Annotated in this window: 52 protein-coding genes, 1 tRNA gene and 1 pseudogene; 20 read left to right on the top strand and 34 right to left on the bottom strand. The window is 59.2% G+C overall.

The features are described from left to right. Positions 1–95: 95 nt before the first annotated feature. Together BLV27_RS16625 and BLV27_RS16620 are read left to right on the top strand one after the other, a co-directional pair. Positions 96–377 carry a DUF1330 domain-containing protein gene (locus BLV27_RS16625; RefSeq protein ID WP_092647624.1) on the top strand — a complete coding sequence of 94 codons (282 nt, stop codon included), beginning with the start codon at positions 96–98 and terminating at the stop codon, positions 375–377. Between the two features lie 149 nt (positions 378–526). Beyond that, positions 527–1,579 (top strand): hypothetical protein, encoded by a 1,053-nt coding sequence (locus BLV27_RS16620; RefSeq protein WP_092647623.1) that lies wholly within the window; start codon positions 527–529, stop codon positions 1,577–1,579. Between the two features lie 256 nt (positions 1,580–1,835). Here BLV27_RS16620 and BLV27_RS16615 read toward each other — a convergent pair whose 3' ends face one another. Continuing rightward, positions 1,836–2,807 carry a LysR family transcriptional regulator gene (locus BLV27_RS16615; RefSeq protein ID WP_092647622.1) on the bottom strand — a complete coding sequence of 324 codons (972 nt, stop codon included), beginning with the start codon at positions 2,805–2,807 and terminating at the stop codon, positions 1,836–1,838. Positions 2,808–2,820: 13 nt separating this feature from the next. Between BLV27_RS16615 and BLV27_RS16610 the strand changes: the two genes are divergently transcribed. From BLV27_RS16610 to BLV27_RS16600, 3 genes are all read left to right on the top strand, one after another. Then, on the top strand, positions 2,821–3,633 hold the full coding sequence (locus tag BLV27_RS16610) for an SDR family oxidoreductase (RefSeq protein ID WP_092647621.1): 813 nt from the start codon (positions 2,821–2,823) through the stop codon (positions 3,631–3,633). 10 nt (positions 3,634–3,643) lie between these two features. Next, a complete protein-coding gene (locus BLV27_RS16605) occupies positions 3,644–4,336 on the top strand; it encodes a glutathione S-transferase family protein (protein WP_092647620.1) in 693 nt (230 codons plus the stop codon). A gap of 321 nt (positions 4,337–4,657) precedes the next feature. Further along, positions 4,658–4,731, top strand: a tRNA-Gly gene (locus BLV27_RS16600). A 102-nt stretch (positions 4,732–4,833) separates the two neighbouring features. On the opposite strand, the gene BLV27_RS16595 is transcribed toward BLV27_RS16600, so the two are convergent. The 12 genes from BLV27_RS16595 to BLV27_RS16540 form a co-directional block, all read right to left on the bottom strand. Next, on the bottom strand, positions 4,834–5,079 hold the full coding sequence (locus tag BLV27_RS16595) for a DDE-type integrase/transposase/recombinase (RefSeq protein WP_092647619.1): 246 nt from the start codon (positions 5,077–5,079) through the stop codon (positions 4,834–4,836). Between the two features lie 352 nt (positions 5,080–5,431). Beyond that, the gene (locus tag BLV27_RS16590; protein WP_092647618.1) at positions 5,432–6,547 is read right to left on the bottom strand and encodes an alanine racemase; all 1,116 of its coding nucleotides are present in this window, start codon (positions 6,545–6,547) and stop codon (positions 5,432–5,434) included. Continuing rightward, entirely contained in the window at positions 6,544–7,668 is a 1,125-nt protein-coding gene (locus BLV27_RS16585; RefSeq protein ID WP_342025458.1) for an amidohydrolase, read from the bottom strand. The genes BLV27_RS16590 and BLV27_RS16585 overlap by 4 nt, the downstream gene beginning before the upstream one ends. 19 nt (positions 7,669–7,687) lie before the next feature. Further along, positions 7,688–8,887, bottom strand: a complete 1,200-nt coding sequence (locus BLV27_RS16580) for a thiolase family protein (RefSeq protein ID WP_092647616.1) — start codon at positions 8,885–8,887, stop codon at positions 7,688–7,690. Positions 8,888–8,898: 11 nt separating this feature from the next. Next, positions 8,899–10,191 carry an ArgE/DapE family deacylase gene (locus BLV27_RS16575; RefSeq protein WP_092647615.1) on the bottom strand — a complete coding sequence of 431 codons (1,293 nt, stop codon included), beginning with the start codon at positions 10,189–10,191 and terminating at the stop codon, positions 8,899–8,901. Positions 10,192–10,199: 8 nt separating this feature from the next. Then, positions 10,200–10,853: a 3-oxoacid CoA-transferase subunit B gene (locus BLV27_RS16570; RefSeq protein WP_244504718.1), complete on the bottom strand. Its 654-nt coding sequence runs from the start codon at positions 10,851–10,853 to the stop codon at positions 10,200–10,202. Next, positions 10,840–11,532: a CoA transferase subunit A gene (locus tag BLV27_RS16565; RefSeq protein ID WP_092647613.1), complete on the bottom strand. Its 693-nt coding sequence runs from the start codon at positions 11,530–11,532 to the stop codon at positions 10,840–10,842. The genes BLV27_RS16570 and BLV27_RS16565 overlap by 14 nt, the downstream gene beginning before the upstream one ends. Further along, the gene (locus BLV27_RS16560) at positions 11,529–12,881 is read right to left on the bottom strand and encodes an aminotransferase family protein (protein ID WP_092647612.1); all 1,353 of its coding nucleotides are present in this window, start codon (positions 12,879–12,881) and stop codon (positions 11,529–11,531) included. Before BLV27_RS16560 ends, BLV27_RS16565 begins: the two co-directional genes overlap by 4 nt. After that, entirely contained in the window at positions 12,878–13,648 is a 771-nt protein-coding gene (locus BLV27_RS16555) for an amino acid ABC transporter ATP-binding protein (protein ID WP_092647611.1), read from the bottom strand. The genes BLV27_RS16560 and BLV27_RS16555 overlap by 4 nt, the downstream gene beginning before the upstream one ends. A 16-nt stretch (positions 13,649–13,664) precedes the next feature. Beyond that, entirely contained in the window at positions 13,665–14,321 is a 657-nt protein-coding gene (locus tag BLV27_RS16550) for an amino acid ABC transporter permease (RefSeq protein WP_092647610.1), read from the bottom strand. An 18-nt stretch (positions 14,322–14,339) separates the two neighbouring features. Continuing rightward, positions 14,340–14,987 carry an amino acid ABC transporter permease gene (locus BLV27_RS16545; protein WP_092647609.1) on the bottom strand — a complete coding sequence of 216 codons (648 nt, stop codon included), beginning with the start codon at positions 14,985–14,987 and terminating at the stop codon, positions 14,340–14,342. Positions 14,988–15,205: 218 nt separating this feature from the next. After that, the gene (locus BLV27_RS16540; protein ID WP_244504717.1) at positions 15,206–15,994 is read right to left on the bottom strand and encodes a transporter substrate-binding domain-containing protein; all 789 of its coding nucleotides are present in this window, start codon (positions 15,992–15,994) and stop codon (positions 15,206–15,208) included. A gap of 178 nt (positions 15,995–16,172) precedes the next feature. Here BLV27_RS16540 and BLV27_RS16535 point away from each other — a divergent pair, with 178 nt between their 5' ends. Together BLV27_RS16535 and BLV27_RS16530 are read left to right on the top strand one after the other, a co-directional pair. Next, the gene (locus BLV27_RS16535; protein WP_244504716.1) at positions 16,173–17,093 is read left to right on the top strand and encodes a LysR family transcriptional regulator; all 921 of its coding nucleotides are present in this window, start codon (positions 16,173–16,175) and stop codon (positions 17,091–17,093) included. 87 nt (positions 17,094–17,180) lie between these two features. Further along, positions 17,181–18,237: pseudogene (locus tag BLV27_RS16530) on the top strand (integrase core domain-containing protein); the annotation flags it as partial. Positions 18,238–18,707: 470 nt separating this feature from the next. Here the strand turns inward: BLV27_RS16530 and BLV27_RS16525 are convergent. The 11 genes from BLV27_RS16525 to BLV27_RS16475 all read right to left on the bottom strand — a co-directional run bounded on the left by BLV27_RS16525 (position 18,708) and on the right by BLV27_RS16475 (position 30,453). Then, the gene (locus BLV27_RS16525; protein WP_092647607.1) at positions 18,708–19,562 is read right to left on the bottom strand and encodes an ABC transporter permease; all 855 of its coding nucleotides are present in this window, start codon (positions 19,560–19,562) and stop codon (positions 18,708–18,710) included. After that, entirely contained in the window at positions 19,559–20,425 is an 867-nt protein-coding gene (locus tag BLV27_RS16520) for an ABC transporter permease (RefSeq protein ID WP_092647606.1), read from the bottom strand. Before BLV27_RS16520 ends, BLV27_RS16525 begins: the two co-directional genes overlap by 4 nt. 3 nt (positions 20,426–20,428) lie before the next feature. Continuing rightward, positions 20,429–21,535, bottom strand: coding sequence for an ABC transporter ATP-binding protein (locus BLV27_RS16515; protein ID WP_092647605.1), 1,107 nt, complete (start codon positions 21,533–21,535; stop codon positions 20,429–20,431). Between the two features lie 66 nt (positions 21,536–21,601). Then, entirely contained in the window at positions 21,602–22,663 is a 1,062-nt protein-coding gene (locus BLV27_RS16510; RefSeq protein ID WP_092647604.1) for an extracellular solute-binding protein, read from the bottom strand. Positions 22,664–22,779: 116 nt separating this feature from the next. After that, positions 22,780–23,925: an iron-containing alcohol dehydrogenase gene (locus BLV27_RS16505; RefSeq protein WP_092647603.1), complete on the bottom strand. Its 1,146-nt coding sequence runs from the start codon at positions 23,923–23,925 to the stop codon at positions 22,780–22,782. Positions 23,926–23,930: 5 nt separating this feature from the next. After that, entirely contained in the window at positions 23,931–25,298 is a 1,368-nt protein-coding gene (locus BLV27_RS16500; RefSeq protein ID WP_092647602.1) for an aldehyde dehydrogenase family protein, read from the bottom strand. A gap of 3 nt (positions 25,299–25,301) precedes the next feature. Continuing rightward, entirely contained in the window at positions 25,302–26,666 is a 1,365-nt protein-coding gene (locus BLV27_RS16495) for a glutamine synthetase family protein (protein ID WP_092647601.1), read from the bottom strand. Positions 26,667–26,738: 72 nt separating this feature from the next. Continuing rightward, the gene (locus tag BLV27_RS16490) at positions 26,739–27,776 is read right to left on the bottom strand and encodes a TRAP transporter substrate-binding protein (protein ID WP_092647600.1); all 1,038 of its coding nucleotides are present in this window, start codon (positions 27,774–27,776) and stop codon (positions 26,739–26,741) included. Between the two features lie 63 nt (positions 27,777–27,839). Further along, positions 27,840–29,165, bottom strand: a complete 1,326-nt coding sequence (locus BLV27_RS16485) for a TRAP transporter large permease (protein WP_092647599.1) — start codon at positions 29,163–29,165, stop codon at positions 27,840–27,842. Further along, a complete protein-coding gene (locus BLV27_RS16480) occupies positions 29,165–29,683 on the bottom strand; it encodes a TRAP transporter small permease subunit (protein WP_092647628.1) in 519 nt (172 codons plus the stop codon). The genes BLV27_RS16485 and BLV27_RS16480 overlap by 1 nt, the downstream gene beginning before the upstream one ends. Then, positions 29,680–30,453, bottom strand: a complete 774-nt coding sequence (locus BLV27_RS16475) for an N-formylglutamate amidohydrolase (RefSeq protein WP_244504715.1) — start codon at positions 30,451–30,453, stop codon at positions 29,680–29,682. Before BLV27_RS16475 ends, BLV27_RS16480 begins: the two co-directional genes overlap by 4 nt. A 105-nt stretch (positions 30,454–30,558) precedes the next feature. Between BLV27_RS16475 and BLV27_RS16470 the strand changes: the two genes are divergently transcribed. Beyond that, positions 30,559–31,431 (top strand): MurR/RpiR family transcriptional regulator, encoded by an 873-nt coding sequence (locus BLV27_RS16470; protein ID WP_092647597.1) that lies wholly within the window; start codon positions 30,559–30,561, stop codon positions 31,429–31,431. A gap of 37 nt (positions 31,432–31,468) precedes the next feature. On the opposite strand, the gene BLV27_RS16465 is transcribed toward BLV27_RS16470, so the two are convergent. Then, a complete protein-coding gene (locus BLV27_RS16465; protein WP_092647596.1) occupies positions 31,469–31,738 on the bottom strand; it encodes a hypothetical protein in 270 nt (89 codons plus the stop codon). Between the two features lie 409 nt (positions 31,739–32,147). Here BLV27_RS16465 and BLV27_RS16460 point away from each other — a divergent pair, with 409 nt between their 5' ends. Continuing rightward, complete coding sequence (locus BLV27_RS16460; protein WP_092647595.1) at positions 32,148–33,317, top strand: efflux RND transporter periplasmic adaptor subunit; 1,170 nt, start codon at positions 32,148–32,150, stop codon at positions 33,315–33,317. Next, positions 33,314–36,409 carry an efflux RND transporter permease subunit gene (locus BLV27_RS16455; RefSeq protein ID WP_092647594.1) on the top strand — a complete coding sequence of 1,032 codons (3,096 nt, stop codon included), beginning with the start codon at positions 33,314–33,316 and terminating at the stop codon, positions 36,407–36,409. The genes BLV27_RS16460 and BLV27_RS16455 overlap by 4 nt, the downstream gene beginning before the upstream one ends. A gap of 359 nt (positions 36,410–36,768) precedes the next feature. On the opposite strand, the gene BLV27_RS19860 is transcribed toward BLV27_RS16455, so the two are convergent. Continuing rightward, a complete protein-coding gene (locus tag BLV27_RS19860; RefSeq protein WP_244504713.1) occupies positions 36,769–37,008 on the bottom strand; it encodes a DDE-type integrase/transposase/recombinase in 240 nt (79 codons plus the stop codon). Between the two features lie 548 nt (positions 37,009–37,556). On the opposite strand from BLV27_RS19860, the gene BLV27_RS19470 reads away from it, so the two are divergent. After that, positions 37,557–37,721 carry a hypothetical protein gene (locus tag BLV27_RS19470; RefSeq protein ID WP_170831492.1) on the top strand — a complete coding sequence of 55 codons (165 nt, stop codon included), beginning with the start codon at positions 37,557–37,559 and terminating at the stop codon, positions 37,719–37,721. A 73-nt stretch (positions 37,722–37,794) separates the two neighbouring features. Here the strand turns inward: BLV27_RS19470 and BLV27_RS16445 are convergent, their stop codons facing one another. Both BLV27_RS16445 and BLV27_RS16440 read right to left on the bottom strand, forming a co-directional pair. Then, positions 37,795–38,577: a sulfotransferase family protein gene (locus BLV27_RS16445; RefSeq protein WP_092647593.1), complete on the bottom strand. Its 783-nt coding sequence runs from the start codon at positions 38,575–38,577 to the stop codon at positions 37,795–37,797. An 83-nt stretch (positions 38,578–38,660) separates the two neighbouring features. Then, positions 38,661–39,983: a lipopolysaccharide biosynthesis protein gene (locus BLV27_RS16440; RefSeq protein WP_139176712.1), complete on the bottom strand. Its 1,323-nt coding sequence runs from the start codon at positions 39,981–39,983 to the stop codon at positions 38,661–38,663. A 231-nt stretch (positions 39,984–40,214) separates the two neighbouring features. On the opposite strand from BLV27_RS16440, the gene BLV27_RS16435 reads away from it, so the two are divergent. Further along, on the top strand, positions 40,215–42,404 hold the full coding sequence (locus BLV27_RS16435; protein WP_092647591.1) for a GumC family protein: 2,190 nt from the start codon (positions 40,215–40,217) through the stop codon (positions 42,402–42,404). 5 nt (positions 42,405–42,409) lie between these two features. Here BLV27_RS16435 and BLV27_RS16430 read toward each other — a convergent pair whose 3' ends face one another. Next, positions 42,410–43,264 carry a sulfotransferase family 2 domain-containing protein gene (locus BLV27_RS16430; RefSeq protein ID WP_092647590.1) on the bottom strand — a complete coding sequence of 285 codons (855 nt, stop codon included), beginning with the start codon at positions 43,262–43,264 and terminating at the stop codon, positions 42,410–42,412. A gap of 243 nt (positions 43,265–43,507) precedes the next feature. On the opposite strand from BLV27_RS16430, the gene BLV27_RS16425 reads away from it, so the two are divergent. Further along, positions 43,508–44,728: a polysaccharide biosynthesis/export family protein gene (locus BLV27_RS16425; RefSeq protein WP_092647589.1), complete on the top strand. Its 1,221-nt coding sequence runs from the start codon at positions 43,508–43,510 to the stop codon at positions 44,726–44,728. Between the two features lie 89 nt (positions 44,729–44,817). Beyond that, positions 44,818–46,041, top strand: a complete 1,224-nt coding sequence (locus BLV27_RS16420) for an O-antigen ligase family protein (RefSeq protein WP_092647588.1) — start codon at positions 44,818–44,820, stop codon at positions 46,039–46,041. Here the strand turns inward: BLV27_RS16420 and BLV27_RS20065 are convergent. Beyond that, on the bottom strand, positions 46,028–47,422 hold the full coding sequence (locus BLV27_RS20065; protein WP_092647587.1) for a glycoside hydrolase family 16 protein: 1,395 nt from the start codon (positions 47,420–47,422) through the stop codon (positions 46,028–46,030). The genes BLV27_RS16420 and BLV27_RS20065 overlap by 14 nt on opposite strands. Before the next feature lie 289 nt (positions 47,423–47,711). Between BLV27_RS20065 and BLV27_RS16410 the strand changes: the two genes are divergently transcribed. The 3 genes from BLV27_RS16410 (at position 47,712) to BLV27_RS16400 (ending at position 50,402) form a co-directional block, all read left to right on the top strand. Then, the gene (locus BLV27_RS16410; RefSeq protein WP_092647586.1) at positions 47,712–48,287 is read left to right on the top strand and encodes a calcium-binding protein; all 576 of its coding nucleotides are present in this window, start codon (positions 47,712–47,714) and stop codon (positions 48,285–48,287) included. A 146-nt stretch (positions 48,288–48,433) separates the two neighbouring features. Beyond that, a complete protein-coding gene (locus tag BLV27_RS16405; protein WP_170831491.1) occupies positions 48,434–49,501 on the top strand; it encodes an acyltransferase family protein in 1,068 nt (355 codons plus the stop codon). A gap of 139 nt (positions 49,502–49,640) precedes the next feature. Next, on the top strand, positions 49,641–50,402 hold the full coding sequence (locus BLV27_RS16400; protein WP_170831490.1) for a sulfotransferase family 2 domain-containing protein: 762 nt from the start codon (positions 49,641–49,643) through the stop codon (positions 50,400–50,402). A gap of 173 nt (positions 50,403–50,575) precedes the next feature. On the opposite strand, the gene BLV27_RS19465 is transcribed toward BLV27_RS16400, so the two are convergent. The 3 genes from BLV27_RS19465 to BLV27_RS16390 all read right to left on the bottom strand — a co-directional run bounded on the left by BLV27_RS19465 (position 50,576) and on the right by BLV27_RS16390 (position 52,173). Next, positions 50,576–50,731 carry a hypothetical protein gene (locus tag BLV27_RS19465; RefSeq protein ID WP_170831489.1) on the bottom strand — a complete coding sequence of 52 codons (156 nt, stop codon included), beginning with the start codon at positions 50,729–50,731 and terminating at the stop codon, positions 50,576–50,578. A 152-nt stretch (positions 50,732–50,883) separates the two neighbouring features. Continuing rightward, positions 50,884–51,123 carry a hypothetical protein gene (locus tag BLV27_RS16395; protein WP_092647583.1) on the bottom strand — a complete coding sequence of 80 codons (240 nt, stop codon included), beginning with the start codon at positions 51,121–51,123 and terminating at the stop codon, positions 50,884–50,886. A gap of 159 nt (positions 51,124–51,282) precedes the next feature. After that, the gene (locus BLV27_RS16390; RefSeq protein WP_092647627.1) at positions 51,283–52,173 is read right to left on the bottom strand and encodes a sulfotransferase domain-containing protein; all 891 of its coding nucleotides are present in this window, start codon (positions 52,171–52,173) and stop codon (positions 51,283–51,285) included. 556 nt (positions 52,174–52,729) lie between these two features. Between BLV27_RS16390 and BLV27_RS16385 the strand changes: the two genes are divergently transcribed. Then, positions 52,730–52,987, top strand: coding sequence for a hypothetical protein (locus BLV27_RS16385; protein WP_092647582.1), 258 nt, complete (start codon positions 52,730–52,732; stop codon positions 52,985–52,987). A 38-nt stretch (positions 52,988–53,025) separates the two neighbouring features. Here the strand turns inward: BLV27_RS16385 and BLV27_RS16380 are convergent, their stop codons facing one another. Beyond that, positions 53,026–55,488 (bottom strand): AMP-binding protein, encoded by a 2,463-nt coding sequence (locus BLV27_RS16380; RefSeq protein WP_092647581.1) that lies wholly within the window; start codon positions 55,486–55,488, stop codon positions 53,026–53,028. Positions 55,489–55,898: 410 nt separating this feature from the next. Between BLV27_RS16380 and BLV27_RS16375 the strand changes: the two genes are divergently transcribed. Then, positions 55,899–57,059 carry an IS30 family transposase gene (locus BLV27_RS16375; protein ID WP_092647626.1) on the top strand — a complete coding sequence of 387 codons (1,161 nt, stop codon included), beginning with the start codon at positions 55,899–55,901 and terminating at the stop codon, positions 57,057–57,059. A 64-nt stretch (positions 57,060–57,123) separates the two neighbouring features. Then, positions 57,124–57,671, top strand: a 548-nt coding sequence (locus BLV27_RS19605; RefSeq protein WP_211605531.1) for a hypothetical protein, incomplete at its 3' end; no start/stop codon positions are given.

Raw genomic sequence — 57,671 nt, 5'->3', positions numbered from 1 at the left:
ATGCGTTTACGCATGCCAAGGGTGCATTTGCACGCGTTTTAGCGTGATGGCAGAGCCTTTATGCTGACTGCATCGAATACTTGGAGAAGATAAACATGATCTACGCCGTCGCGAAGATAACAATAACCAACCCGGACTCCCTTGCGGCCTATGGCAAGATGGCTGGGCCAGCGCTTGCCAAGCACGGCGGAAAAGTCGAAGGCGCGGCGCGAGAATTCACTGTATTGGACGGTTCGCCCGAGATCTCTGACATGGTTGCGATCCTGAGCTTCCCTGACAAGGACGCAGCCGTAGCCTGGTCAACCGACCCAGACCTGGATGAGGTGCATGAATTGCGCCGCGGTGCGGGCGGGTCCGACATCGTGCTTCTGGGCTGAAGCCGACAGGCAAAATGCGGCCCTTGAGCGAACTCCAGAAAAAATGAGGGTTCGCTCTTTCTCCTTGTCATCGTATCATCGAATCCTGCACATCGACGCTGGCCCTGACGGGCGCAGTTTTCTTATTTGTACTAAATGAAATTTGCACGATGAGTTACGATTTTGAGCTTTACACCATTGCGCCGCGGGATCTGGTCGATCCCCCTGCTTTTCATGGTGGTGGCGTCCAAGTCGACGGACCTTTTCATCTGGAAGAAGACGATATTCCGAGTGGTTACCTCCCAATTGTTGGAGGGAAACGTTGTCTGTATCAGATTCACCTCCAAGGCCTCGTTGCGCAGGTCGATAAGTCCGTGGTGGATGAGTGGTTGCATCGCGTGATCACTCAAACCAATGGTACTCTAATAGACTCACAAACAGGGAAGTTTGAAACGAAGGCTAAATCAGGGAATATCAGGCCCGAGGAGGACGGCGCGAAGGTCGGAGCAATGTCGTTTTATTTTGAAGATGGTGAGGAGTTCTTCAAGCATGGGTTCGACTCGATGCTGGCAAGAATTTCTGACATACTTCCGGCAGCAATGCCAACCCGGTACGGCTCCTACGAACCCCTCCAAGGTAAAGTGAATCAGGGGGAGTATGCGGAAATCGTCGCGGCTTTCAGTGAAGAAATTGATATTTTCATGAAGTCGCCAGCGCCTTTCGGTTATACATTCATGTCCATTCCTTGCGCGAAGACTTTTGAAGGGTACCATCCTGAACACTTCATTCGACGTCATCATCTTCTGGGTATGGTGCAGCTTGAGCTTCGGCAAAAGGTCTTTACGAGCCCAAAAATCCTGAGTGCTGTTCTAAATCTTTTCAAGGAACTCTGCGTTGATTTGGATGTCGTCTATGCTGAGATATTGGAGGAAAGCGATGGTGGATCCTCGTGGATATGGTGTGGGATTCCTGATAGGCGGGCGGCCCATACAATTTGCGTGGGCCCGGCATATCAGAGCGTTTGGCCGGAAACCTCGAGATCAGGGGAATTGGTCGGAAGCCGACATAGAGTTTTCACGATTGACCGCGTTGGAAGCTCGCCGCCGCGCCCCCCTGCTAATCTGTTGGCTCCTGATCGAAGTGGTAAAGATCTACGTGAACCACTCGATTATGCCGCGGTTTTCCCATTTGATTATCGATTTGACCGAGGCTCGAAACGCTAGAGTCTCTAACCTATAAAATTGGGGTTCAGGCTCTGAAATCTCCCGAAACCGGCAGCGATTTAAAGAATCTGGACAGTCTCGTCTGCTATACCATCGCTAGTTCGCGTGGTGTGCCAGGCTCTGATATCGTTAATCCACTTGAGCCAGAATCGATGCATGGTTCAGACTCGGCAATTAAGGGTCATATAAAGGGCAGCGCCGTCTAATTGACTTGGGCACAGGCCGTTTCGGTGTGGTTCTATATGTCGTTGTCGGCTTATCTATATGTCTTGCTCGGGTCCTCGCTGGACGCGCCGGTTTCTTGTTCGAGAAGATCAAAAGATTGGCGCGTGATCTTTCGAAGCATCCCCCGCAGCCAGATATGGCGTGGGTCTTTGTCGAATCGCGTGTGCCACATGGCAAAGTATGAGAACTCAGGCACTTCAAATGGCAATGGGTGAATTTGTAACGCGCCGTGGTATTGGTGGCAAATTGACCTTGCGACATGTGAGGGTAGGGTAACCACACGCGTGTCACCCAATATCTGTGGGGTGATCTGTGAAAAATATGGTACGGATAATCGTACGAACCGGCGAAGATCGAGATGCGCCAGCGCCTCGTCAATATGACCGTGCTGTAAGCCTAAGGGCGCAACCATAACGTGTTGCGTATTCGCGAAATCTGATGTGTTGAACTGACCTTTCGCGAGTGGGTGATCTACGCCCATCAGGCAGACAAAGCTGTCAGATGTCAGTCGGCTTTGTTTAAGTCCGTCTGGTGCATGCCAATTCACGCTTATCACGAGGTCAATCTGACCTGTCTCCAGTTGCTGGAGTGCGTAGTTTGGCTGCAAGGGAAGGAACGTCACCCGCTGCTGTGGGGCTTCGCGCTCGATAATCTGGAGTAGGCCGGGAACAAGCAGGCCGCAGATTTCATCCGTTGTGGAGAATGTCATGCTGCCTTGGAATGACTTTGGGTCGAATGCTCTGACGTCTGAAAGTGCAGAAGCCTCAGCCAAGATATTGGCGACCCGCCCGCTCATCCATGTTGCATGTGGTGTGGGCCGCATACCGTCCGGCGAGCGAATGAACAGTTCATCGCCATAGGCAATCCGGAGCTTCGCCAGATGTTTGCTTACAGCCGACTGCGTGACGCCCAGTGCGCGTGCGGCCTCGGACACGCCACCGTGATCCAGAAGAGCCTGAAATGTCGCCAGAAGCGGCAGTATCGACATATTCCGATTCGTCATTTGTATTATTCCGATGGTTCCATTGTGGAATTTACTACGAAACGTACGTCAGGGGGGCAACGCCGTCAGAGGGACGGGGGACGGAAAAAGGAACGTCAGAATGAGTATGGACTTAAACGGTCAACGCGTCGTCATCACCGGCATCACCGGTGGTATTGGTCGTGCAAGCGCCGAACGCCTGCTGCAAGCGGGCGCGGACGTCATTGTATCGGCGCGGTCGCAGGACAAGCTGGACGCAGCTTTGGCTGAACTGTCCGGCAAGGCATCCGGATATGTACTGGATCTGCTGGATATGGATTCGATCGCTGGCTTCTTCGAAAAGGTTGGGAAATTCGATCACCTTGTTACCCCGGCGGCGACTTCTATGTTCGCGCCGATCGCCGATATGGATTTCGACGCCGCGCGTGCAATTATTGAGTCCAAGCAGTGGGGCCAGATGATGACCGTGCACCATGCGATCAAGCAGATGTCCAAGACAGGCTCAATCACGCTATTTTCAGGCACCGTCACGCAAAAGCCGCTTCCGGGTTCTTCGATGTTTGCAGCCGTTGGTGCCGCTACTGAAGCATCGGCTCGGGTATGGGGTCTTGAGCTTGCACCACTGCGTGTGAACACGATCGTGCCCGGTATCATCGAAACCCCGGTCTGGTCCGGTTTGATGGGGGCAGAGGCAGGGGCCGAGGCGTTGAACGGCTTCGCAAGTGTTCTGCCAGTTGGTCGCGTCGGCACAGCTGATGACATCGCAAAAGCAGTCGTTTTCCTGATCGATAACGGCTTCGTCGACGGCGAGTCCTTGGTGGTCGACGGCGGCCACCGCCTGATCTGAGGACAGACTTGTGACAGATATCCGAGAATTCAAGTTGATCAGCTTTGCGATCTGCCCCTTTGTGCAACGGTCTCGCATTTTGCTGAACATCAAGGCCATTCCCTATGAGATCGAATACATTGATCTTGGCAGCAAGCCTGAATGGTTCCTCGACCGTGTCCCGACAGGGAAGGTTCCAGCGCTTTTCATGGGGAATGAAACGCTGTTTGAATCTGCTGTGATAAATGAGTTCCTGGACGAGATCACGCCGGGCTCGGTCCTGCCAGACACGCCGTTGGAGCGTGCCAAGGATCGGGCCTGGATCAGTCTGAGCGACGGTTTGATCATGACTCAATTTCGGATGATGATCGCACCGGATCGCGAGGGTTTTGAGAAAGAGTTGGTGTCCTTGGTCACGGGGATGCTGCAGTTTTCTGATATCGCGAAGGTGCGCGCGACGGCTGATGGCCTGACGCTACTCGATGCGGCTATAACACCTGTCTTTATGCGGCTTTTCGCTATACCCGACATCGTGGCTGCATTGTCCGAACGTCTCGGTGAAGCGCCCCAAATTCTGGCTTGGGCCGACAGAGTGCTTGCGATTGAATCCGTCAGGTCATCGGTCAACTCCGGGTTCGCAGATGAGTTTCTGACCTATTTTGCGGACAGGGGTGGCTATGCGGCAAAGGCGGTGCGCACTGGTGCAAGAGTGGATGCTCTCTAGCGTTTGGTTCTGCCGGGCCCGACCTGCGGGTCTGGCAGATCTTGAAACGGGGGCACCTACCGCGGGTAAGGACATGGGTGACGGTGAGTGTTACTTTTCCGACCCGCATTCTTCGTCCGGTACCTTGAAATGCGTGCTACCGCCCGCATCACGTCCTGAATCTGAGCGGGACTTCGGGCCTGCAATTCCAGCCCCGGTGTCGCATCCGAACCTATCGGGCCTTCGTGGCAGCAGGGAGGTGAGCCGTGCATTTGCATCGGCACGCCCACAGACGGTTTCAGCTTGCAGGCGGAATGTTGGAACAGTACCGTCTGCGATGTCGCGGGTGTAGCTCAATGGTAGAGCAGTAGCTTCCCAAGCTAACGACGAGGGTTCGATTCCCTTCACCCGCTCCAGAATTTATCCATAAAATATTGATTTAAAATTTTATTTTTCCTGGCTTATAATTCTTACCCCCTGTCAGTCCATCTTTTGGGCTTGCCGAGGCATCAGCCTGCTCAGTCCAGTTTATGTCCGCCAGCACCCGGCGCTGTTCCAAGAGTGCTGATACCGGACAGAGGTTGAGTATCGCGCCGGTAGAAGCTGGGTGTGCCAATATTTCCAGGAAGAACCGAGACCCCGCCACGGACTTTCATCGTCGCCTTCCTGTCGCGGTTCTTGGTCAAGAAGCTTTTCAGCACCTTGTCCTCTCTATCTACGGTCCGCCACAGATAGTGAATCGGGCCGCTGATTTTCACGAACATCTCGTCGACGTTTTACCGTGAGCAACTTGAGAGCATTCCCTCGATCCGGCGTTTTTGGATCGTGGTCCCTAACATGGGGCAGGACCTGTGCCGCCAGAACCGGACCAGCTTAAGGCTGATTTCGACACTGCACTCATGCAACAACTCCTCGACATTCCGACGCGAAAGCGGAAATCGGACGTACAGCAACACTGGCAGTCAGATGCTATAAGGCGACGTCTTGAAATACTCGAAGGGGGGAGCGCGTGTTATTTCAGGCAGGGGAGAGGGCTTGCGATTGCTCCTAAATCCAAGTTGCCCTGACAGAGCCATCGGGAGCCCGCGGTGGTTCACCCTAAAGAATCTGGTCCGATCAACGGAAGATGCGCTGATTGCGCAGGCCCCAATCAGAGTAAAGGTCAGCCATTATCGTTCGAAACTGCTGCTCGGTTGTTGTTAGAGAGGCCCTCGTGCCTGTGATGCCACCAAAAACCGTTGCTTCGTCTCCTACCTGCACGTCGTCCAGTTCGGTGGCGTCGACGACCACTGTATTCATGGAGACCTTGCCCAAAACGGGGGCTAACCGATTGCCGATCACCACGGCCGCATCGGTGTGTGATCCTCGCCGAAAGCCGTTGGCATAGCCAATCGATAGGCAGGCCAATCGACGGTCACCCTCCAAACGGCAATCCCGGTCATAGCCAACCGTTGCACCCTTGGGGTAATCGCCGAGGCTGGCCACACGGGCCTTAACTTCCATTGTCGTTTGAAAGCCCAACTCCGGTTTCAGGATTCCGTAGAGGATCGCGCCACATCGGTACATATCCGTTTCCACGGCCTCGTCCGACACGAGAGTCAATGAACTTCCCGCATGCACAAGAATTTGAGACCGGTCCAGAACGCTGTTCTCGAATACCCAAGACACTTGGTCTTGGAACGACGCAGCGGTCTGACGCAGGTCCTCAGGTTCGTTGCAGGGGAAATGTGTGCAGATGCCTACGATGTCCTCGACAAGCATTTTCAAGATTGAAAAGCAGATTGTCCGGCCTTGGGGCGTCGAAATCTCAAGGCCGTCGCGCGACATGCCTGATGCATTCAATGCCAGATGAGCGCGCACAGTGTGGCCTGCGGCTTTCAAGCTGTGCAATTTTTCGGCAACTTGAAGAGAGCCGACTTGCTCCTCTACCCCTGCGCCTACCGCATCATCGATCTCCAGCGGGGTGGCTGCACGCAGCCGGATCAGAACACCGTCAAACCCCGCGTCCCTTACGGCGTAGGCTTCGGCATTCGATGTAATCCCGACACAGCTGACGCCTTGGGCCTGTATCAAAGGCACGACTTGGTGAATACCGTGTCCGTAGGCGTCAGCTTTGAGCACGGCGCAAAATTTGCGCCCCTTGGGAACAAGCCCCAGTGCAAGCTTAAGGTTGCTCGATATCCTGTCGCGATGGATTTCGCACCATGCACTGGGGCATCTGTCTGGCTTCATGGTTTGGTTGGGCCCAGTAGCCGATCGACGATGCCGCAAAACTGATGAACAACAATAGGCAGCAGAGCATCGGGGAAATCATAATCGGGATTGTGCAACTGCGGCTGGAGTTCGCCCGATCCGATATAGAGCATTGTGGCCTTTGCACCGTCATCACCGATCCGCCCGAAATCTTCGGACCAGCGCATCGGAAGGTCCATTTCGTGCACCACAAACCCAAGGGCCTGCGCCACGTCACGCGCAATGGCGGTTGCATCGGGATCGTTGATCACGGAGCGGAACACATCGTGCCAATGAACCTCCAGCTTGAGGGAGCCTTTTATGCGCTCAATATGCGCCAACGCGTCGGCGATTAGGCTTTCCATCCGTTCGTTTCTCATGGTGCGTAGGGTGACGCGCAGTTCACCATCCGCTGGAGCAATACCAAATGTGGGCTTGCCAAGATTTGCGTGGGTAACGGTCGATAGGGCAAAATCATCCTCTCCAACCGTGCCGTGGCTCAGCTGGGGCAGGGATGTCATCAGCCCGGCCATCGCACTGGTCGGCGAAACCCCGTCTTCTGGTGCTGCGGCGTGCGAACTTTTCCCCTCGAAAAGGATTTGCATTCCACGGGAGGCGCAGTTGCCTGGGCCTGGTCGCAGGCCAATTTCCCCAAGTGGGCGCCCAGGCACATTGTGATAGGCAAAGGCGTAATCCGGCCGGATATAAGGCCATCTTTCGTCTTCGATAACCGCTTTTGCCCCTGCGCCAGTTTCCTCGGCGGGCTGGAACAATAAGATGATACGACCCGACGCAGGGCGCGGCACCAAGCACATCGCCACACCCAGCATGCAGGCCATATGTCCGTCATGCCCGCAAAGGTGCCCTCTGCCTTCGATGCGTGACTTATAGGGCAGGGCAGACAATTCACGAATGGGCAGCCCGTCGAGTTCACAGCGGAAAAGCACCGTTGGGCCGGGTGCCAATCCTTTGAACTCTGCGGCGACGCCATACCCTCCCAGATTGGACCAGATGCGGTCCGCGCCCAAAGCGGTCAGTTCATTGATCATACGCTGGGCGGTTGCGCTCTCTTCCGCAGAAATTTCTGGGTGGCTGTGCAACTCGTGGCGCAGGGCCGTCAAATAGGCGACTTGGCTAGGGTCAAGCCTGTGCATCGTGAGTGTCTCCGAATATTTCGAACAATCCGGCCGCCCCTTGGCCGCCGCCGACGCACATGGAGACAACGCCCCATTTCGCACCCCTTCGGTGACCTTCCAGAAGAATATGACCCGCCATGCGCGCCCCAGACATGCCGTAAGGATGACCAATGGAAATGGCCCCGCCGTTTACGTTCAAACGGTCATTTGGAATGCCCAGAAAATCGCGGCAATACAGCAGTTGAGCGGCAAAGGCCTCGTTGATTTCCCACAAGTCGATATCGTCTATTCTCAGTCCCGCGCGCGCCAAAAGGCGCGGAATTGCGACCACAGGACCAATGCCCATTTCCTCTGGTGCGACTCCGGTTACAGCAAAGCCCCGTAGTGCCCCGAGCGGCGCAAGACCACGACGTCGGGCATCTTCGGCCTCCATCACGATCATGGCGGCAGCCCCGTCGGAGAGTTGGCTGGCGTTGCCTGCGGTGACGGTTTTGCCCTCTCCTTGCACGGCGGCAAGACCAGATAGGCCTGCGGCGCTTGTGCCGGGCCGATTGCATTCGTCCCGCTCAAGGCGCACCGCTTCCTTGCGGGTTTCTTTGCTGGTCTTATCGGTCAGGATCTTCATCGCCTCGACAGGCACGATTTCATCCGCAAAGAGGCCCGCCTTCTGCGCTTTGGCGGTGCGTATTTGGCTCTGCAGGGCGTAGGCATCCTGTGCATCGCGCGAAACGCCGTAGCGCGCGGCAACCACTTCGGCGGTGTCGAGCATACTGCAGTAATAGGGTTCCGGCACCGTCGGATCGCGGTAGCGGTGACCATTCCAATGGGCATTCTGCACCAGAGAAATACTGTCCAGTCCGCCGGCGAGCGCCACATCGACCCCCTCGCATCGCACCATATGTGAAGCGATCGCGACAGCGTTGAGGCCAGAGGCGCACTGGCGATCTACCGTCGCTCCGGCAACGCTGTCAGGCAGCCCTGCCGCTTGTACGATATGGCGGGCGACGTTGACCCCCGAAGTTCCCTGCGTCAGGGCTGAACCAAAGATAGCCTCTTCCACCTCGCTGCCGGTTAGTCCGGCGCGCGCCAGCGCCGCCTTGACAGCGGGAGCAGCGAGGCTGGGTGCCTCAAGGTTATTGAAGGCACCCCGATAGGCTTTGCCGATCGGCGTACGGGCGGTTGAAACAATGACAGCATCGCGCATGGAGTTTGTCCTTACAGTTCTTCGGTGCCGCACCAATCGCCGATGAACATGGCGGTCGCCTTGGTGATGCGGCGCATGCTTTCAAGGTCTACGCGTTCATTGAATCCATGGATGGCCTCGGCGCGCGGGCCGTAAACAAGCGCAGGCGTGTCTGCATAAAGGCCAAAAAACCGCGCATCCGTGGTCGCGGTGATCGCTTCCCGTACCAGCGCATGGCCAGTCGCAGTCTGGTGCGCGCTATCCAATGCCGCAATCGCCTCGGCCGCATGGACCGAACTGTCGCGCGACAGGGCATACCCCTCGGCATGAAAGCCATGATAAACGATTTCGGGCAGGGAATTGCGCAAGAATGCGTTTTCACGCGCGGTATCAAGTATAACCCTTTCGATTTCGGTCTTTGCCGCGTCTATCGATTGGCCCGGAAAAATCGCCATGCGCACATCGAACACGCTCCATGCGGGTACTGAACTTGTCCAGTCGCCTCCCTCGATCTTACCGATATTGAGGTTCAGTGCGTGGTCCATATGGCCGTATTCGGGGGGACGGTTTTCTGCCGCGTTCCAGCGTTGCTCCATGTCATGCAGGGCGCGGATAATCGGAAAGGCTGCTTCAATCGCGTTTGCCCCCTGGCCCGCATAGGCGACATGCGTGGGCAGACCTTTAAGGTGCACCTGGAACCAAATGACACCAAGTTGCGCGGTGACCAGATGCTCGGAAAACGGCTCGGGGATCAGCGCCGCGTCAGCCTTATAGCCGCGCGCCAAACAGGCCAACGCACCATTGCCCGTGCATTCCTCTTCAACGACGGATTGAAAAAATATGTCCCCGCCGGGGGCAAGACCACAGGCCGCAAGCGCATCAAGCGCAAAAAGGTTTGATGCCAGCCCGGCCTTCATATCCCCGCCTCCGCGTCCATAAAGCCAGCCGTTTTCGACGCGCGGCTCAAAGGGCGGACTGTCCCACATGTCCAGCGGTCCCGCAGGGACGACATCTATGTGCCCGTTCAGAATTAGCGACCGCCCCTGATCGGTTTTTGACCGATGGGAGCCAACAACATTGATCGCTTTCTCATATTGGTCAAGCACCGGTGAAAAGCCGGGCAGATGCTGAATCTCGGCGATGTCTATCTGCCAGCAATCAAGTTCATAGCCACGCGCATCCAGTTCGTCGGCCATGAACGCCTGCGCTGATTGTTCGTTCCCCCGGGTCGAGGGATAGGCCGTCAGCGCGGACAAAAAGGCAACCTGACGGTCAAAGCCTTCGTCGACGGCACCACATAAGCGCTCTTTCAGATTGTCTTGCATCGGCTACCTCAGAATGTTGGTGGAGGTGTATCGGGCAGGACCAAAGGCGCACCGGTGGCTTCGGCCACATCTGTTGCGGACACACCTTCGGCGGTTTCAAGCAGAACAAAGCCTTCAGCTGTCAGGTCGATCACGGCCATGTCGGTAAAAATCCGCGACACACAGCCTCGGGCGGTCAATGGCAGGGAACAGGTCTGCTTGAGCTTGGGATTTCCCGCACGGTCGGTATGCGTTGTCAGAACAACGACGCGACGCGCTTTTTGCGCAAGCTCGATCCCACCGCCAGCCCCGGGGCTGAACTTACCGGGTATCTTCCAGTTGGCCAGATCGCCCATCGCGCTCACCTCGAACGCGCCCAACATCGTCAGATCAAGCCGACCGGATCGCACAATGGCAAAGCTGGTGGCACTGTCGAAAAAGGCAGACCCCGGAACGGTCGACACATATGCACCGCCGGCATCAATCAGGTTCCGGTCCGCCTGTTCGGGCGGCAGGATGGGGCCAACGCCGGTCAGGCCGTTTTCGGTATGCAGGCACACAGGGAAATCGGCAGCCAGATGGTTCACCACCTTGGTCGGCAATCCAATCCCTAGATTGACCACCATTCCCGGTGTAATTTCACGCGCTGCGCGTGCCACCATACGGTCTTTAGCGTCGGACAACAGCGTATTCCTCGGACAATTCACTCAACTCGGTGACATGATCGACAAAGACCCCGGCTGTGTGGACGTCATTCGGGGCAAGGCCGCCAAGCGGCAGAACGCGTTCCGCTTCGACGATGACGCAGTCAGCCGCCATGGCCATCAGCGGATTGAAATTCTGCGCCGTCCCGACATAGGCGAGGTTGCCGTATGCATCGGCACGGTCGGCATGAATCAGGGCGACATCGGCGTGCAATGCGGGCTCCACCAGATAGGATTCCCCGGCCATTTCAACGACCTGTTTGCCCTTGGCCAGTTCGGTCCCGATTCCGATGTCACTCAGAACTCCGCCAATTCCGGCACCACCAGCGCGGATACGTTCAGCCAAGATTCCCTGTGGATTGAATTCGACCTCTAGCTGCCCCGCGTTCATCAGCCCGATTGCGTGGCTGTTCAGCCCCAAATGCGTGGTGATCAGACATGACACCTGACCGCTTTGCAGCAAGTGGTCGATGCCCATACTCGGCTCGTTTGCGTCGTTTTTAATAAGCGTTAGATTGCGCGCGCCATGCGCGACCAGGGCGAGGATCAAGGTCATCGGGGTGCCTGGCACACCAAAGCCCCCAACCATGATCGTATCGCCATCCTTGATCCTGTTTATGGCGTCTCCGATGGGGCATGTCTTGTTCGGAAGATTCACGCCGCACACCCCACCGGCAATCCAACCTCGGCGGCAAAGGCATCCAGGGCGTCGCGCAGGATCGCCATCAGTTCGTGTACTTGATCTTCGGTTATGATCAACGGCGGTGCTACGAGGAAATGATCCCCCGCAGTGCCACCCCGTGTACGACGTGAGTAAATGATCAACCCGCGCGCATAAGCCAATTCGACGAGCCGATCGTAGGCGTTTAGCTTTGGGTTCAAAGGTTCCATCGTCGTGCGGTCCGCAACGAATTCGAAGGCGGTCAGCAGCCCCTTACCGCGCACATCACCAATAAAGGGGTATTGATCCATCAGCGTCTGTAATTCGGCCATCAATACGTCGCCCATCCGGGCGGCGTTCTCGATCAGTTTCTGCTCTTCCATCTCTTCCAGAACAGCTAATCCAGCAGAGCAAGCCAAAGGATTGCCTGCATATGTAAATCCGTGCTGAAACCCGCCGGCATCCAGTACTGGTTCCACCAGTCGCGCCCCGGCGATGATCGCGCCAAGAGGGGCATAGCCTGCGCCAAAGCCCTTGGACATCGCAACAATGTCCGGTGTGATGCCCCAGTGCTCGGCGGCAAGGAATTTGCCGGTGCGTCCCGCACCCGTCATCACCTCGTCATAGATAAGCAGCACGCCGAATTCGTCACAGATTTCACGCACGCGGCCGTAATAGCTGTCTGGCGCGACCAAAGCGCCGGTAGAGGCCCCGCCAACAGGTTCCATGACAAAAGCCAGAACACTCTGGGGACCTTCTTCCAAGATCCTGTCGCGCAGCAGTTCGGCATATTTCAGACCGAGTTGCTCCTCGCTCAGGTTGCTCCGGTCCAAATAGGTGGCTGGCGCGCCGATCTTGGGCATACCGCGCATCATGGGGGAAAAGGGTTCGCGTAACGGGGCATATCCCGTAAGGTCGAGCGCGCCCAAGGTGCAGCCATGATAGGATGGAAAGCGCGAAATGACCTTGTACCGCTCCCCCTGACCTTGGGTGATCGCATATTGACGGGCCAGCTTCACGGCGCTTTCAACCGCCTCGGACCCGCCCGACACAAAGAAGACGCGGTCCAGACCGTCGGGCGTCATTGCAACGGTTTTTGCTGCCAGATCCTCGGACGGATGGGTGCGGAAATGCAGACGATAACCGAATGTGGCCTTGTCCATTTGGGCCTTGATCTTGGCGAGAACGCGCTGATTGGAATGGCCGATATTTGACACCATCGCCCCCGAGGAGCCGTCAATATACCGCTTGCCGTCCTCATCGAACAAATAAATCCCCTCGCCCCGGTCAAGAAACGGGCGCGGGTTTCGGGACTGATAGAAAAGATAGGAGGGCGCGCTGGTCACTTGGCACCTGCCAGATGTTTGCGCAGGAATGCGCGGGTTCTTTCCTGGCTTGGGTTTTTGAATACAACCTGCGGCGGGCCTTCTTCGACCACCACGCCCTGATCCATGAACAAAACGCGATCACAAACCGATGCAGCAAAGTCCATTTCATGGGTGACTATGATCATGGTCATGTGCTCCTCGGCCAACTTCTTCATGACCTGATTGACCTCGTCCACCAACTCGGGATCGAGGGCTGATGTGGCCTCGTCAAAGAGCATCAACTTGGGCTTCATTGCGAGGGCGCGCGCAATCGCCACGCGCTGTTTCTGACCACCGGAAAGCTGCGAGGGGTAGTAGTCGATCCGCTCCAGCATCCCGACCTTGTCGAGTTGTTCCTCGACCAGCTTGTCCGCTTCCTCCTTGGAAAGACCCTTGAGCATCTTGGGTGCCATGGCGACATTTTCGCGGGCGGTCATATGCGGGAATAGATTGAAATGCTGAAACACCATGCCAATCTGTTGGCGCATTTCGTTGATGTGCTTTTCATATTGCCGGTGCGGCAGGGTCTTGTTTACCTGCACCCCGTCGAGCCAGATATCGCCTCCGGTTAGCGGATCAAGATCATTAATCGCCCGCAGAAGGGTGGATTTTCCCGAACCTGATGGACCGATTATCGCCACAATCTGCCCGCGTTCGACGGTCAGACTGATATCCTTGAGGACCTCGACCGGGCCAAACGATTTCTGTGCGTGGCGAATTTGAACGAAGTCTTTCTGATCGGTCATATTCGGTCCTTTCAGATCAGCGCGAAATTGAAATGCGGCGTTCGATTTTACGCTGCACCCACTCCATGCCCAAATTGATTACGTAGTAGAAGGCGGCGGCCATAAGGTAGAATTCGAATGGGCGATATGTTCGGCCGATAACCCGCTGCGCGGACAGAGTCAGTTCGCTTACCCCGATGACAGACACGAGGGCGCTGTCCTTGAGAAGGGCGATCATATTGTTGCCGATTGGCGGGATGACATCGCGCACCGCCTGTGGAATCACCACTTTGCGAAGCGCTTGGCTGCGGCTGAGCCCCACGGTGCGTGCGGCTTCCATCTGACCCTTGTCCACAGACAGGATCGCGGTCTGGATCAACTCAGAGTTATAGACCGCGAAATGTAGCCCTAGCCCGATGATCCCCGCGACGAACGCTGGCAGGTCGATTCCGATTTGCACCAAGCCAAAATAGATCAGGAATAGCTGCAAGAGCAAAGGTGTGCCCATAAACACCCATGCGATCAAACGGAACGGCTGCCTTATGATCCAAGGCCCATAAAGCGCGATTACTGCGAACACGATACCGCCAAAAAAGCTCAGCACCGCAGCAGCCGTCGTGATGGCGATCGTCCAAGCACAGCCCAACAGCAGGACATCCAGATATCCGGGAACGACTGAAAAATCGAGGCTCATTATTCTCTTCCTTCCCGATCAGGTGATCTGGACTTTACGGTCCAGCCAGGTAACGCCCCGCCCGGTCAAATAGATGATGATCATGTAAAGAATGCCAGCGAGCAGAAACATCTCGAAGGGCTTGTAGGTCGAGCCAATGTAGCGCTGCGCCGTATAAGTGAGTTCAACGACCGAGATAGCAGCCACGAGCGCCGTCGCCTTGATCAGCATGTTCAGGTTCACCCCAAGCGGGCGCACCATGAGCCTGGCGGCCTGCGGCAGGATGGTCTTGTACATGGTTTGCCATTGGCTCAGGCCCAGGGTGCGGGCGGCCTCGCGCTGGCCCTTGTCGATTGAGATGATCGCCCCGCGGATCGTTTCTGTCATGTAGGCTCCGGCGTTTATGCCCAACCCGATGACACCCGCCTCGAACGCGTCAAGCTGGATCCCGATCTGTGGCCCGCCGAAGTACAGTATAAACAGCTGGATCAGCGCCGGCGTGCCCCGAAACACGCTCACATACGCCGCGCCCAGAAAGCGAAGTACAGCAAATCGCGATAGCCGCGCCGCCGCCCCGAGTGCTCCGCAAGTCAGTCCGAGTATTGCGGTCAGAACCGAAAGCAAAATTGTCACCCATGCCGCCTCGAGAAAGAACGGATAGACCTTGAGCATTAGTTCAATGTCCATATCGCGCTCCCTGGATTGCGCCGATTGAAGTATGGTGATCGCGCGCCAGTTGGTGCTGCGGTTTCGTCATGCCTAAGAAAAGGCATTAAGGGTCTGCTCTCAGTCGGTTTTCTTGCGCCACGCGCTTGTTGGCGAATGCCTGGTCATGCAAATACCTGCCGGACGCGTCCCGCAATCGGTACTGCCCCCCGCCGCTTCATGGGCGACGGGGGAGATGACTAGCGGATATCGGCACCCACCCACTCTTCGGCGATTGCGAGATACGTGCCGTCTTCCATCATGGAATCCAGCGCTGCCTGCATTTCCGCAGCCAACTCCGGGTTGCCCTCGCGAATGGCGATCCCGGCACCAAATGGTTCGGTGGTCGGATCTGCGAACATCTCGTATTCCTGCCCCTTTGCAGTCATGGCAAGAATGGCGGCGATGGAGTCATTCACGATGGCATCGACACGGCCATTCTCCAGCTCAAGCAGCAGTTCGGGCAGGCCCTTGTAGGTGCTGATGTCATAACCTCGCTCACGCGCCCAATCCTCATGGGTTTCGCCGAGCGTCAGGCCAACGCGCTTGCCTTCGAGGTCTTCGAGGCTGCTGATGCCGGAACCCGGCTTCGTAAAGATGGCGCGCTTGTCGGAGTAATAGGGGCCGACGAAATCAACGACTTCGTCACGCTCGGCGGTGATGGTCATAGAGCCGACGATGGCGTCATATTTGTTAGCCAAGAGACCGCCGATGATCCCGTCCCATGCTGTGGTGACGATTTCAACCTCAAGCCCCATACGTTCGGCCATTTCCGCACCGATTGACGGGTCGAACCCTACAACCTGATTCTCGTCGTTCACAAAGTTGAACGGCGGATAGGCACCGGACATCGCGATGCGGATGACACCTTCTTCTTTCAGGGTCTCAAGTTCGTCTGCGGCAGCTACGTTCAGCGCGGCGACGGTAAAACCTGCTGCTATAACGGCAGTTTTCAGGATCGTACGGCGAATAAACATTTGGGTCTCCATGTTGGCTTAATCCGGACGGGCGTGACGCCCGTGCATCTTTGGCGGATTGCCCCCGCTCTGCGGAAAAGACTTGCATGACCATCATCATCGCGCAAATAAATAACAAGGATCATCAATATAGATAAAATCTATGCCCCCTCCCGAACGCAGCCGTTTCCCTTGGAACCTGGACTGGAATTTGCTCCGCACCTTCATGGTGGTGGTGGAAAAGCGGGGTATATCCAAGGCGGCCGCATCCATGGGCCTAAAACAACCCACGATTTCGGCGGCCCTCAAACGACTGGAGCAGGCGGTCGGCAAGACGTTGATCATCCGCAAACCGAATGAATTCACCATCACCCGTGCGGGGCAGGTTCTTTATACGGAATGCGCCACAATTTTCGGCACCGTGTCCCAACTGCCCGCCATCCTTGACGAAAACAACGCCGAGCTGCGCGGTCACCTGTCGATTGCGATCACCAGCTCGGTGGTCTCGGAGCATTTCGACGCGTTCCTGAACCGATTTTCAAACGCCCATCCGGACGTGACCTATTCTTTTTCGGTTCTAGAGAGTGATGAGGTCGTAGAGATGGTTACGTTGAATCGGGCAAGCTTCGGCATTTGCCTGCTGTCGATGCATCCCAAGGCTTTGAACACATTAATTTTGTACGATGAATTCTTCGGGCTTTTTTGCGGGCCGCGTCACCGTCTCTTCGCCGCTGAAAGCATTGTGCCTGCGGATCTTGATGGCGAACCGTTCGTTGCTTTCCAGACCGAGGCCGAAGGTGGCCCTCTGGAAGTCGTCTCCAGATTGAGGTCCCGCCTGAACCTGTCGCGCAACTGGCGTGGGGTCTCATCAAGCCTGAATGAAATCCGGCGGATGATTATGGCGGATATCGGGATCGGAGCCTTGCCGCTGCACGTGGCCCAACGGGACGTGGCTGCCGGTCGCATTCGGCAACTCCCACCTTATGATAACCTTCCAAAAGTCAGTATCCATCTCGTCAGTAATCCAGCGAGACGGAAGTCCGAAGTGGAAGCTGCCTTCCTTTCGGCAATCGAGGCGGAATTGGCGACCATTGGGATAATTGAACGGACATATGGAAATGAAGAACCTTGAACTGGGTGCCGCCAGTCGATCTGTTTTGCTCTGAGGCACAAATCGTTTCATGCCCAGGCTCCCCGTTCCCCGGGCGGATTCACCCCACGGGTTCGGAGGGAGAAGGGTCAGCTTCGTCGGGCTGTTTCAGACCTGACATTGGACAAGCTCGTTCTGTCGGAGGCCGCACGGGGGAACATCTGAGCCCCTCGCGTCGTCTATTGCCCGGGCACACGATGGCGAAGTAGTCTGCCAAGACGGGGGCTTGCATCGACCACATTCCCAGTCAGACGTAGGTCTCTGAACGACGGGTGCGCCGGATCTCAGGACAGCGCCAATCCACGCAAAGCCGTTTGCCGGTAGGCCAGGCTGACGAAGATCGACTGGTCGCAGGCATGATCGAGCTGACCCGCCAGTTTGGCAGATACGGGTATCGCCGGATTGCAGCTCTGTCAGGAGATGCAGGCTGGCAGGTGAACGACAACGCGTTTCTCGGCAGATCGCTTCGCAAGCGCTTGACGGGCAGCGGTCGCGCGGCTGTGGCGACGCGAGGTGCTGAAGGTCCCAATCAAGCAACCGAAGAAAGGCCTCCTCTGGCTCAACGGACGGATCGTGTGTCCTGCTGCGACCGGAGTGCAGGAACCACGTCTGGTCCTGTGACGTCGTGCATCATCGTACCGATGATGGGAAAGCGTTCCGAACGTTGAACATTCTGGACGACCATACCCGGGACTGCCTAGCGATCTGGGTGAACCGGAAATTGAACTCGACCGAGGTTATTGATACTCTAAAAGAGCTTTTCATCCTCCGTCGTGTGCCCGCCAATATCCGCCTCCCGTGAGGGACATTGCTGCGCAATGCCATGTCGGACATTGGACCTGAGTTCATTGCAGAGGCCGTGAAGAAAGGGATCGTGGCCGTTGGCTCGAAGACCGTATCCATCGAACCCGGCTCACCTTGGGAGAACGGATCCTGCGAAAGCTTCAATGCACGGCTCAGGGAAGCGCTGCCGAACAGCGAAGCCCTCTACTCACTGCAGCAAGCCCAAATCATCATCGAATGCTGAAGGAAACACTACAACATCAAACGACTACATAGTGCTTTGGGCTACCGCCCACCGGCTCCAGAAACCATCGTCTTGATGGAACCCAGGCCAACGCTGCACCAACATTCAAGCTGGACCACTCCGGTGGGGTTGATCAGACCCAGAGTCGTTGTGAACGGTTAATCGATCTCAGGCAGATGGGCACAATGCGTCCCGGTTGCTCCGGCCGAAAATCCTTGAAGCGGTGTCCACGACGCAATTATCGCGCCAAATACGCCCATCTTTCAGGGATTGTGCTTCGCGCCGGTATGAGAGTTTTGTTGTTCCTGCGTTGGTCTGACCCTTTCCAGTGATCAAGTGGCTGAATGGTCTAGGCGATCTTCGCAGCGAATGGAGAACCGAAACGATGCCACGCATACCGAACAAGTTCACGGCGGGCACGGATGCGGATTCCACATTGCAGGCCCTGAGCGATACTATGCGGTCAGGGAGGCGGAATCCATCGTGGCCGGAAGGCTGATCAACTCGGGTGGGGCATATTGCGATCAGAATGGCTAACTCTTCTGATTAGATATCCGTGGGCATGCGCATCAGGCCTTACGCTTCTGAAAAAGAAGCGAGATCAGCCCGAGGACGGCCGACGCCATTATCAGCAAAAGCGATACCGCGTTGAGAACCGGCGTGGAGCCCTGCTTGAGCTTGTCGAACATCGTGATCGTCAGCGGAGAATCCGAGCCGACCAGCATCAGCGTCGTGTTGAAATTTTCGAAACTCATGAGGACCGACACGACCGCCGAGGCCAGAATGGCAGGCATCAGGAACGGCAGGGTTATCTGACGGATCGCGCCCAGTTTGGTCGCCCCGAGGTTGAGTGCGGCCTCCTCAAGGCTGGGGTCGAACTTTTGCAGACGCGCTGCGATCACGAGAGTCGCAAATGTCGTGATGAACGAAAATTGGCCCAAGATTACAAGGATTAGTCCGGGACGAAGTCCGTCGAACCATAGGCCGGTCGCGTCCTCCAGCGTGTTCGCGATGGCGCTGGAGAATACCAAGATCGAGATGCCTAGGATAACGCCTGGAATGATCAGTGGCAGCAGCATCAACATGTAAAGTACCGACTTGCCGCGGAAATCGTGCCGGACGAACAGGAACGCGTTGCAGGTCCCGACGAAGACCGCCAGCGCCGACACCCAGCCCGCGACAAATGCTGACGTTCCGATTGCGCGCAGGATCGAGCGCTCGTTGAAGACGCCGATAAAAGGCGCTTCTTTGCCGAAGAACCACGCCATCGTGAAGCCTTCCCAAGGCAGGGACGGGAAGACGCTGTCATTGAAGGCAAAGACGCAGACCACCGTGAGCGGCAGGGCGAGATAGAGAAAGAACACCGTCACATAGGCGCGGTAGCACCACTTGGCGAAGACGGGCTGCGGGACAGTGGGTATCATGAGCGCCCCATAGTTTCGGCAAGCGATTGCCGAGAAAGCTTGAGGCCAACGAAAACAACTGTCGAGGACAGGGCAAGCAGCAGGAAGCCCAACGCCGACCCCAGCTCCCAATTAAAGCGCGTTATGAACTGCGTATAAATCATCCCTGTGAACCACAGGCTGTCCTTGCCGCCCAGAAGTATTGGCGTGAGGTAGTTGCCAAGCGACAGCATGAAGACGACGATGCAACCAGACACAATGCCCGGCATGGCGTGCGGAATGACGATCTCGCGCATTATCGACGTGCTGGTCCCGCCCAGATCGTAGCCCGCCTCGATCAGGCTGTCGTCGAGGCTGTCGAGCGTCGTGACCAGCGGGACGACCATGAACAGGATCGACGTGTAGACCAGCCCCAGCATGATCGCGGCGTCGTTGTAGAGAAACTCGACCGGGCCGCTGACAACGCCGAGATATTGAAGCGTACTCGACAGCACCCCGGTTTCGCGCAGAAGGATCATCCAGCCGAAGGTACGCACCAGTTCCGAAACCCAAAACGGGATCATGCACATCAAGAACAGCGTGGTCTTCGTGCGGCCACGGGTCAATTTGGCGATGTAGTAGGCGATGGGGAAGCCGAAGATCAGGGTCAGCGCAGTGGCGAGAATCGACATGATCGCGGTACGCGCGAAGGTGCGCCAGTAGAGGGGCTCTTCGAAGAAGGTGATATAGTTCCTTAGGCCCGTCTCGTATTCCCGCGGCGCGATCTTTTCGCTGATCGATACCAGGAAAAGGCCGATATGCGGCAGGATGATAAGGACCGTGAGCCACAGGAAAATCGGCGCGAGCAGCAGGTAGAAACCGAGTTTTGAGCTGTCAGAGGGCATCGCTTAGTCCTCCGCCGCCGGGTAGAGCCGGGCTCTCTTCGGATTCCAGTGTGTGTAAACCTCGCTTCCCGGTCGCAGCTCGGCGAAGCCACCCGTCTGAGGAAGTGCGACGCTGACCGGATGGCCAGAGGCGTCTTCTACGGTGACGGAACTGTTGGCCCCGTTGAACAGGACCGAGGTTACAATCCCCCGGCTGATATTCTCGTCAGGGCCGAGCCCTTCTACGGAAACGGAAAGTCCGATGGCTTCGGGGCGAAGGAAGACCTGCGCGCGCTCGCCAGTTTTCAGACCGGAATTGGCGGCAACGACCTTCATCTCGGCCCCGGCATTGGTTCTGAGCGTCAGCATGGCACCATTTGCGGACGCAACCGTCGCCGCGATCTTGTTTGCCGCCCCGACGAAGCCCGCAACGAAAGCTGTATCCGGGTTGTGGTAAACCTCGTGCGGTGGGCCGATCTGTTCGAAGCGCCCGTGGTTCATCACGGCGATGTTGTCGCTCATCACAAGCGCCTCGGACTGGTCGTGGGTGATGTAGACGAACGTGGTGTTGAACTCTACCTGAAGCGACTTCAGCTCGACTTTCATGTGTTCGCGCAGCTTCAGGTCCAGCGCCCCGAGGGGTTCGTCCAGGAGCAGCACGTCTGGTTCCAGCACCATGCAGCGCGCAATGGCGACGCGTTGCTTTTGCCCGCCCGAGAGTTGATCTACGCGCCGCCCCGCCACGCCGGGCAGGCCCACGCGGGCAAGTATATCATCGACACGCCGGGCAATCTCGGAGCGACCGACCCCGCGCTGTCTCAACCCGAACCCTACATTGTCGCCGATATTCATGGTCGGAAACAGCGCCAGATGCTGAAAGACCATCGAAACCGGTCGCTTGTTGGGCGGCACGCCGATCATGGATTTGCCCTTGATCAGAAGATCGCCGCTGGTCGGCGACTGGAACCCGGCGATCATGCGCAGAAGTGTGGTCTTGCCACAGCCGGACGGGCCCAGGATGGAGAAGAACGAGCCTTGCGGCACTTCGAAGCTGACATGATCGACGGCGCGAAACGTGTCGAAGTTCTTCGTCAGGTCGCTGCAGACAAGATCGGGCGTAGGGCTGGTCAAGATGTATCCTCGTCAGAAGAAAAAGGGCACCAGGCGGTGCCCTTTTCAGTGGTTTCCAGCAGCGGCTCAGTTTGCGGCGTTGATGCGGTCCAGCGTGGCACCTTCCAGTGCCTCAAGACCTGCGGGAACCGGCGGGTACCACTTGATGTTGTCGATCGCCGCCTGATCGAAGCTGCCTTGGTAGCGGGCCTTCAAATCAGCGCTGACGTCCGCGTCCCCGTCCACGGCTGCGGTGAAGTTGCCGGCGACATTGGTGATCATCGCCGCGATGTCTGGGCGCATCACGAAGTTGATCCAGTCATAGGCGGCATCATCCGCGCGGCCGCGTGCGGGCAGTACGAAGGTGTCGATCCATCCTAGCGCGCCGGCCTCGGGGGCAACGAAGGTGATGTCCGGATTATCGGCGTTCAGCTGCCAGCCGCCTGTGTCCCACGCCATCGAGGCCACGACTTCGCCCGAACGCAGCAGGTTTTTGATCTCGTCGCCGCCATCCCAGTAGGTCTTCACGTTGGGCTTGCATGCGGTCAGTTCCGCTTCGACCTGATCGAGAATTTCCTGGTACGCTGCCGTGTCACCATAGGCCGCGAAGGGGTCCAGACCCATCGAATAGGCGAAGCCGATCAGAGTCGGGCGCTTGAGGCGATACGAGACCTTGCCCGCAACCGACGCGTCGCAGAGATCGGTATAGTCCTTAACATCTGCCGCCATCGCGGTGTTGACCACAAGACCACTGGTTCCCCAGACATGTGGCAGGCCAAAGACCTCGCCGTTATAGGTGGTGTTGCCCGCCGTGGCGGCCAGCATCGATGGAATGAACAGCTCGGAATTGACGCGCGCCATGTCGATCGGCTTGTAGATACCGAATTCTTCCTGCGCGCTGGTGATCCGGTCCTGGCTCGGCTGGGCCAGGTCGAAACCGCCGCCATTCGTGGCCCGCAGTTTAGCGATCATTTCCTCGTTGTTCGAGGTCGTGACTTCGACGGTGTGGCCGGTTTCGGCTTCGAAAAGCGCGATTACATCATCTGGGGCGTAGCCACCCCACGTCAGAAGCCGGAGCGTTTCGGCGCTGGCCACCTGCGCACTCAACGCGGTTGCGACCAGAGCTGTCGAAAAGAGAGCGAGTTTCATTGGTTTGTCCACCTCTGTTGGATTATTTCGCGGACTCATCATGATCCGCGATTCGTAAAACTATTAAGTCAAACACGCCGATTTTTATCTATAGAGGCGGCGCGCCTCCCGCGTGGTCACGCGATTTTCATCAGCAGCTCCCGCGTGTTGTCGTGGGTCATCTCGACCGGGTTTCCCCCGGTGCTGGGATCGGCCAGCGCGCCGGTCACAATACGATCGATATCGAGGTTTGAAACCCCCAGGCCGGTCAGGGTCTTGGGGATGCCCATGCTGGTATTCAAATCGTCCACATAGGCGCAAAACCCATCGAACCCGCCCGCGACCCCCAGGTACGCGGCGGCCTTGTCGAAGCGCTCCGAAATGGCCGAGCGATTGAACTGCAGGACGGCGGGCATGCAAACCGCGTTCGTCGTCCCGTGGTGCATGTGGTAGATGGCACCGATGGGATGTGACAGGGCGTGGATGGCACCCAGCCCCTTTTGAAACGCCGTGGCCCCCATTGCCGCCGCCGACATCATCTGCGCGCGCGCCTCAATATCGGAGCCGTCCGCATAGGCGCGCGGCAGGTATTCCTTGACCAGCCGCATCCCCTCCAGCGCGATGCCCTGCGACATGGGGTGATAGTGCGGTGAGGAGTAGGCCTCGACGCAGTGGGCAAAGGCATCAAGACCTGTTCCAGCCGTGATGAATTTCGGCATGCCGACGGTTAGTTCCGGGTCGCAAATCACGACCGTGGGCAGGAATTTCGGGTGGAAGATGATCTTTTTCTCTTCGGTTTCCGAATTGGTGATGACGCTCGCGCGGCCCACTTCCGACCCGGTCCCGGCGGTGGTGGGCACGGCGACGATGGGGGCAATGGCGTCGGCATCGGCACGGGTCCACCAGTCGCCGATATCCTCGAAATCCCAAAGTGGACGCGTTTGGCCAGCAAGGAACGCCACCAACTTGCCAAGATCGAGGCCCGAGCCGCCCCCGAAGGCCACGACGCCGTCGTGCCGGCCCTCCCGATAGGCCCGTACACCCGCCTCGGCATTCTTTTCGTTGGGGTTGGGGTCGACATCGGCAAAGATGGCCCGCCCTAGACCGGCGGCTTCCAGCAAGTCCAGCGTCCGTGTTGTGATCTCCATGCCGGCCAGGCCGCGGTCGGTGATGAGCAGTGGCTTGGTGATCCCCGCCTTGGCGCAGGCATCGGCGATTTCCGAGATCCGCCCCGCGCCGAAGCGAATTGCGGTCGGGTAGGACCAGTTTGCGGTGAGGGACATAAACGTCAGGCTTTCTTCAGATGATAGGATTTCGGGCGGGTCAGGTTGTGGAAGCCAATGAGCGACAGGCCGCCGCCACGACCCGTGTCCTTGCAGCCGGTCCAGCACAGGCCCGGATCCAGGTAATCCGCGCGGTTCATGAAGACCGTACCGGTCTCGATCCGGTCGGCGATCGCTTCGGCCCGCGCGGCGTCATTGGTCCAGATCGACGCCGTCAGGCCGTAATCGCTGTCATTCATCAGCGCGATCGCTTCAGCGTCATCCTTCACCGGCATGATTCCGACAACCGGACCAAAACTTTCCTCGCGCATGACGCGCATGTCGTGGGTGACGTTGGTGAGGATCTGCGGAGAAATATAAGCGCCGCCATCGTCCTCGGCAAAGGTGGGGATGTGCCCGACCGCCCCCTGCGCCAGTGCGTCCTCGATCTGGGCGCGCACCGTGTCGGCAAAGCGTTTGTGTGCCATCGGTCCCAACGTCGTCTCCGGGTCCAGCGGATTGCCCAGCTTGTAGCCGCGCACGATCTGGGTGGCCTTGGAGACGAAAGCGTCGAAATGCCGTTCGGCCACGTAAATCCGCTCGATCCCGCAGCAGCACTGGCCGGAGTTGAACATCGCGGCGTCGATCAACGTTTCCGCCGCCGCGTCGATATCCGCATCTTCGCAGACATAGCCGGGATCCTTGCCGCCAAGCTCCAGGCCGATGCCGGTAAAGGTTCCTGCGGCCGCGCGTTCGATGACCTGCCCACCGCCGACAGAGCCTGTGAAATTAACGAAGCCAAAGGACCGCGCGGCAATCAGGTCGGACGTGGTCTGGTGGTCGAGAAAGACGTTCTGGAACACCTCCTCGGGCACGCCCGCGGCATGGAAGGCGCGCGCCATACGCTCTCCGACAAGCGGCGTCTGGCTTGCGTGTTTGAGCATGACGGCGTTGCCCGCGATAAGGGCAGGGGCGACGGTGTTGATTGCCGTCATGTAGGGATAATTCCACGGGGCCACGACCAGGACCAATCCATGCGGCACGCGTTTGATCACGCGCCGAAAGGTGTCGCTGTCCTCCACCACGACTTCGGAAAGCGCGTCCTTTGCGATTTCGGCCATGTAGGTCGCACGCTCATTGAAACCGCCGAATTCGCCGCCATACCGGATCGGTCGGCCCATCTGATGTGCAAGTTCGGGGACGATTTCGTCGTTCATCTCGCCGACCTTTGCCACACCGGCAAGGACCAGCGCGGTCCGTTCGTCGAGGCTGCGGGCCGCCCAAGCGACCTGGGCCGCTTTCCCGCGCGCGACGGCGGCTTGCGCCTCGGAGATGGAAAGCGTCGGGCGCTCGGCGTAGACCGAACCGTCAATGGGAGAGATACAGCTGATCATCCGTCAGGCCCTTTCAAAGCCACGCGCGATTTCCCAATCGGTCACCACGCGATCAAATTCTTCCTGCTCCCACTCGGCGGCGCGGGTGTAGTGGTCGACAACCACATCGCCCATCGCCTCTCGCAGGAAGGTGGAGTTGCGCAGGGTTTCGGTCGCCGCGCGCAAAGTGCTTGGGATCACCGTGGCCTTTGCATCGTCATAGACATCGCCGGACGTGGCGGGGGCCAGGGTCATCTTGTCTTCGATCCCCTTGATCCCGGCAGCCAGCATGGCGGCCTGAGCGAGGTAGGGGTTCAAGTCCGACCCGCCGATACGGCATTCGACACGGACGCCCTTCGTTCCAACGCCACAAAGCCGGAACCCCGCCGTGCGGTTGTCCACGGACCAGACCGACTTGGTCGGCGCGAAGGTGCCCTTGGAGAAGCGTTTGTAACTGTTAATGTAGGGGGCGAGGAAATAGGTGTAATCGGGCGCAAAGGCGATCAGCCCGGCCATGTAGTGCTTCATCAGATCCGACATGCCCAGATCGGCATCGGCATCGAAGAACGCCGGTTTGCTGTCCTGCCAAAGCGATTGATGCACATGGCTTGAACTGCCGATCCGGTCCTTGTGCCACTTGGGCAAGAAGCTTGCCGCATGGCCTTTTTGCCAGGCGATCTCTTTGACGGCGTTCTTGGCAATGGTGTGGTAATCGGCGCAATCGAGCGCCGGGGAATAGCGGATGTTCAGCTCTTCCTGACCAGCCTCGGCCTCGCCCTTGGTGTTCTCGACCGGAATCCCGGCGGCAAATAGGTGATTGCGCAAGGGGCGCATTACACCTTCTTCCTTGGTCGTCTGGAGGATGTGGTAGTCCTCATTATAGCCGCTGATCGGTGCAAGATCCCGGAAACCGTCCTTGCGAATTTCGTCAAAGCTCTTCTCGAAGAGGAAGAACTCCAGCTCCGTCGCCATCATCGCGTCGAAACCGAGCGCTTTCAGTCGGGCGATCTGCGCCTTCAGCACCGCGCGTGGGGAATGGGGCACCGGCTTGTGCGTGTCGTGGTCAAGCACGTCGCATAGCACCATGGCAGTGCCTTCCAGCCACGGCACATGCCGCAGCGTCGAAAGATCGGGGGCCATGACGTAGTCGCCATAGCCACCTTCCCAACTGGTCGAGGCGTAGCCGGGCGGGGTCGCCATCTCCAGGTCGGTGGCAAGCAGGTAATTGCAGCAATGGGTTTCCTCGAACGAGGATTCGACGAAATTCACGGCGTGGAAGCGTTTGCCCATCAGGCGGCCTTGCATGTCGACCATGCAAACAAGGACCGTGTCGATCTCACCGGATCCCACGGCCTCCTTGAGGGTGTCGAAACTAAGATTGGCGGCCATGGGGTTCGGTCCTCTCTGGTAGGGAAGCGCCCCCGGTTCACGGGGGCGCTTTGGTCTGTTCTGTTCGAGGGCTTACTCGAAGTTGTACGGAGCGCCGGCCTGGTTGATGACGCCGTTGTACTCCTTGAAGATGTTGACGATCTTTTGGTGCACCTCGCCTTCCTGGGCGACTTCCTCCCAGAACTCCTTGGCGGCGGTCTCGACCTCGGCCCATTCGCTCGCTGGCACCGAGCGGAGCGCCAGCTTGTCGCCGTTCGCGCGCAACGCAGCCTCGCCGCCCCAGTACCACTGGTTGCGATAGGTGTGGCCGGCCTCGGTTGCCGCCATCACCACCGATTTCAGGTGATCAGGCAGCTCGGCCCAACGCTCCTCGTTGACGAACCACGACCCGATCCACGCACCCGAGATGTTGTTGGTCAGGAAGTAGTCGGTCACGTCTGCCCAGCCCACGGTGTAGTCTTCGGTGATGCCCGACCAAGCCATGCCGTCAAGCTCGCCGGTCTGAACGGCGACCTCTGCATCCTCGTAGGGAATGTTCACTGGAACGACGCCGAACTTGGCCAGGAAGCGGCCTGCAGTCGGGAAGGTGTAGAGCTTCAATCCGTCGAGATCGGCGACCGAGGTGATCTCCTTCTTGGTGTTGAAGTTGCACGGGTCCTGTCCCGCGGCCGAGAGCCACTTGACGCCGACCTTGGCGTATTCTTCTTCCCAGATTTCCTTGAGCCCATACTGGTTGAACAGCACCGGCACGTCGAGGATATGCTTGGTTGCGAAAGGGAAATAGCCGCCGAACTGGCGTAGTGGCGTGGGCGAGGCCATCGAGTCATCGTCAGAGTGAACCCCGTCGATGGTGCCCCTCTGAAGCGCCTGGAACAGCTCGCCCGTGGGGACGATCTGGTCGGCGTAGAACAGCTCGACCTCAAGCTCGCCGTTGGAGTTGGCATTGATGTAGTCGATCACCGGCTTGGTCACATGTTCGCCCAAGGCACCACCGGCATAGGTTTGGAAACGCCACTTGATCGCGGTCTGCGCCTTGACGATCGCCGGGCTGGCCAAGGTGGCCGCCACGCCGACACCCGCGGTTGTCAGAAACTTGCGTCTTGTTGTCATGGGTCTTTCCTCTCTGTTGATGCTCACTTCAATGTCCGTCCCGTAACCGGGATCTCATTTGGGTTAATTTCCATAGACATACCCCGGCAACCAAAGCGCGATTTCGGGGAAAACCATGATCGTGGTCAGAGCCACCATCATAACAAGCACAAACGGCAGAATGGACGAATAAATGTCCCTCAGCGTGATTTCGGGGGGTGCCATCGCGCGCATCAGGAACAGGTTATAGCCGAAGGGCGGCGTCATGTACGCGATCTGTGTGGTGATCGTGTAAAGCACACCATACCAGATAAGGTCGAACCCGAGCGCGCCCACCAGCGGTACGTAAAGCGGAGCGACGATCACCAGCATGGCGGTGTCGTCCAGAAACGTGCCCATCAGGATAAAGCTGAGCTGCATCAGGATCAGGATCATCCACGGACTGAGGCCCAGCCTCTCGGTAAACAGACTCTCGATGGCCTTGACCGCGCCCAGCCCATCGAAGACCGCGCCGAAGGCCAGCGCCGCAAGGATGATCCACATGAACATGCAGGAAATGCCCAGCGTGTTGCGCACCGAGTTCTCGAACACCGCGCGGGTCATGCGACCCTTCGCGACAGCGGCCAGAAAGGCCGCAATCGCACCGATGGCCGAGCTTTCGACAAGTGACGTCCAGCCGTTCACGAACGGTACCATCATAGCGAAGAAGATGAACAACGGCAGCAGCCCCGCGCCGAGAAGCCGAAGCTTCTCGGGCATCGGGATCTCTCGCTCTTCCTTGGGAAGAACCGGGCCGAGTGACGGGGTGATGCGGCAGCGGATCACGATGTAGACCACGAACATCGCCGCCATCATCAGGCCCGGAACCACACCCGCCAGCCACAACTGGCCCACCGGCTGCCGCGCGATCATAGCATAGAGCACCAGAACCACGGATGGTGGCACGAGGATGCCGAGGGACGATCCCGCCTGGATCACGCCAGTCACCATGCGTTTGTCATAGCCGCGTCTGAGCAATTCAGGGAGCGCGATGGTCGCCCCGATGGCCATGCCCGCGACCGATAGCCCGTTCATCGCCGAGATCAGCACCATCAGCCCGATGGTGCCGACCGCGAGGCCGCCGGACAGGCCGCCCATCCAGACATGGAACATCTTGTAGAGATCATCGGCAATCTTCGATTCCGACAGGACGTAGCCCATGAAGATGAACATCGGCAGCGTGAGCAGCGGGTACCATTTCATCAGCTTGATCGCAGCCGCGAAGCCCAGATCGTACCCCCCCCGGTCGCCCCAAAGGAAGAAGGCGGAGACCACGGCGACAAAGCCGATTGCACCGAATACGCGCTGACCCGTCAGAAGCATGAGCATCATCGACGAGAACATGAGGATGGCGATGACCTCGTAGGGCATCAGACCTTCGCCCCCATGTCATGGCCTTGGATGCGCAGGATATCCTTAAAGAATTCCGAAATCGCCTGTAGCAGCATGAGGAAGATACCAACCAGCATGATAGCCTTGATCGGCCAGAGATAGGGGCGCCAGACCGAAGAACTCCGCTCGCCGCCATAACTGATCGAATATTGGAAACTCTCCCAGCCGCCCCACAGAAGAAAGATCAGGTAGACGATCAGGAATAGGATCGTTATCGCATCAATCTGCGCCTTGCGGTGGTCGGAGCACTCTCCGTAAAGCAGATCCATCCGCACGTTCGAGCCCATCTGGATCGAGTAAGGACCGCCGAGCATGTAATAGGCGACCATCGCGAACTGCGCCACTTCCAGCGTCCAGAGCGACGGCAGAAAGAAGGTCTTGGAGATCGACGACCAGAGCAGAATCCCCATCATGACGAAGATTCCGTACATCACGATCCGCCCGATACGGTAGTTCAAGGCATCGACAAAACCGATATAGCGTTGCACGAGGGTCAGCACGGGGCCGTCCGTGTCGCGGCAAGCGCGCCTTCAAGCCAACCGGAAAGCGTTTCGACCATGGCACCTTGCGCCGCCCCAGTGGCGACCAGATCGCTTCGTACCTCCAGCATGACATTCAGGTAACCACCCGGCAGCGCGTGTTCCTTAAGCGTGTGGGTGACCCCGTCGCCGGGGCCGTAGGGCTCGTTCCGGCGGACAACATGCTTGCCGGAACGCGTAGCAACATCAAGAAGCGCATCCGCCAGGCGCGCGTCATCGTCGTGCAGAACGCCGATTTCGACGTCCCGTGTCTTGCCATGGTAAATGGGGGTAAAGCTGTGCACCGTGACCAGGACCGGGTCCTTTATCGCGGACATCGCATCTGAGACCGCTTGGCGGAAGGGCTGGTAATAGGTCCGAACGCGGTCCGCCCTGTCCGAGGCGGTCAGGTGGGCGTTGCCGGGAATGTCGAAGATCTCGCTTCTCGCTGGCATGGCGTCGGGGACTTCGGGTGGGCGATTGCAGTCGTACACCAACCGCGATGTTCTGGCGGCGATCAGTACCCCGTTGAACCGCTCCGTCAGGCGCTCGGCCAGCGCCATTGCGCCCGGATCCCAGGCCACGTGGCTTGTCAGGGCGTCTTCGGGCAACCCGAGCCCTTCGAATTCTGCCGGGATATACGCGCTTGCGTGCTCGCACACGAAAACAACCGACGACGACGTGTTTGTGTTGCGCACTTCGACGATGGTCTCATCGAATGGTCCCAGGTGATTCATTTCAGGTCTCATTCTTGAAAGGTCTTGCCGGGACAGCTTTCTGTCAACACAATTGTGAAAAAAATGTAACAGGGTTTCAAGTTCTGTTATATTTTGTCCAAAAGGCGAGGCGGCTCTATGGTTGATGCAAGCCAGACGATATCAGATCGCATCCAGGAAAGGATGGACGATCTCACCCGTGCGGAGCGGCAACTGGCCCTGTCGATCCTTGAAAACTACCCCGCGTCCGGGCTTGGCCCGCTTGTTGCATTGGCAAAGGGGGCAGACGTTTCGGTGCCGACGGTTGCGCGCATGGTGAACAAGCTTGGCTACAAGGGCTACGCGGACTTTCAGGCCGACCTGCGGGAAGAACTGAGTGCAATCGCGAAGGGGCCGATCGCCAAGCACGAGACTTGGACGGGGGCGGCTCCGTCCGAACACATCCTGAATCGGTTCACCGAGGCGGTGATCGAGAACATCCGCAATACCATGGCCCATATTGACCCGGTCGCATTCGACGAAGCCTGCGCCATGGTCGCGGACCAGAACCGCCATCTTTATATCGTGGGTGGTCGGATCACGCATACGCTTGCGGAATATCTCTTCCTGCACATGCAGGTCATCCGCCCGAACCTGACCCATGTGCAATCCACGTCGAGTACGTGGCCGCACTATCTGTTGAACGCGGGCGAGGGCGACGTTTTCGTGATTTTCGATGTCCGGCGATATGAGAATAACACCCTGAAGCTCGCACAACTGGCCCGAGAGCGTGGGGCGAGGATCGTTCTATTCACCGATCACTGGCGCTCTCCGGTGCACCGCATGGCGGACATCTGCCTGACCAGCCAGATCATCGTCCCGTCCGCCTGGGATTCTGCGACAACGACAATGCTTTTGCTCGAGAGCATGATCTCGGCGATCCAGACGCTGCATTGGGACAGCACCAAGGACCGCATGCAGGAGTTGGAAGCCATCTTCGACAAGACGAAGCTTTTCAGAAAGTTCACGTGACGTTCCAACACCCGATAAGCGGCCCCGATCCGCTGCTTTACTCGTCGGAACTGTGCACCGCGTTCGTTCTCACCACGCGCCGCTTATTTGCATCCACGACGATCAGAAGTTCGCTGCCGTATCGATCATAGGCCTGCATGTAGCCACGATCCGGATCGACGATGCGAATGTCATGATACCCTTGACCCATAAGCTTGGCCGCCATCGCGTCGTAGTCGGACGTTGGCATCACGTTGATGGGGTCTGCCGCAACCGAAAAGGGGACGAGAAGCGCAAAGCACAGAACTGTTGTGGTTTTTACAGACATATCGGATCTCCGTCCGCGGAGGCAGGCAAGAAATCCGCCGCCGTCGGGCCGCGGAAAACGGGACGGCGGTAAAGGCGCGTCTAGGGAAGATTTCTTGCATTGTGTCTGGATGACAGAGGCCGAAAGGCCCTGATGCCCAGAGAGGGATGATATACCAAAATTGGTGATTTCTCAAGTTCTGATCGCGGAGGTCAGGTCCGGAAATGGTGCCGTCATACCAATCCGAACCGGGCTCAGACGGCGCGGCTTTTCCTTATCCCACGTAGAGGCGGCTCTGTCGGAAACTTAGCGCCCTGTGATCAAAGTTTCGCCAGCGGACGGTTTCGCTGGGCGGACACATAAAAATTATGTGTTTTCGACTTTCCAACGCTAAGTGAGGGAGAAATCGAAAACCCTGAGAGTGTTCGCGATGAAAACGCTGCGCCAAATCGTTCTGTCAGCCGCCGTCGTTGTTGCCGGTCTCTACATCTGGATCACTTACGTCCCAGCCGCACAGCCGATCCTGGACAGGATCGGTGTTCTGGACTTGCTCGGGATCGAACCGCCCGAAGCGACCGTCGCGCAGCAGGGAGGGCGGCGCGGGGTTGGCGGTCCTGCGCAGGTTATTGTCGCAAGCGTCGGGGAACGAGCCCTAGCGGATCGGGTGAGCGCGATCGGCGACGGCCGGGCCCGGCGCTCGGTCACGGTGCGTGCCAGCGCCGTGGGCGTCATCACGGAATTGAACATCGTCGCGGGCAGCTATGTCCAGCAGGGCGACATAATTGTCATGCTCGAAGACGAGAATGAACAGATCGCCCTGGAACAGGCGCGGATCGAGTTGGACGACGCGCAAGCCGAGGCCGAACGGTTTCAGCAACTGCAGGCGTCTGGAGCCACGACCGAAGTGCGTCTGCGCGAGACCGAGCTTGCGCGACGCAGCGCGGAACTTGCGGTGCGTCAGGCGGAGTATGACTTGTCCCAGCGTCAGATCGAAGCGCCGATCTCTGGCTGGGTGGGGATCATAGACCTCGCGGTCGGAGACCGCGTCAACGCGCAAGATGTGCTTGTCACGGTTACGGATCGCTCGGAAATCCTGATCGATTTTCGTGTCCCCGAACGCGTAGTCAGCAAGATCGAGGTGGGCCAGGCGTTTGATGTGGTGCCCCTTGGACTGAGCGAGACTGCCCTGAAAGGCGAGATCAGCGCCATCGATACCGTTGTGGACCGTGCCAGTCGCACCCTGCTGGTGCAGGGCCGCGTCTCGAACGACGACGATCTGCTTCGCGCGGGCATGGCGTTTTCGGTCAACCTGACATTTCCCGGTGAGACGATGCTTTCGGTCGCACCGCTGGCGATCCAATGGTCCAGCGAGGGCCCGTTCGTCTGGGTCGTGCGCGATGGCAAGGTTGCCCGCGTGCCTGTGACGCTGGCGCAGCGCAACAGCGACGATGTTCTTGTGATGTCGAATGACCTGGCCGCCGGTGACATGGTCGTCACCGATGGTGTGCAGACCCTGCGCGACGGGGCCGAGGTGGCGATCGCGCCCGCCGAGGAAACCGCAGCGATCGAAAGCGGGACCAATCGGGGGCACACCCTGTGAGCCAGACCAAGTCGCCCGGAACCGCCCTGTTCGTGCGCCGCCCGATCCTTGCCTTCGTCTTGAACGCCTTGATCATTCTTGCGGGAGTTGCCGCCCTTTTCGGGGCGGAAATTCGCGAACTGCCGAACGTGGACCGGCCCGTCATCACGATCACCACTCCCTTCCCCGGAGCCTCGCCCGAGGCGGTTGATCAGGAACTGACTGGCCGGATCGAGGGGGCCGTCGGCCGCGTCACCGGCGTACGTAGTATCTCGTCGAACTCGCGTTTTGGTCGCAGCCGTGTCACCGTCGAGTTCAACGACAGCGTGGATATCGACGTGGCGGCGACGGATGTGCGCGACGCGGTGGCCCGGATCGTCAACCAGTTGCCCGAGGCGGCGGACCAGCCGGAAATCGTGAAGGCGGACGCGAACGCACAGCCGGTCATGCGGATCGCCGTGACATCGCCCAGCCGCTCGCCGCAGGACCTGACCGCCATCGTGGAAGACCGGGTGGAAGACCGGCTGATTTCGGTCGAGGGCGTGGCGGATCTTCAAATCTACGGTGACCGCGAGCCGATCTTCCGGATCGACATCAATCAACTGGAACTCGCCAGTCGCGGTCTGACGCTCGCTGATATGCAGCAGGTTCTTGCAGGCGTGTCACTCGACGCGCCGGCGGGCGATCTGGCCGGTGACCGGCAGTCGATCAACGTGCGGACCACGGCCACGGTGGCGACGGCAGAAGCCTTCGAGGCGCTCGAAATCACCGAGTCGGTCAAGGTCGGCGACGTGGCGCGCGTCACTCTGGGGCCGGCACCTGGCGAAACCGTGTTGCGCGCCAACGGCCAGCAGGGTCTGGGTATCGGGATCATTCGGCAAGCGACGTCCAACACGCTGGAGATCTCGACCGACGTGCGGGAGGTCGTGGCAGAATTGAGTGAAAGCCTGCCCGATGACATCACGATAGCGGTGACATCTGACGACGCGACCTTCATTTCAGGCTCCATCAAGGAAGTGGTCAAAACGCTCGGCTTTGCGATCCTGATCGTGGTGGCGGTGATCTTCCTGTTCTTGCGCAACGTGCGGGCGACGCTAATTCCGGCGCTGACCTTGCCTGTCGCGTTGGTGGGCACCTTGGCGGCGATCTATCTGGTCGGGTTTTCGATCAATATCCTGACGCTTCTGGCGTTGGTCCTGGCGACGGGCATGGTAGTGGACGACGCCATCGTTGTGCTGGAAAACATCGTGCGCCAAAGGGCGGCCGGCATGGGCCCAAGGGCCGCCGCTGTGAAAGGGACGGCGCAGGTTTTCTTTGCGGTGGTTACCACGACGGCGACGCTGGCGGCGGTTTTCATCCCGCTGTCATTTCTGCCGGGGCAGGCGGGCGGCTTGTTCAGGGAGTTTGGCTTTACCTTGGCGATGGCGGTGCTCTTGTCATCTGTCGTTGCACTCAGCCTGTGTCCTGTTCTGGCCAGTCGACTGCTGGCAAAGGCCCCTGACCCGAACCCGCGCGGCCCGATGATCTGGCTCGGCGGCAAGCTTCTGCGATTTTACGAGGCGACGCTTCGAGGTGCGCTGGCGATCCCGTTCGTCATAGTCCTGGTCTCGGCTTTCGTGGCGGCAACGGCCACGATGATGGCGGGCACCATCCGGCAGGAACTGACGCCGCCCGAAGACCGCGCCGTTGCCCTGCTCAGCGTCACGGCTCCTCAAGGCGTGTCGCGTGAATACACTCAGGGCAAGATGCAGCAGATCGAGGACTTGATCACGCCGCTGCAGGAGCGGGGCGAGATCACGAACATCTTCTCCATCAGCGGCTTCGGGGCCGATAATCGTGGGTTCATGGTTTTCACTTTGGCCAATTGGGCGGACCGCACCCGTGGCCAGCAGGAGATCGTGGGCGAAATAAACGGCAAACTGCGCAGTGTCATTGGCGTTCGGGCATTTGCGATCCAGCCGAACTCCCTCGGGATACGGGGGGCAGGGCGAGGATTGTCTTTCGGCATCACCGGCAGCAGCTATGACCAGCTGTCCGAGGTGGCGGAAACCATGGTGGACCGATTGAATGAAATTCCCGGCATGGGACAGGTCCGGCTTGAGTACGAACGCACCCAGCCGCAGCTTTTCGTGGAGATCGATCGCGCACTTGCAGCCGACCTGGACATCGACATCACCGGCCTGGGCCAGGCCTTGCAGGCGTTGCTCGATGGGCGGACCGTCGGGTCGGTATTCATCGACGACAAGAGCTTCGACGTGAAGATGCTGTCCACGTCCAACCCGATCAACGATCCGGGTGACCTGCAAAATGTGTTCGTGCAGTCGGGGACCGGGCAGATGGTTCCGATGTCCAGCTTCGTGACATTGGAAGAACGCGCCGTGGCACCGGAACTGGATCGGGAGGGCCAGAACCGCTCGGTCGAGGTTACTGCCGGGCTGACGCCGGAGTTGTCGTTGGGCGATGCGCTGGTGCAGGTGCAGCAGATCGGGGCCGAAGTGCTGGCGGACGAAAACCGCATTGTGCCACTTGCCGAAGCCGCGGCGCTGGATCAGACCAACGCGGGCCTTCTGCTGACGTTCGGCTTTGCGATCCTGGTGGTATTTCTTGTGCTGTCGGCACAGTTCGAAAGCTTCATCTCTGCCGTCGTCGTCATGGCCACGGTGCCGCTCGGGCTGGCCTGTGCCATGTTCGCGCTATTGATGACCGGCCAAAGCCTGAACGTTTACAGCCAGATCGGCCTTGTCATATTGATCGGCATCATGGCCAAGAATGGCATCCTTATCGTCGAATTCGCCAATCAGCTGAGGGACAAGGGTCAGGATGTGCATTCAGCGATTACCGACGCCTGTTCCATCCGGTTGCGGCCGGTGATGATGACGATGACGTCGACCGTGCTCGGCGGTGTGCCTCTGGTCCTGTCGACCGGAGCAGGAGCCGAGGCGCGCGAGGCGCTCGGCTGGGTCATCGTGGGCGGCCTCGGTCTTGCAACCCTGTTCACGCTATATCTGACGCCAGTCGCCTACGCGCTGCTTGCCCGGTTCTCTCCGCCAAAGGCGCAAGAGGAAGCACGCTTGCAGGATGAACTGAGGGAAGCCGAAGCTCAGGGCGGGTAGCGTCGCGCGGGACGCTCCGTTCAGATCGGCCCGCGCGGCCATGCCAACGCTGACTGCCGCAAGACCAAACAGGGCCCGCGGCCCTTGATGCGCGCGCCGAGGGGGCTCTGCCAATCGGCTTTTCGACTGGTCAGATGAGGGCCTATATCCGGCATCGCTGTGGATCGTCATGGCGGATTTGACTGAAAGCTCCTTGGCGGAGTTGGTGTCCGAGAACCTCCTTGAGGGCTGTCAGGCTAGTTCGAGCCAGTCTCAGTTTTCCACCAAAAGCGTGAAGTCATCCGGACCAAAGCTGATGCCACTTGGGTAGAGCGGCGGTGCGGCTCGACTTGAAGGGGGTCGACGCTGGAGAGGCTGCGTCACTGACTGGAGTGGTCGGAAACTGAGGAGTTAGCGGCGGACTTCTGCAAATTTCCTATGCGTTGAAGGAGAAGCATGGCCTGTTCCCTTTGTCGGAAGAGCTGGTGTGAGTTCTCCGTTCTGTTGTTCAACCTGCGTCCGGTATTCTGGCAACCCGCATTGCCGATTTCCCTCAGGGCCGCGCTGTACGACCAAAGCCGATCGGTTACGGTGACCACTGTCCGGCCATGCTTGCGCATTGCTTTTTTGAGGAATTGCAGCGCGGCCCTGCGATCCCGTCCCTTGTGAACAAGCTTTCGAGGGCTTCGCGTTCATAGTCGATGGCTCGCCCAAGCTAATATTTCTCGCCATCGACTGGGCCGCTTGCCTTCGATTCAGCGTTTCAGACTTTCGGTTGCAAATGTCGGCCGCAAGCGCGACCGCCAAAACTGTGCGGCGTGATTGCAGAGATCAATTTCGCCTTCATAAAGCAGATCTTCGATGTTTCGAAGAGACAACGAGAACCGGACGTACAACATCGCCGCCTGGCGGATAATATCACGAGGCGTCTCAAACACCTGAACGAGCAATGCTTGTCTGTCGGGGCAGATTGGGGATCTCGCGACTTCGCCACGTTCCCTTAAAAAAAGCGGTATTTCCGAGTGCGCAAGCTGCTGGGGTGGCGGTTCTGTGATCTGGCGCGCAAGCTCTGTGGCGGTTAGCCTGCTTGGCCCATCTCGGTGGAGGTGCGGCACCAGAAGTCGAGTTCGGCTAGCCCGAGCCGGTGTTCTGCAAGATGCTATGCGATATGACGGAGGCCGACGGCCTATCCGACTACCACCTCGAGTTGGATGCGCGCGACCTGGCCCCCGGCCTCGACGTCTACGAGCTTGCGGTCGAGTGGCGCGAAGTCTGGGCTCGGACCGGCCGCCGCCTGCGGTCCGTCGATGGAGCCCACCTTGGCTGGATGTAAAAACGCCCGCGTAAGAGACTATTGCCGTCATCCGGCGGATTTTTCGCGCGCGAAACGGCCCGGCGAGCACCTGTCAGTCGGATCTGTCTAGATAGGAGCTGAACTCGGAGGCTGCGATGGCTTTGCGCAGCGCGGGCCAGTTTTCGATGAACGCATCATAGTCCTTCGGTGTGACTTTGCGAAGCGGGGCCTGGACTTTGACGGGGTAGACGTCGAGCGCACGGCTCACGCGGTCCAGCGTCGCCGCCTGCACGGTCGGGCTGGACAGGTCGCGCTCGTAGCAGATTTCCTCCCGGTCCATATCCCCCAGATAGCGTTGCTCCCACGCCAGCAAGTCCAGACTGCCACGCATCCAGCGGAACATGTCATCCGCGGCTATCGTGATCCGAGTCACCTCGGTCGCGCTGCTGTCCGTGGAGTGGTAGGCCCTGCGCGATCCGGCATAGATATTGGACAGCGCATGGCGAAGCACGTTGTCCCGACGCAGGTGAAAGATCTTCACAGCCGGATCGGCCATCCAACATCGCAGGGGCCCGCTATGCCGACCATGCAGCTCGCGGATCTGATAGCTCAGCAGCTTGAAGCCGCGGACCGGCTTGTCGATCCGGCCCAGTTCGCGCTCGATCATGCGCACGGGCATCAACGTCGAAAAGCGTAGTATCTCGTCAAGGCAACCGATTTCGGGGTTCGCATCGAGCATCTGGACCATGAGCGTCGAGCCCGAGCGTCCCCGCCCGAACAGCACGAAGCGGCGCTCAGGTGCCGTCCGAGGATGCCTCAGGGATCGCAGGATGCTCTGGGCTTCCATCACGTAGCCACCAAGGCGGCGCTTGAGGGCGCGGTTAACGACTTTCATTAAAGTCTCTCCTGTCGAAAATGCCGTGACCCGAGAATTGTCGCGCGCTGCACTGGGGCCGGTATCTTGCTTCTCTGTTAGATTTACGCCCCGCGCCGATAAAGCACAAAGGACAGGACAGTCGGGTTGATGCCGGTGAATAGGTGGCAGGCGGCGCTTTGGATGCCGTAATAGGCGACCATTGCGGCCGACGCCCCGATCGTCGCCCCCAGCAATCCGTAAAGTTGTCCCGCCAGTGCGACGGCACCGATCAGCAGCGGCAGGCCGACGACCGTACCCCAAAGCAATTCGCGCCGCTTCCCCGAGACGTTGAGCACTAGGTTGGCCGGGCCGAAGACCGCCTTGGCTAGCGGGATGCACAGAAAGATCAGGTACTGGCTTTGCAGGCCTTCGTAGGCATTCCCCATCAGCGCGATGGCGTAAGGCACCAGCACGTAGAGTAGTGGTGCCCCCACCGCAAAGAGGCCTAGTTTGCTTAGTGCCGCTAGCGTCAAGAGCCGTGAAGTGCGGCGCTTGTTGGTTTGCACGAGGGCGCGTGCGATGTGCGGGCTGAGCGTCATGTCCACCGCCGTTAGCGCGAAGCTGAGCGCAGAAATCAGCGAGATCGAGATGCCCAGTTGCGCCACCGCGGCTCCCGACAGCACCAGCGTGCCCGATAAGATGATGAGGTCGCGCATGAACTCGCCCATCAGCAGCATTGGAATCAGCATAACCCCTGCCGACAGCCATTCGCGCACGGGGCCGTAGTCGGGTGCTGCCTCCTTGTCGAAGATCATGGCGTGCCGGATCAGCCGCCATTGTACGACCGTGGTCAGCAGGGTCGAGCCGAAGAACATGTACATCACTTCTATCGCCCCGAGGGAAATGCCTTGCAGCGTGCAGATCATCAGGACCGTGGCGAAGAGCAGCGGCTGTATCAGCAGCCGCGGCAACGTGCCTTGCAGCACCAACCCTAAGGCGGTCGCATGGCGGCTGTTAATGCGCGCGTTGGCTGCCAGCGGTGCAACTGCAAGGCTGATGAGGTAGGGATCCACCCCCGTCCACTCCGAGCGCAGCAGGACGATCGGGACGCCGACGATCAAGATCACGCCGCAGGTGGCGAGGACCACGCGGCGGCAGGACCGTACGAACCCCGCCGCTTCGGCGGTCCGGCCGTGCTCGAGATAAAGTGGCAGGAATCGGATCGACCCCATCTCAATGTTTAGAGACGAAACCACCGACAGGATCAGGCCCGTCGACAGCGCGGCGAAGGCGGTGCCAACCTCCTCGGGCGGGGCGACGCGCGCCAGGAGGAAAGTGTAGACCAGTGTCAGCAAGGCACCCGCCATCCGGCTCATGACGATGAGCCCGGCGCTGCCGGCAAATTTCGACAGCGGCGCGTTTCGGATGCGGTCGAGAAGGGACATCTTCCGGCCCTTGGTCATGAATAGAGAATAATCGTCCCCGTCACTGAGCGGCGCGTGGGGTAAGGCGATGTATGGGCGAAGGACCCCTGGGCGACAACGGTTTTCTGGGGTCCCGAGCCGCCTAGAGCCGCGCCCGTCGTCGCGGTGTCGCCTTATCCGTTAAGCGGTGCTACTCCCTCAAATGGCCGTCCAACGGCCGCATCGTAACCTACTGCAGAGCGCGACCGGCCCATGACTGACATCTTCCGAGCCCGACCGACCGAAGACGATACCAGCCTGGACATTTCGGAGCTGGCGCGAAACGCCTACGATGGGGTCCGCCGCAATCTGTGGCTAATTGCGCTGACGGTTCTGGTGTTCACCGGGGCGACGGTAGTCTACGTGCTGTCGCGCGACGACGTCTACACAGCCCGTGCCAGCCTTCTGATCGACCCGCGGATCGCCGGCGGTGCCGGTGGCGTGCAGCCGGCACCTACGCTGTTGCTGGCTGATGCGCTGGTGGTGGATTCGGAGATCGAGATACTGCGCTCCGACCGGCTGCTGTATCGCGTAGTCGAACAGCTGCCCGAGCCCAGGGTCGAGGAGGGTGACGGGGACGCCGCTCCCTCGGCGCTGGCCCGGCTCCGCGCCCGGCTGCTGCCCGTGGACTTGGTTGAGCCTCCGACGGAGGCGCAGCGGCTCGAGGATCTAGTCCGCTGGGTCCGCAGCAAACTGGCTATCGAGCGCGAGGGGGCTACCTACATTATCACGATGCGGTTCCGCGCTCAGAACTCCGAGCTGGCGGCCTTCGTCGTCAACACCTTGGCGCGTGAGTACCTCGTGCTGCAGTCCGACGAGCAGGTCGACCGGGCCGCTCAGGCGACCCGCCAGCTGAGGGCCGAGATCTCGCGCCTGTCGGACGCGATCGCCGAACGCGAGGCGGAGGCCCAAGCCTACCGGATTGCCAACGATATCCCCCGCTCCGAGACCAACAACACCGTCACCCAGCAGATCGCCGACATCGACAGCCGGACGATCAACGCCCGCTCGATCATTCGAGAGGGCCGCTCCCAGCTCCAGAGCATCGCGCTGGACATAAAGCGGCTGGACGCGCCGCTCGAGATCGGCTCGCTGGCCAGCCTCAGCTTGGAGGACTGGGGGATGGGGCAGTTCCAGGATCAGCTGCGGCGGCTGCAGGAGCAGAACGCGGCCGGGGGCTGGAACGACGACTTGGCGCGGATCCTGGAGCGCGTGGTTGAGCAATTCCGCAGCGAGTTGATCCGCCTGCGCGACACTCGCGAGGCGCGGATCGCGGTGGCCGAGGCCAACCTAGCTGCGCTGGCCGAGGAACGTGAGACCCTCGAGCGGGAAGCCGACCGGCTGGGCACAGTGCGCATCCCGCTCGATGCGCTCGAGCGCGAGATCAATTCCCTGCGCAACCAGTACACCGTAGTCTCCAACCGCCTGCGCGAGAGCGAAGGTGCCGACCGCTTCACGCCCAGCATCGCCCGGATCGTCGACTTGGCCGTGCCTCCGGAGCGTCCCAGCGTCTCTGGAGGGCTGCTGACCGTCATCGCGGGTGCTTTGGGTGGGGCGATCCTGGGGCTCGGGTTGGTGTTCCTGCGTGAACAGCTCGACGATCGTCTGCGTGCGCCGCGGGACGTTACCGATGCGCTCGGGCTGACCTATGGCGGTGCCGTCCCGATGCTGCGGACGCGTGACCTGCCGCTACCGCCCGCGATAGGCGACCGGCTGAACATGGCGGACCACTCCCGTTTGGACCGCCAGCAGCTCGTGCGACTGCTGTCGGGAACCTACTCGGGATCGCGCAGGCTAGGCGAGACTTTGCGCCGGGCGGCGACGTTGATGACCGATCCTGTGGATGGGCAAGTCTATAGTGTCCTCATCACCTCGCCGCGCCAAGGCGATGGTAAGACGACTTTCGCGACCAACCTCGCGGTCTTCCTGTCGGATCGGGGGAAGGATGTGCTGCTAGTGGACGGCGATCCGCACACCGGCACGCTGTCGCGCTTGTTCGGCGAGGCCGCCGAGGAAGACATCGAAGAGACTTGGGGCGACGTCGCCCTGATTCGGCGGCTGAGCCCGCGCTTGCGACTGCTACAGGCGATCCCGATTGATCATTATTGGCAGCTCGATCCCAGCCACTATGTCCGCGCGGTGCGCAGCCTGCTCGAGGAGGCCTCCGGCCCGGACGAACTGACGGTAATTGATGCGGGTACCCTGACCACTACCGTCGAGGACTTGCTGAGCTTGCCGCAGATAGTCAAGGTCTTCGTCGTAGTGCGATTCGGCCGGGTGTCGACCAGCGCCCTGCGGTCGGTCTTGCGCCAGCGGCCCATCGTTGCGCGGGCCATCGCCGGCGTGTTCCTGTCGCAGGTTCAAGACCGCAAGATGAAGCGTTACGATGTCCTACCGGATTAGGGGCCTCAGCCGTCGCGGTCGGCCCGTGCGCGGGCCCAGGCGTAGATCTCTCGGTCCGGAGCGCAGAGCCGCACGATCTCAGCCCTGAGGTCCGGGTCGATCCCCTCGGAGGGCGCGCTGCTCCGCCTGGTGGCGGTTTTGTTGATATGACCGAACGAGACCCTGCGTCCCAAAGCGGCGGCGACGTCGCGCTCGAATCTGCTCATGTCGTCGATGAAGCCGATCGCGGCGAACTGCTCTAGACAGTCGCGAACTGCCCCGGCGGTGCGCTCGGGCGGCACTCCGTGGGCAAAGTACTTGGCGTACATCGATCCGAACGTCACCGCCCGCCGCGTGCGCAGGAAGGCTTCAAGATTCAGGTCGATCCGACCTTGGCCTTCGGCCATGTAGCTATAGCGGAAATGCGACACGAAACGCTCAACGGGATCGCGCAGCACTGTCACGAAAGCGTGGCGCTCGGCATGGAGCCGCACGAGGGCGGCGTTCACGGGCGCATGGCCGGTGACGCACCCGAGACCGAGGGCTAGGTGATACGCATAGACGGCGGCGCGCCGATCGCTGGCCGCCTCAAGCACCGTTTGCCGATCGTCTTGGTCGGCAATCGGACGACCGAGAAGCCCGGCAGCTTGGTCGAAGGTTGCGCCGGCGTGGACATGGCCACGCGACCAGCGGTGGGCTCGGCGAAGGCCCCTTTCGACCGAGCGTCCGGCGCATTTGGGCACGTGCACGAAGGCCACGCGCGAGGAATATATACGTCGCCCGATCGCAGAAAGCCCCCGGGCGTCCAGCCATTCGCGACGCAGAGTGCGCAGCCGCGCCGTCGTCGAGGGCCGGTCGGAGGCAGGGGGGGGGGTCGGCATTTCAGGGTGCTCCCAGAGGGGTCTCGGTTCGGATGGGGTCCCCCGCACCCGTTTTCCTAGGGCGGGCGGGCAGGGCGGCGGACGGCTACGGGACGCTATATCGGGCGCGCGCCGGTCCGCAAGCGGCCGACCGCGAGGATCGACCGGCGCTTGCGGACTCGGAACGATTTTTCTATGGTATAATGAGTTCTCCGCCCGCCGGTTCCCTGCAACGCCTGCGCCATTCTCCTCCGGACTCTTTCCATGATCCTTCGCCTGCTGACCTTCGCATTCTGTGCCGCCATGTCGTCCGGGGCCGGTGCGCAGGACTACGCTCTCCAACCCGGCGACAGCGTCCGTCTGTTCGTCTCCGGTCTTCCCGGCGGGGACATGACTTCGATTGTGGACATGGATGGAAATATGCGGTTTCCCTATGTCGGCAGCATCCAAGTGGCCGGCAAGACGCTCGAGCAGATCCGCGCGGCCCTTTCGCTGACGGCCACTGGGTCGGAGGTTACGATCTATGGGCCCAACGAGGCGCGGAGCACTATCCTGCTGGGCCCTGACAATATTTTCCTCGCCATGGACGGCTACCGCCATGTGACCGTGGGCGGGGCGGTGGTCTCGCCCGGGCCGGTCGACTTTTCGCCGGGGATGACCGCGCGAGCTGCGGTTGCGTCCGCCGGGGGCGCGGGTACCACCGACGGCCGGGAGCTGTCGCCGCTGGACGTTGTCAGTCTGCTGGGGACCTTCGACGAGTTGGCGCTGGATGAAGCGCTAGAGCTGGCCGAACTATGGCGGCTAGACGCGATGCTCGCGGATCGTGCCGAAGCCCCCTCCGAAATCACGCGCCGCATCGTCGCCGAGCATTTGGGGCTGTCCTACCTAGACCAGACGCGCGACCGGATTGGCCTCGACCTCTCGGTCCAGGACAGTAGCGATCTGCAACTCGAGGAGCAGCTCGAACTCTACGACCAGCGTGTCAGCTACCTAGAGCGCACGCTCGCGGGCTACGAGGAAGCCGCGCGGCTGGAAGCAGAGGAACTGGCGCGGGTGCAGGAGATGTTTGACCGGCGTGTGGTACCCATCGACCGGCTGAACTCGGCGCGCAGTGCCGGCCTGATCACCAACATCCGTGTGCTCGATACCGAGTCCATGCTGGCTGAGGCTCGCATCGGGCGGAGCACCTTGGCCGAGGAACTCGATGCCGGTGTTGACGAGGCCCGCTCAGCGCTGTTGGCCGAACGTGCCGCCACCTATGCCGACCTCGTCGCCATCCGGAAACGCATGGCCGGTGCCCGCGCCAAGATCGACGCCGCCGGCTTGTCGTCGTTCATGCAAGCCGCCACCCGCTCCGTGACTCGCGTCGTGGTTTATCGCGGGGCGGGCGACGCCGTTACTCGGCACGAACTCGCGCTGGACGACCCGCTGCTTCCGGGGGACGTCATAGAGGTCACGACCGAGCAGCCGATTCCGTCCCAGTGAGCGACGCAACCGTCCCCGTCGGATTCAGGCCCGCGCCGCCTTTTAGTGGCCATGTGCGCGGCTCGTCGAGCCTACGCGGGATAGTTGACGTGATCGATTTCCTCTACATGGCCTTCGTTTTCTTCATTAGCATGAATGCCTTTGTGTTCTTGGGGCTACATTCGGCGTTCTGGCTGATGGCTTATGCCTATGCGATGTTGCGAATTGCGGCCCTGTTCCCGGCCTATGTCACAGTCCTGAGCCGGAACTGGGTCTTCCTGCTTTATCCGGCGCTTTGCCTGCTGTCGGTGCTGTGGTCGGACGTGCCCACCCAGACGCTCCGCTTCTCGCTGCAACTGATGTTCAGCGTGATGATCGCGGTCTTGATTGGCATGCGCTTCACGCTTGACCAGATATTCATTGCCCTGACGGCGGTGCTGTTTATCACTGTTCTTTCGTCGCTGGCTAACTTTGGCGGTGCATTTACCCCGGCCTATGATCACCGCAATAATTTTAAGGGGATATTTCTGTCCAAGAACGTATTGGGGCACCGGACGGTTCTGTTCACAGTGACCTGCGTCTTCGGCGTTTTCCTGATTTCAGGCCTGCGGCTCGGGCTGCGGTTAGCGCTGCTGGCGGCCTTGGGGGTCAATGTTTTCCTGATCTCAATCTCAGGTTCAGCGACGGCCGTCGGGCTGTCGGGAATTCTGGCGGTCGGCGGTATTTTGATCTGGGTGATGCTAGGATGGCGCGGCGGCTGGACTGTGGTCTTCGCCTTGGCGACCCTGCCATTGGCATTGGCGCTTTTCCTCTCACTGGGGTTCAGCATCTCTCCGCTGTCGGGATTGCTGGAGCTGCTGGGGCGCGATACGACGCTGACCGGGCGCACGGTGCTGTGGGACTTCGCGATCCGGCACCTCGACGAGAACCCGCTGCTGGGTTTTGGTGCCAACGGATTCTGGACGCATCCTGCCTTCCAGAACCAGATCATCGCGCTCCAGAGCCAGTATGGCGAGGGAGTGGGGGGGTTTCACAACCTGATCCTCGAGCTGCTGATCATGCTGGGCCCTCTAGGCTTGATCGCGCATACACTGGCCATGAGCACGACATTATATCGGTCGATGCAGCGCACCCGCCGGCGCGGTGACGTACTGGCGGCCTGGGCTCTGACGCTCACGCTGGGTATGTACATGATGGCGATGTTTGGTGCCCAGCTCTTCCAGCAGCACGCTATCCCGTGGATTCTAGTGGTGGTGTTCGGCGTATCGCTATCGTTCCGAAACCCCCCGCGTCGGCACCGATCGCCCCGCCCGCAGGGGTTCAGCGCAGCGTAAACTGGGCTTCGGAGAAATCTGTGACCTGCCGGTCGCGGAAGATCACGCTCTGGGGCCAGAATGGCGTAGCGGTCGCCGACAGCCATACGTCGGGGCCTACTTGGGTCAGCCGTGCCAGCGCTTCGGCCGGGGTGGCGATGGAGAATCCCCTAAGGTCGAGACTATCGTCGGGACCGAAGCCCGAGACGACTGTGCCCTCGCGTCCGCGGCGCACTCTGATCTCGTCGACACCGCCCGACAGCTCGATCAGGTCGAAGCCTGTGCCTGGGGCGATGACGTCGTCCCCGAGGGTGTCGAGTACCACACTTGAGCGGGGATTTGAGGGTATGTCGCCTGCGCGCATGTCCAGGAGTAGCGCCGGACGGGGGGCCATCACTGTGATGCTCTCAATCAGGAAGTCGTTGCCGGGCGCGAGTACTTCCTCCAGAGCGCTTGGACGCGGCGACCACCATCCGCCGCGTGCGGTGAACTGGTCATTCGCGATCAGGTACATTGGATCGTGGACGTCGTCGGGGGTCGGGGCACGATATATTTCGCGCAGGGAGGCGCGGTCGGTACCGAAGTAGAAGACGATCTCTTCGGGGCCCCAGAGCACGGCATATGTGTGCAGCGTGCTGTAGATGTCAGCTTCCAGCGCGGGACCGCGATGTTCCTGCCCGAAGATGTGGATCTGCCGGTCGCCCCGGGTCTTGGTCTCGGCGTCCGGGCCGTCGGGGTCGTAGGGGTTGGTAATGTCGACGGAATGGCTACGAACGCCCTCGGCGTCGAAGGCGTCGAATATGACGGCTGTCTTGAACAGGCCATCCTTGGGCGTCGGTGCGTTGATTCCCGTGCCGTATGCTTCGAAGACGTCGATCTCAGGGGGCCAGCCACGGCCCGCGAAGGTCATCCAAAAGGCAGGCCAGCGCCCCTTACCGCGGGGGATGCGGGCACGGATCTCGAAGTAGCCGTAGACCTGCGCCCATGTGGCGGCCGTGGTAATCTGCGCAGTGGCGTAGCGGATAGCCTCTGCGCGTCCGCCCTGGCCCGTCGCTTCCATGCGCGCGCGAACCGCTGGCAGCACCGCGTCAGGAAGGGCAGCGCTGCGCAGCGATAACCCTCCGGTCGTCACCTCGTGCAACTCCGGCATGAGGACGTCCGCCTCGGGTGGCAGCACGCCGCGATCCAAGAAGACGGCCTCGGCGGCATTGGTCATCAGTTGGCCACGGCGGGGCAGCGTTGACCATAGGCCCCGCTGGCCGTTGTGGCGGTTCAGGCCGTCAGCGAATCGCTCTTCGAATATAGGGACCATATCCATAAGGTCGGGGCCGGCGGCGGCCGCGCCGCGCCAGCCCCCGGCGAGTGCTACTAAAAGAAGTGCGCTGCGAAGAAGATACCTCATTCGTGATGTTCCTTGGACCAGTACTGCAGGTGTCTGAAACCCGCTTTTTTGAGGCCGCTGAATTTTTGGAAGATGAGCTGACAGATATCAATGGATTATTAGAAAATGGCTAATTACGGCAAAAATATGGTGGTTTCCCAAAACTCTTATGTTAGTGACACGCATAGGCTAGGTAACGTCCGCCTTGTGCTCATCATTATGTCCTTTGCAGGGCGGCTTCTGCGGTTCGCGTGCAGATTTGGATTGGTGATGCGCCGCCATTCACACAGTTAATGAGGTACTACGATCAATGGCAATTACTTCCGATAATTTGGGAAACGATATAACGGGCGACTCCTCGTCCGAGGTGATCAACGGCCTTGGTGGTGACGACACCATCAATGGCCTTGGTGGTGACGACACCATCAAGGGCGGTGGGGGTGATGACGTACTCAAAGGGTCCGACGGTAACGACTTGCTCAAAGGCTCCACCGGTGACGACCGCCTGAACGCGGGTAGCGGCGACGACAAGGTCAACGGCGGTAGCGGAGACGACAAGATATTCGGTGGCTTTGGCGATGACCGCATCAATGGCGGTATTGGCGACGACACCATAAATGGTGGACCTGGCAGCGACACGCTGACCGGTGGGACGGGCGAGGACACCTTCGTGTTCGGCAACGGTTCCGACGGCGAGCAGGATTTGATCCGCGACTTCTCGTTCTCTGAGGATACCATCCGTCTGCTTAACGGAGTGACCGTCGAGGGGTACTACGAGGGCACCCGCGGTGTCGTCGCTCAACTGAGCGACGGGTCTGAGTTGAAGTTCTTGGGTATGACTATGCTCGATATGGAAAGCAACACGATGGACATTGAATACTTCTGAAAAGAAATTGTTCGAATAGCGATCGAAGGGCCGGTGGGTATTCCAACCGGCCCTTTTTCGTTCAATAATCCTGTGAACTCTGGCCACGGGCATTGGTACATCGACATCCGACCGGCACCGGGATGGCGAAAAAAGGCAACGCATACATGACGGACCCCTCTGATCCCCGCACTCACCTTCCCGGCCTCGACGGGCTGCGCGGTCTGGCCGTGGTGATCGTACTCGTTTCGCATCTCGCCAACGGGGGCATGCTTCCGGCTGTGCTGGGGCAGGGCTTCGGGCGCCTGGGCGTGGCGCTGTTCTTCGGACTAAGCGGCTTGCTTATGGCGCGACTCTATCTGCACCGGCCGGTGGACCGGGCGGACCTGTGGGAGTACGCGGTCCGGCGCTGTGCTCGGGTCCTGCCGTTGTTTTATGCTGCGCTGGTGCTGGGCGGGATCATGGCGCTCTGGGATCTGCAGCCATACGAGCAGCACGGCCCGCAGGATATGGCCTGGGCGGCGGCCTTGGTACATGGGACGGGCGTGCTGTGGTCCATCCCGGTCGAGATCCAGTTCTATGTCGTGTTTGCGGGGCTCTGGTGGTGCGCCTCCCGGGGCTATCTGGCGGCGGCCCTTCTTGCTGCACTGGCGGTGCAGGCTGCGGTCGGCCTGGCGGTGATCGCGACGACCGGCTTTGGCGAGCGGATGGAGCACACCTACAATCTGGCCTTCTGGATGCATTTTTTCGCGGTCGGCACAATGCTGGGAGCCCTGTCGACCCGGCCGGCATTTGCGCGGGCCTTCGGCGCGCACGGGGCCGGAGCCGCCCTAGTCTCAGCTTGCTTAATTGGGGCGATCGTTCTGGTGCCACCGGGCATCCGTTTGGCCCTCGACCTGCCACGACTTCCGGCTTTCGGCGATCCGATCGGGGCAGGCTATATGCTGCTGCTGCTGATTGCGGTTCTGTACGGCTATGGGCTCACGCGGCTCTTCGCCGTCTGGCCGATGCGCTGGCTGGGGCAGGTCTCGTTCAGCGTCTACCTACTGCACATGCCGGCCCTCGTGATGGTCGAGACACTGCTGCCCAGCTTGGCACCGGCAGGGCAGGCGGTCCTCGTCGTCGCGGCGACCTTGGGGGCCTCGGCCCTGAGCGAGCGCTGGATTGAGCGAGTTGCCCAGCGAGTCATCCTGAGCCGGCTGCTGCCCCGGTGCCGTCCGGCTGAGGCCGCCTAAGGTCGCGCGGGAAGAATGTCGAATTCCTTCGATCCGCTCAGGGGTTGGAGCAGAGCGAACGGAACGGAGCGAACCTATGGCGCGAGAGGCCCCATTTAAGCAGCGTATCGCAAGGCATGCCGCAATCGCGGCCGGACGGATGCGCCGAACTCGGCCCGGTGCCGCGCCGCGCCATCGCAGCGTCTTTCTGCATATGCCCAAATGCGGCGGCACCTCGCTGTCGGAGGCGATGTACGCGACCGTTCCTCTCAACCAGCGGATCGGGGTGATCGATGCGGTGTCGACGCGGCGCACAGCTTCAATGTTGTCCTTCGGCGAGGACAGCGCCGCGCTCTGCCATGAGGATCTGGAACACGGGCAGCTTACCTTTGATCTGCGCGAGAAGATGCTGCTGCAGCACATGGCGTGGGACACGATGCTGATCCACGGCCATGTACTTTGGTCGACGCGCGCCGAGCGCCATTTCGGGAACGCCTACAAATACGTGACTATCCTGCGCGACCCGGTTGCGCGTACGGTGTCGAACTTTCGCATGATGAAGCGCAACGGCCTGCTGGAAGACGACTTCGATGCCTATCTGGAGGGCCCCGTCGCACGTCGGCATGCGCGAGTCTACCTGCGGTACCTGGCCGGTGCCAACGACATCGCTGAGAACGAGGTATCCGACGCCCTCGCCCTCGCCCATGCGCGACTATCGCAGATGGCGCTGGTAGGATTTCTCGACCGGATGGACCGGTTCCTCGAGGCTTATCGTGCGCTGTTTGGCGTTCGGCTGTCGCCGGCTCGGCTCAATACGGCACCGGACCGCCCGCCCGAGCACACTCCCGCGCAGATAGAGCGGATCCATGCGCTTTGTGCCCCCGATATAGCCATCTTTGAGGCGGCCCGCACCCGTAGCTGAACGGACGCTCTGATATGATCCACGTGTCCGCCGCCTCTATTCCTTCGACGAAAGGCACCTCGGCCTCGTCCGTCAGGAGCGCTTCGATCTGAACCTGATGGTCACTTACCCGCAGCGCGATCGTCTTTGGCATGACGGAAGCGGAGATCTCGAGGTGCTCGCGCTCCTCCAGATCAAGTAACCTTTCCCAGTCGATTTCGCCGAGGGCAAAGCGGGAAAAGTCTTGGCCCGCGGCCCTTGAGCCGGTCGTCCCCGGCTTCGCCGTGCAGCACATCGTCGCCGCCGCTGCTGGCCTCCAGCTTGTCCCGTCCGTCGTCGCCGAACAGCATCTAGCGCCAGGTACCGCCATCAGCGTATCGTTCCCGGTCTCGCCGAAGGGTCGGTCACCGCTTTCGGGACCACTATCGCGCGGCAGGTCATCGCCAATTCAGTCGAAGAGAAGGTCTCAATCCCGTCAGCGTGTCGTCGTCCGAGCGTCCGGTCAGGACCTGTTAGCCGTCGCCGGCTCGCATGTCGTTGGCGACGGCGTTGCCGTCCAGGTGTGCCAGCGTGCGACCTTGGTGAAGATCGGGCTCTCGACGTGGTCGGCCAGAGTCATGAAGTCGCGCGCGAAGATGGTATCGATGCCGCCATAGGCGGTCTTGATGGTTTTCGTCTCTGCCTTGGTGAGCCGATACCTATAGCTGCCTTTCCCGTCCTCGAGGACGGTACACTCATGCATATTTACAAGGGTAAGTTGCCAGTCCTGGCACTGGGCATGTCCCCAAATCCTATTGCTACCAAAATGTCGTTGGCATCGGTGCCGGTCAGCGTGGTCAAGCATCTCAACTTTTTGGACTCATTTTTTTCATGGCTAGCCAGAAAAGGTATAAATTGATGATCAGATTTTGTCTGTACGATAATCTTTTAAGGCAGCATGGGGGCCGCGAAATCGCGGCCAAGGCACGGGGTGCCCCAGAAGATGCTCTAGTTTGTCCACTTCGGAGGCCAACAGGTCGGCAATGCGTTTTTCTGTATCGGGGCGCATTGGGGGCACCACGTCACGCAGCCCCTCGCGGTTGGCGGCGCGCAGATGGCGCAGGCCGGGCACGGACTTGGCCGTCTCGACTGCGCGGCCCAACCCTGCCTGGCGAGCTATATTTCCAAGTTTCCAAAGGGTCTCGCCCAAGGCGGCGTTGCGGTAACGCACGCTCTCATTGACCTGGCGGTCGAGAAAATCCTCAAGCGCTGGCAGGTCGAGCGCGTCGGTCACCCGGCGCGCGGCTGCGGCGCGGTCGGCGTATATCTCCTCTTGGAAGAAGACATGGATTCGGTCTGCCGGAAAGGCGTCGCGCCAGCGGGCCAGATGGTGAGCATACCTTCCCTGTTCGATATAGAGCGGGTTATTTTCCAGTGCAGTCTCGAACACTTGGTTGTTACCGGTTACGTGCCCCTTGCGCACTTCGTGGAGGTGATTGGAGAAGGCCCGCGAGACCGGATCTCGCAGGCAGACGAAGACATGCAGGTCCGACGCGTAGGCCGCGGCTCGCCTTGGCGCGTCGGGGTGTATAAAATAAGATGGAGAGACTTCACCCCGGTGACGCACCTCAGGCTGTGCATCGAATACGCGTTCGTACCATTCATACCCACGGTCGAAGTAGTAGCTGAAGAAATCCACCTCCTTGCCGTCGGCGACGCGGACGTCCCCGCACTGCTCCAAGACGCCGTGAAGCCAGGTAGAGGCGCATTTCTGGGCCCCGATGCCGATGAAGGTCGCCTTGCGCCGGTCCATTTCCATTGTCTGCCCTCAAGGGTGATCCCCACGATGTTTGATGCCCGTTAGACCCGGCGAAGGGAAGCGGGCGAACGCCCGGATGATGCCATAATTCTGCATCTGCGACATTTCGCCGACTTTTTGGAGCGACAGAAACTATTTGTCCCCGTTCGCGCAACAGTCCTTCGATCCGCACCACCGAAACTGGGGTAATAAAGTCGCTTAATTTTTTATTCAGTCGTTTAATCTTATAACGCCGGCTCGGTCGGAAGATCAGCGCGCCCGTCCCTCCCCGTTCCAGAGTAGCGCAATCATGCTGCAAACACGAAATAGAACCTTCAAAATCTTGCAGGAACATCTGATATCCGACATCTGAACGACATGTTTCTGCCTTCATCCTTTACCGACCGTCACCCAGATGCCAACCTATATTTTTTCCTTCTAAGACTGATACTTATGAGAATTTAGGGGGGCTGTTTCTATGCGGCATTCGCAATCTGCACAGACATACGATGCTACGCCTTTCAATATTTCCGAGCGCAACATAAGCGGTCTATGCAAGGGAGGTTTCGACATGGTTTTTGCACTACTTTTCCTGCCGATCTTGGCTCTGTTCATCGCTATCCTCTACGTAATGAGTTGCGGAGACGGCGGTCCCGGCATCTACGGGCACACGCGCATCGGTCGGAACAGCCGCACTATACGCGAAGGTCAGCTGTCTGGGACGATGCTCCAATTGGTTGCAGTGCAGGACTTTGAGGGCACCCAATCATCTGTTGAACGGACCGCATCGGACTTTGGTCAGATATTTCATCTGGAATCCAAGGAATGAATGGGCCGACTGCCGTTCCTTCTTTGGTTTGAAAAATTCTATTTGCCTCGAAGATACGCGGCGCTGAACGGAAGGTAAGCAAGGACATGAAACAGTAAGATTGGTAACACCACTCCTGCCACGGTTCCTGCGAAGATCGATAGTCCCACATTTTCAAAATTACCCGTCCATAGAATCCGCGTTCCAGACGCTGCTAAGACGTGCCAAAGGTAGATGAAAAATGTATAAGGCGCGATCAGGGAAAGGATCGGCACATGACGTGCGAACGCTACGCACAAAAAAATGTAGGAGAGTGACAATATAAAATTCGAAAAACCGTGCGAACCAGAAGGGCCAATTTCGACTAGCTGGCTCAACACTAACGCAGTCAACGCCAAAGCTACTATGCGCCCCATTCGCGCGTGGAGCCAGTCTGCATGGCTCGCATAAAAGGACCCGAAGATGAAAAATGGCATTAATTTAGTGGACTGGTTTATCGCCCAAACATTATATTGGAAATTGAGCTGCCAAATCACAAGGGCGACCGCGAGGCCTAGTAAGATATATGCGGAAGCCCCTCTAAAATACCTTCGTATAAGATAGGTCACAGTCGTCATGAGGCACAGAGCCATAACGAACCAGAAAACCCCGTACGGGAAAAGAAAAATGCTCAAGAACTCGACTGGGGTGTCCAGAGAGAACTTGGTGCCCACCAAATTAGATGCAATGGAAAATACAGAAATCGCAAACAGAGTGGGTGCCAACAAACGATTAAGCAGCATCGAAACATGTCCTCGCAAGGTCCTTCCGTCTGCTTTCATCACTTGGAACGCGTAACCTGATAAGAACGTGAACAGAGGCATTCGCAGTGGCTCAAGCACATCATTCAGCACGTGCCAATTCGACGCGGCAGGCAGGTTGAGACCACCGTCTCCTTCCCTCCCCCCAACGACGTGGAGCAGAACAACCAATATGCAGCATAATGCGCGGGCGGCTCCGTGATCTGGACGCAACCAAGACCTTGTGATTGCATGTCGAGGTATCTTTTCGGAGAGGGCTGAGACAGGATATAAATGCCAGTTTTCGAATGGCGCGACGCCCGCCTCTTCCAGGGCCATCTCGAGTTCAACGAAATCATTGGATGTTCCGCCCAGGTCATCAAACGTGGTATCCGCCGTCACGGTGGATCCAGGAAACTGATGCCGAAAAATTGACGCGATCGTGTCAATTCCGCTGCCGGTATCGCTCGCCTGTTGACCATCAGGTGTTTGCCTCGATGTGTGGATTTCGAATAGTTCTGCCGCCCGCGCCAGGTCAGCCTTTCCGTTCTGGTTCAGTGGCAGTGTATCGACCGACAGTTCCTTGATAAAAGGAGACGGAACCGACAGCCATTGTGCAACACTTGAGGCGACCCCCCGTTCGCCCGTGTGCAAGATCTGCAGGGCGTCGTCACTGCCGATTGCGATACAGTCCACGACTTGACGCCGGAGCCACCGCTCCACTTCGTCCAGGCTGACGCGCTTTCCGGAAAGTTTCAGAAATCTTGCCGAACGGCCCGTGATATAGAACAGGCCCTGTTCATCGAAGTATCCGATATCACCGGTTTTCAGCTTTTGCGGGCCGGAAGGTTTGGCAAGATCCTCAATACAGGTCGCATAGCCCATCATGACGTTTGGGCCCTCGTAGACAAGTTCACCCTCTTCACCGGCAGGCAAGGGAGCTTCGTCCGGTCCCGATACCCAGAGTTTGCCGTTCGGGATCGCTACTCCAATCGATGACGGGTTGTCCGCAGAAAGGTTCGCAGGCAAATAAGACATGCGTGGAGACGCCTCGGTCTGGCCATACATGACAAGAAAGTCCCAACCACTACGTTGGCCTGCAGCAACCCAACGTTTGACTTCTTCGGCGTCAAGTTTCCCCCCAGCTTGCGTCACATATCTCAAGGCGGCTCTTTCGCGAAACAATTGGCCGCTTCGCTCCAGAATTCGAAAGGTTTGGGGCACGCCAGAAAAACTGGTGCAGGCATACTTATCAAACGCTTCCCACAACGCGTAGGAAGTGACAGGCTCTTCAATAAGCAGGAGCGAAGCGCCCGCCTGGAGATGGCTGTTGAGGATCGACAATCCGTAGGAATAATTGAGAGGGAGTGACGTCGGAGCCCGGTCATCGGGCCGAATGTCCAAATACTGAACGATCGAGATGCTGTTCGCTGTGAGGTTTTCCGCCGACAGGCGGACGAACTTCTTCGCGCCGGTAGAGCCTGATGTGGACAGAAGAAGTTTGAGCTCAGTGTGGAAAGCGTGTCCCTTGTTGGCTTCGTTCGCCACTACTCTTCCCGATTTACGGTCGAGTTCGTACAGACAGGGCAGACCTGCTTTCGATTCATCTTCGCGATCCAATTGCGCTTCGAGGACGACCGGGCAACCAGATTGCAGTGCTGCCAGATAGATGGACACGAAGTCGACACTTGGCTCAGCCGTGATGCGGCAAATTCCGCGACCGAATCCGAATTGGGCACGCATCCTATCCCTGCGGCTCTTCAATTCCCTGTATGTTATGGTCTGCCCAGTAGACGCAACGCACAAGGCAACTGCGTGGGGATCCGCTGATTCCAGTTCCCAAAAAGGAGATCGAGACAAACAAAAACCTCGCTAAATCGTTACCGTAAAAACAACATATAAATAGGCTGAAAGGTCTTTCACTTTCTTCTCGTGGCAAGCTCTCCCGATCAGTTGGTAAATTCCAATGTGTGGATTCATGAGTGCATCTGTGGAAAGGTGCCTAACTTAGTGTGATAATTTTTGCAGCGTCAAGGTCTGTTGTGCGGGTCGGAGCCGACGTTCAACGCGATGCCCGCAACGACCGCTTTCGGCGGCGGATTCAACGGGTCGACGCAACACTTTAATCTTTTTGGAAAGATGGAGTGTTGATCATGAAGTACCGGACGCGGACGTTTTATTCGGACAAACAGAAGTCAGAGATGTGGGATCGGTGGCAGCGCGGTGAGTCAATGAGTTCGATTGGGCGTCACTTCAATCGCGCGTCGTCTTCGGTCTTCCCTCATTTGGCGCAATTTGGTGGGATCCGCCCACCGCAACGCAGGCGGTCGCGATATGCTTTAAGTCTGATGGAGCGGGAGGAGATATCCCGAGGGCTTGTCGCACAGCAGTCGCTTCGTTCAATCGCCCGAAGCCTAGACCGGTCGCCTTCAACAATCAGCCGGGAAGTTCGCAGGAACGGCGGACGTCAAACCTATCGTGCGGCCCGCTCAGACCAGCGCGCGTGGGACTGCGCAGCGCGGCCTAAGTTATGTAAGCTCTCGTTCAACGATCCTTTGTGCCACTTGATTGCGCGCAAGCTGCGCCGGAAATGGTCACCACAGCAGATAGCTGGTTGGCTCAAGCGCAAGCATCCTGACCAAGAGGAAAGCCGTGTGAGCCACGAAACGATCTACCGCAGTCTTTATGTACAGACCCGTGGTGTTTTGAAGAAGGAATTGCAGGAATGCCTACGCAGTCCCCGTGCCATTCGGCGGTCTCGACATGCCACCCAAAAGGGTCTCAAGCTGCGCAAGATCAAGGATGCAATTCCGATCAGCGAGCGCCCTGCTGAGGTCGAGGATCGGGCTATCCCAGGCCACTGGGAAGGCGACTTGATCGTAGGGTCGAACAACAGCTACATCGTCACGCTGGTCGAGCGCCATTCCCGCTTTGTGATGCTGGCAAAGGTGGAAAACAAAGACACCCAAAGCGTCATCACAGCCCTCATCAAGCAAGCGCGCAAGCTGCCGAAGGATCTGTATCGGTCGCTGACCTGGGACCGTGGATCTGAGATGGCCGGGCACCGCAAGTTCACTCTGGCCACAAAGATCGACGTCTACTTCTGCGATCCTCAATCACCCTGGCAAAGAGGGAGTAACGAAAATACCAATCGACTTCTTCGTCAATACTTCCCGAAAGGCGTTGATATATCGGGCTTTAGCCAAGCAGAGCTGAGCGCAGTCGCTCGCCAGATCAACGAGAGGCCTCGAAAGACCTTGCAATACCAAACCCCAGCAGAGAAATTCCAAGCCTGTGTTGCAGCGACCCATTGAAACCGCAGCTCGAGGCTGCCGTTCATAGCAACAATTACGATGGGCGGCCATGGGCCGGTTGCGCATGTCCACCTCGCTCGACGTCCTGAGATTCGAGACGCCTGCTTCCGCACAAAGCGGACCTTGGTGCTCGATGCTGGAAGGGTCTGATCCCGCACTCAGCGGCCTTTCGCCCAACTCCCCTGCGCCGTACTGCAGCATTCGTTTTCGTTCCAATGGCGCAGATTGCAGCAATCCGATCTGCGCAATGTCGGGACCGGGCCTTCATACTTGGAAGCTCATACCCATCATCGATGGTGACACATTCAACCCGGTCCAACACCGTGCGCGCGCCTTGGAGGATTTCTGGCTCAAACCTCTCGGCCTCCAGTTTGAAAAGCTTCACCCGTTCTACCGCGTTGGTGTCCATATAGCTGTCGAGGGTCACGGTTTGGATTTGCAGCATGCCGTCGTAGGAGGAGGGCTCAATAGAGCTAGCAACTGTATTTCTCAGGTGGTCAGACGGGTCCACTTTTGGCGTGATCTGCAAAGCGCATTCGCGATTGTGACGAGCTTTCTGGCGACGGCGGTTATGACCACTTTATGGGGTTTTCCAGCAGCGCGCAGGCGATC

The sequence above is a fragment of the Jannaschia faecimaris genome (assembly GCF_900107415.1).
In the GTDB taxonomy this organism is placed as follows: Bacteria; Pseudomonadota; Alphaproteobacteria; order Rhodobacterales; family Rhodobacteraceae; genus Jannaschia; species Jannaschia faecimaris.
This window is presented reverse-complemented; position numbering and strand designations above follow the sequence as displayed.

Coding starts and splice junctions, on each gene's coding strand:
- BLV27_RS16625 (WP_092647624.1), top strand. CDS start 96: ATGATCTACGCCGTCGCGAAGATAACAATAACCAACCCGGACTCCCTT.
- BLV27_RS16620 (WP_092647623.1), top strand. CDS start 527: ATGAGTTACGATTTTGAGCTTTACACCATTGCGCCGCGGGATCTGGTC.
- BLV27_RS16615 (WP_092647622.1), bottom strand. CDS start 2,807: ATGACGAATCGGAATATGTCGATACTGCCGCTTCTGGCGACATTTCAG.
- BLV27_RS16610 (WP_092647621.1), top strand. CDS start 2,821: ATGGTTCCATTGTGGAATTTACTACGAAACGTACGTCAGGGGGGCAAC.
- BLV27_RS16595 (WP_092647619.1), bottom strand. CDS start 5,079: ATGTTCGTGAAAATCAGCGGCCCGATTCACTATCTGTGGCGGACCGTA.
- BLV27_RS16590 (WP_092647618.1), bottom strand. CDS start 6,547: ATGAAGCCAGACAGATGCCCCAGTGCATGGTGCGAAATCCATCGCGAC.
- BLV27_RS16580 (WP_092647616.1), bottom strand. CDS start 8,887: ATGCGCGATGCTGTCATTGTTTCAACCGCCCGTACGCCGATCGGCAAA.
- BLV27_RS16575 (WP_092647615.1), bottom strand. CDS start 10,191: ATGCAAGACAATCTGAAAGAGCGCTTATGTGGTGCCGTCGACGAAGGC.
- BLV27_RS16555 (WP_092647611.1), bottom strand. CDS start 13,648: ATGACCGATCAGAAAGACTTCGTTCAAATTCGCCACGCACAGAAATCG.
- BLV27_RS16550 (WP_092647610.1), bottom strand. CDS start 14,321: ATGAGCCTCGATTTTTCAGTCGTTCCCGGATATCTGGATGTCCTGCTG.
- BLV27_RS16545 (WP_092647609.1), bottom strand. CDS start 14,987: ATGGACATTGAACTAATGCTCAAGGTCTATCCGTTCTTTCTCGAGGCG.
- BLV27_RS16540 (WP_244504717.1), bottom strand. CDS start 15,994: ATGGAGACCCAAATGTTTATTCGCCGTACGATCCTGAAAACTGCCGTT.
- BLV27_RS16525 (WP_092647607.1), bottom strand. CDS start 19,562: ATGATACCCACTGTCCCGCAGCCCGTCTTCGCCAAGTGGTGCTACCGC.
- BLV27_RS16520 (WP_092647606.1), bottom strand. CDS start 20,425: ATGCCCTCTGACAGCTCAAAACTCGGTTTCTACCTGCTGCTCGCGCCG.
- BLV27_RS16510 (WP_092647604.1), bottom strand. CDS start 22,663: ATGAAACTCGCTCTCTTTTCGACAGCTCTGGTCGCAACCGCGTTGAGT.
- BLV27_RS16505 (WP_092647603.1), bottom strand. CDS start 23,925: ATGTCCCTCACCGCAAACTGGTCCTACCCGACCGCAATTCGCTTCGGC.
- BLV27_RS16500 (WP_092647602.1), bottom strand. CDS start 25,298: ATGATCAGCTGTATCTCTCCCATTGACGGTTCGGTCTACGCCGAGCGC.
- BLV27_RS16495 (WP_092647601.1), bottom strand. CDS start 26,666: ATGGCCGCCAATCTTAGTTTCGACACCCTCAAGGAGGCCGTGGGATCC.
- BLV27_RS16490 (WP_092647600.1), bottom strand. CDS start 27,776: ATGACAACAAGACGCAAGTTTCTGACAACCGCGGGTGTCGGCGTGGCG.
- BLV27_RS16485 (WP_092647599.1), bottom strand. CDS start 29,165: ATGCCCTACGAGGTCATCGCCATCCTCATGTTCTCGTCGATGATGCTC.
- BLV27_RS16475 (WP_244504715.1), bottom strand. CDS start 30,453: ATGAGACCTGAAATGAATCACCTGGGACCATTCGATGAGACCATCGTC.
- BLV27_RS16470 (WP_092647597.1), top strand. CDS start 30,559: ATGGTTGATGCAAGCCAGACGATATCAGATCGCATCCAGGAAAGGATG.
- BLV27_RS16465 (WP_092647596.1), bottom strand. CDS start 31,738: ATGTCTGTAAAAACCACAACAGTTCTGTGCTTTGCGCTTCTCGTCCCC.
- BLV27_RS16460 (WP_092647595.1), top strand. CDS start 32,148: ATGAAAACGCTGCGCCAAATCGTTCTGTCAGCCGCCGTCGTTGTTGCC.
- BLV27_RS19860 (WP_244504713.1), bottom strand. CDS start 37,008: ATGCGCAAGCATGGCCGGACAGTGGTCACCGTAACCGATCGGCTTTGG.
- BLV27_RS19470 (WP_170831492.1), top strand. CDS start 37,557: ATGACGGAGGCCGACGGCCTATCCGACTACCACCTCGAGTTGGATGCG.
- BLV27_RS16445 (WP_092647593.1), bottom strand. CDS start 38,577: ATGAAAGTCGTTAACCGCGCCCTCAAGCGCCGCCTTGGTGGCTACGTG.
- BLV27_RS16440 (WP_139176712.1), bottom strand. CDS start 39,983: ATGTCCCTTCTCGACCGCATCCGAAACGCGCCGCTGTCGAAATTTGCC.
- BLV27_RS16435 (WP_092647591.1), top strand. CDS start 40,215: ATGACTGACATCTTCCGAGCCCGACCGACCGAAGACGATACCAGCCTG.
- BLV27_RS16430 (WP_092647590.1), bottom strand. CDS start 43,264: ATGCCGACCCCCCCCCCTGCCTCCGACCGGCCCTCGACGACGGCGCGG.
- BLV27_RS16425 (WP_092647589.1), top strand. CDS start 43,508: ATGATCCTTCGCCTGCTGACCTTCGCATTCTGTGCCGCCATGTCGTCC.
- BLV27_RS20065 (WP_092647587.1), bottom strand. CDS start 47,422: ATGAGGTATCTTCTTCGCAGCGCACTTCTTTTAGTAGCACTCGCCGGG.
- BLV27_RS16410 (WP_092647586.1), top strand. CDS start 47,712: ATGGCAATTACTTCCGATAATTTGGGAAACGATATAACGGGCGACTCC.
- BLV27_RS16405 (WP_170831491.1), top strand. CDS start 48,434: ATGACGGACCCCTCTGATCCCCGCACTCACCTTCCCGGCCTCGACGGG.
- BLV27_RS16400 (WP_170831490.1), top strand. CDS start 49,641: ATGCGCCGAACTCGGCCCGGTGCCGCGCCGCGCCATCGCAGCGTCTTT.
- BLV27_RS19465 (WP_170831489.1), bottom strand. CDS start 50,731: ATGCTGTTCGGCGACGACGGACGGGACAAGCTGGAGGCCAGCAGCGGC.
- BLV27_RS16395 (WP_092647583.1), bottom strand. CDS start 51,123: ATGCATGAGTGTACCGTCCTCGAGGACGGGAAAGGCAGCTATAGGTAT.
- BLV27_RS16390 (WP_092647627.1), bottom strand. CDS start 52,173: ATGGACCGGCGCAAGGCGACCTTCATCGGCATCGGGGCCCAGAAATGC.
- BLV27_RS16385 (WP_092647582.1), top strand. CDS start 52,730: ATGGTTTTTGCACTACTTTTCCTGCCGATCTTGGCTCTGTTCATCGCT.
- BLV27_RS16380 (WP_092647581.1), bottom strand. CDS start 55,488: ATGCGTGCCCAATTCGGATTCGGTCGCGGAATTTGCCGCATCACGGCT.
- BLV27_RS16375 (WP_092647626.1), top strand. CDS start 55,899: ATGAAGTACCGGACGCGGACGTTTTATTCGGACAAACAGAAGTCAGAG.